The organism is Microvirga sp. 2TAF3, assembly GCF_052114965.1.
In the GTDB taxonomy this organism is placed as follows: domain Bacteria; phylum Pseudomonadota; class Alphaproteobacteria; order Rhizobiales; family Beijerinckiaceae; genus Microvirga.
The window spans coordinates 57,672-114,476 of record NZ_JBFRFT010000008.1 but is presented as its reverse complement, the minus strand read 5'-3'; the positions used below and the strand labels follow the sequence as shown (position 1 = coordinate 114,476).

The following is a 56,805-nucleotide window of genomic DNA, read 5'->3' as shown; positions in this document are numbered from 1 at the left end:
AAGCATCCCGTATCACCTCATCTAAGGAAGATCTGGCCTGGATCGGCCATTGTTCATGTAAGAGAAAACATTCTTTCAGAATGTATATCCCTTTTCGCTTTCGTTTTCTGCAAGCAATATCGCGTTTTGGGATAAATATCCGGTCGCGAGCCTGATAGTCTCGACCTCGTCCCAATATTCCAAAACTCGGCTGCTGGCACCGCCAACGTACACGGCGCAGGATTTGCCTGACAAATTCGGAAAATGGCATTCCTTATGCATGTTATGCATTGGGTGGCATGATCCTTATGCAAAAGTTTCATTACTTCCGTCGGATTTTGAATTAGCCGGATTGCGCCCCCAACCCTACAGCTGCTTGTCTCGAGACGCCCCGCCTCAAACCCTTTTGCTGTGAGCCCATGACAACCGATGCCCTGATCCCGGTCTTCGACGGACATAACGATGTGCTGCTTCGCCTCTGGCGGACTGGCGGCAAGGCCGCTGAGCTCGAATTCCTCAAAGAAGGATCGTCCGGCCACTTGGACCTGCCGAAGGCGCGGGCCGGCGGCTTTGCCGGTGGCTTATTCGCGGTGTACGTTCCATCCTCTGGCAACATTACGGGCGCAGATGGAAAAACGGAGGCCCTCACTCCCTCGCTGGAGGAGGCACAGGCCGCGACCTTGGAGCTGATCTCGCTGCTGGTGCGCGTGGAACGGGTATCTGCGGGAGGGCTTCGAATTTGCCGGAGCTGCAGCGACATCCGTGCCGCCATGACAAGCGGCGCTCTGGCTGCGGTTCTTCACATTGAGGGGGCCGAGATGATCGACCCCGACCTTAAGATGCTCGATGTGCTTTACCAGGCAGGGCTGCGCTCCATCGGCCCGGTCTGGAGCCGTTCGAATATTTTTGGGCATGGAGTCCCTTTCCGCTTCCCGTCCACTCCGGACACCGGGCCTGGCCTGACTGAGCAAGGGCGCGCACTGGTACAGGCATGCAACGAGTTTCGGATCATGATCGACCTGTCTCACCTCAATGAGCAGGGCTTCTGGGATGTGGCCGCGATGTCGAACGCTCCCCTCGTGGCGAGCCATTCGAATGTGCATGCCCTCACCCCTCATTCACGCAATCTGACCGATCGGCAGCTCGACGCGATTCGGGAGAGCGACGGTTTCGTCGGCGTCAATTTCGGCACCATGTTCATTCGCGGGGACGGCCGCAAGGATCCCGACACGAAGTTGGACGAACTCGTGCGCCACATCGACTATCTCGTGGACCGGATTGGGCTCGACCGAGTGGGGTTGGGATCCGATTTCGACGGTACGACGGTTCCCAACGACCTGAAGGACGCGAGTTGCTTGCCTTCACTCGTCAATCTCTTGAGAAGCAAGGGTTATGACGATATCGCCGTGCGAAAGATCTGTGGCGACAATTGGATCAGGGTCCTTGAAAGGACCTGGGGGCATTAGGCCCTTTCAGCAAGAACCGATTTCGCGCCAAACGCGTCGTCCTAGCGATGTCCTCACTTGGCGATCTTCGTGACAGTTCTGGCCTTCAATTTCCTTGATGACGGTCCGTGCGATGGCTCTTAATGATGGTCTGAGCCGGTCGTTCCCGCGTGACATAAGTCTGGATGCTGCAATGAAGATCTACATTTCTGCCGATATCGAGGGCGTTGCCGGCGTCGTCAGTCCGCAGCAGGGCACCATGGGCAATGGCGAGTATGAGCGTGCCCGCCGCCTGATGACTCAGGAGGTGAATGCTGCCATCGACGGCGCTTTCGCCGGCGGTGCGAGTGAGGTTCTGGTCAACGATTCACATGGCGACATGCGAAACCTTTTTCCCGACGAACTCGATCCCCGCGCGGAGTTGATCCTCGGCAAGCCGAAGCCGCTCAACATGTTCGAGGGCCTCACCCGAGAACACGCCGGCGCTATCTGTCTGGGCTACCACGCTCGCGCGCGTTCCTCGGGCATTCTGGCTCATACGACGAACGGTTTCGCATTCGGCCGCATCCGATTGAATCGGCAGGAATTGGGCGAAGCAGGCCTCTACGGTGCTTATGCCGGCAGCCTTGGCGTACCCGTTATTTTGCTCAGCGGTGACGATCAGTTGAAGGCCGAGACGCAAGCTCTCTTTCCGGACGCTCGCTATGCCGTCGTCAAGCATGCGGTCGGTCATCGTGCAGCGCGCAATTCCGCTCCGGAGAAAGCCCGTGCACTCATTCGGACGCAGGCTGAGGATGCTGTCAGGAATGCCAAATCGGTTCAGCCTTTCAGGATCCAGGGTCCCTATAGGCTTGAGATTGAACTGAATACACCAGCTCTATGCGATCTCGCTTCCGTCATTCCTGTCGCGACCCGATTGAATGCCGTCACCGTGGCCTTTGAGCCCGAGAGCGTCGAGCACGCTATCCGGTGGGTGAATACCTTATCGGCTCTTTCGGCGGCTCTAAGGTAACTGCCTCGGATTGGCCTCGCTCGTGGCTACAGATCGTGACGGCAAGCTTCCGCCGCTGTTTCATTAAAAGGAACGCGTCGTAAGCATAGCGGTTCTCGCCACAGATTCCCAAACTGAACTGTACCAGCAAGCTGAACAGCGTTCGACCTTTCAATGGGCCGACGTGTTGGGCAATCGCATTCGGAATAAGGCAACGACATCCGCTGTTTTGCCATATAGATGCGATACTTTCCGTGGACAGCTTGAGCGCTTGGCCATGCATCTAGGCTCGAAGCTTTGAGACTTTGTACATGGTGTATCTCGTGCTCAGCTTTTTGGAATGAGGTGCCGTTCAATTGCGCTCCGATCGTGGGCCCGATGTGAATCCCGCTGACGGCTCAGCCGCGCGTCTCATAAACTCACGGTATCATCGCGATTGAGCTTAGCCATCTCGTCTCTGCGGAAAGCGCCGCTACAACCAGAGGAGAATTTCAATGGTTACATCGGTCGCAAATACCAGTCTGGCACAGTCAACTACATTCAGACAGACGAATTTGGTCTCGGATGGCTTTGTTACCGCACCCGTGATCGACCACAATCTCATCAATCCCTGGGGTGTTTCATTCAGCCGGACCGGACCGTTCTGGGTGTCGGATAACGGTACAGGCCTAGCGACGATCTATGACGGCAAGGGAAACCCGGTGACAGTTGCCGGGCATACGTCCATCACGATAGCGACACCTCCAGGGCAGACTTCGCCGGCAAGCCCGACCGGGCAGGTGTTCAACAGCTTAGGAAGCGGATTCAATATTTCGAGCGGCGGCAATACGGCATCGTCGATTTTCATCTTTGCGACGGAAGATGGCACGATTTCAGGCTGGAACCCGACCGTGAACAGCGGCAGTTCCGTTCTGGCCGTCGACAATTCCAACGGCGGTACCGGGGCCGTTTACAAGGGTCTTGCGATTAGCAAAACCGGTAATAGGGCGCTCCTTTATGCCGCTAATTTCCGGAGTGGGAAGGTCGATGTCTTCAACGAGAATTTCAAGCTCGTGCGAAGCTTTACGGACCGACATATCCCGAAAGGCTACGCTCCCTTCAACGTGCAGGTTTTGAATAACCGCGTCTTCGTCACATACGCGTTGCAGGATAGCGCGAAGCACGACGATGTTGCTGGTGCCGGTCACGGCTTCGTCGATGAGTTCAGTCTCCGCGGACGTCTGCTGCATCGGGTGGCATCTCACGGGCCGCTCAACTCTCCCTGGGGAGTTGCTCTCGCACCGTCAGGCTTTGGAAAATTCTCGCACGATTTGTTGGTCGGGAATTTCGGTGATGGGACAATCAACGTCTTCAATCCGAAGACCGATAGTTTCCTGGGAAAACTGCGCGGGGCCAGCGGCGCGCCGATCAAGATCGGAGATCTTTGGGTACTCGTTCCAGGGAATGCCGGCAAAAACAGTGATCCGCATAAAGTCTACTTTACTGCCGGGCTGCAGAACGAAGCGCATGGCCTCTTTGGCAACCTGGGCGCAATCAACGATCCCAGTCATACGGCAACGGTGTCGATGCCCAGTTCGCACACGCTGCATGCCTGAGCTTTGCGAGGTCAATCGCCTGAGGAGTATCGTTGGTGGCGTTCTTCGAAAGACCGCTTTCGAACGCGGGAGGCCAAGCTTCTCAGCCTGCACGCTCAGCCTCGGCAGCTGAGCCCGAATCCGTGGCCGCTGCACCCAGCGGCCACATTCGTTCGATCACTGACGGAGTTCATCCCCGCCTTCGCGCAGTGATGGCTGCGGCACGGTTCCACGGGAGAGAATTGGATCCGCGCGAATATGCACGTGGCGCGGAGGGGTGCGTGCCTTCGGCCGCCACACTCTCCACATGGCTGCAAAATTCCGGTCTGTGGGCAAGGGCAGTGCGGCTGCGCTGGGGAGACCTGATGCATCTTCGGGAAACAGGGCCGGTGGTCCTGCTGTTCAAGGATGGCGGCGCCGGACTGATGACCGAGGTTGACCTGGAGCACAATCTGATCCTCGTCAAGAATCCTGGTTCTGCGCTGGGTGACGGCGGCATCGCCGTAGACGAGCTGCGACTGGAACAGGTCTGGTCAGGGGAAACCCTGTTGCTGCGGAGCAAACGAGGTCGGCCGGAGACGGAGGCGCCCTTCACTCTTGGTTGGCTGGCCTCTCTGGTCCTGAGAGAAAGGCGGTTGCTCCAGGATATAGGGCTCGCCTCATTGACGTTGAGCTTTCTGACGATTTTTCCGCCCTTGTTGGTCATGACAGTCGTGGACAGGGTATTGACGCATCATAGCTACTCGACCCTGGTCCTCCTTGGCACGCTTCTCGCCGCCGCAAGCATCTTCGAAACACTTCTGGGGCATGCCCGCCGGTTGATCGTGCTGATCGTAGGAACGCGTCTCGACGCCAAGCTGAACCTGCACGTCTTCAATCGATTGCTGCGACTGCCGCTCGATTATTTCGAGCGGCACCCGGCGGGCGAGACCATGCATAAGGTCGCGCAAGTCTACAAAGTCCGCGAATTCCTGACGGGCAAGCTGCTGACGACGTTTCTCGATCTCATGACACTGGTCGTGCTGTTGCCTTTTCTTTTCTTTCTCAACCCGATTCTCGCCGGGATGGTTCTGGCCTGTACCGCCTTGATCATGCTCGTTATCCTGGCCTTTCTACGCCCGCTGCGACGCAGTTTCGCCGACGTGATTTTCGCCGAGACCGAAAAGGCCTCGGCGCTCGGCGAAACGATCTTCGGCATCAAGACGATAAAGTCTCTTGCCTTGGAGCCGCAGCGGAATGCCTTATGGGATGAGCGGGTGGCCGATGTCGGCTCGTCGCGCCTTGCCTTTGGCAAGCTGGCAAATTGGCCGCAAACGGTCATCACCCCGATCGAGCGCTTCATGTCTATCGGTCTCGTGCTGGTGGGGGCCTACATGGCGCTCGACGATAATACAGGTTACGCGGTCGGCGCCCTGTTCGCATTCATGATGCTCAGCATGCGTGTAGCGCAACCGCTCGTGGGACTGGCGCGCCTCGTCGAGGATTACGAAGGCGTTTCCCTGGCAATCGTCGAGGCCGCGTCCGTATTGAACCGCCCGCCGGAGACGGATGCGGTATCCGGCGGATTGCGCCCCCGTTTCGCCGGTGCCATCTCGTTCGAAGACGTCAGTTTTACCTATGGCGGCACCAAGCTTCCCGCTCTCGACCGAGTCACGTTCGGGGTGACGGCCGGTACGATGCTGGGCATCGTCGGGCGCAGCGGGTCCGGCAAATCGACGCTGACGCGTCTGCTTCAGGGCATCAACCGGGATTACAGCGGGTCCCTAAAGATCGACGGCAACGACGTGCGGGTGATCAATCTACGCCATCTCCGGCAAAGTTTCGGCGTGGTCCTGCAGGAGAACTTCCTGTTCCGCGGCTCGATCCGCGACAACATCATCGCAGGCCGCTCCGGACTGACGCTCGATGACGTTGTGAATGCAGCGCGTCTCGCGGGCGCCGAGGAATTCATCGAGCGGATGCCGAATGGCTATGAGACCATGATCGAGGAAGGCTCGCCCAACCTTTCGGGCGGACAGAGGCAACGGCTTGCGATCGCGCGTGCGCTGATTACCGACCCGCGCATTCTTATCCTCGACGAGGCCACCAACGCACTCGATCCGGAAAGCGAGGCGCTCTTGAACGCCAATCTGCTTCGCATCGCCAGCGGCCGGACGATGGTGATCGTCTCTCACCGCTTGTCGTCATTGATCGATTGCGACCAGATCCTTGTCCTCGACAAGGGCAAAGCCGTCGACATCGCCCCTCATAATCTTCTTCTTGAGCGCTGTGCGATCTATCGCCAGCTCTGGTCTCAGCAGAGCCGCCATCATGACAGCCAAGGGCAACATCATGTCGCTCCCCCGTTTGTCCAAAGCCGGTAATGCCGCGGCTCGAAGAAACGATACCGTCAGCCGGGCTCTCCTGGAATTTCAATCTCCGTCGGCTGCGATTATCGCCGCTCCAGTCCCGCGGACAGCGCGCGGACCCATCTGGATCATTTCCGGCATGATCGCGGCATCCCTGGCGGCGATGTGGCTGATCCCGATCGACAAAGTGGTGACTGCCCGCGGCAAGGTCGTTTCTCAGATGCCGACATTGGTCGTGCAACCGCTTGAAACCTCCATCGTCCGCTCAATCGCCGTCAGCGAGGGTCAGCGGGTGAAGGCAGGCGATACTCTGGCCGAACTCGATCCGACTTTCACAGCAGCGGATGTCGGCGGATTGGCCTCGCAGGTCTCTGCATGGGAAGCCGAGGTTGCACGGCTACAAGCGGAAACAGAGGGCCACCCATTTACTTACGCAGGCTCTGATCCGAATTTCACGTTGCAGGCCATGATTTCGGCCCAGCGGCATTCGGAGCGGAAGCTGAGGCATGATATGTACCAGCAGCGCATCGATGGTCTGAATGCCGTCATTGCGCGCGGGGCCGCAGATGTGCAGACCTTCCTGGCTCGCCAGAATGTGGCCGAAAGGATTTTGTCCATCCGCCAGGAGTTGGAGAGGCATCAGGTGGGCAGCGTGCTCAATTCGCTGGCCGCCACCGACAATCAGCTGGAAGTCACGCGCGGTCTATCGAATGCGGCCCAGACCGTGGAAAGCGCGCAGCATGATCTCGGGGCCGCCGAGGCGGAGCGTGACGCCTATGATCAGAACTGGCGTGCGGAAGTATCGCAAAAACTCTCGGAGCAGAGGCAGAAACTAGCCGAGGCGCGAGAGCAACTGAACAAGGCGCAACGCCGTCGCCAACTTGTTGAGCTTCGTGCCGATCGCGATGCGATTGTCCTGACGGTTGCCAAGGTTTCCGTGGGCTCGGTGCTGCAATCGGGCGACCAATTCATCACATTGGTTCCTGCCGATGCGCCGCTTGAGGTAGAGGCGAGTATCGCGGGGCACGATAACGGCTTCGTCCATATCGGCGCGCCGGTGGCGGTGAAGTTCGATACATTCCCGACGTCTCAATATGGATTGGCCTATGGAAAAGTCCGAACCGTGAGCGCCGACAGCTTCACGGCGACGGATGACGTCAAGACCCGCTTCGGATCAGCTCCTGTAAACCCAGGGAGTCCGGAGCCGTTCTATCGTTCTCGCATTACACTCGACGAAGTGCGGTTGCACGATGTCCCACCGGACTTTCATATCGTGCCCGGCATGCCCGCTACCGCCGATATAAAGGTCGGCCAGCGCACGGTGCTCGCCTATTTGCTGGGCCGGATCCTGCCGTTGACGTCCGAAGGGATGCGCGAGCCATGAACCACTGTGATAACCCTCCGAGGCGTGTGAATAAAATTGGGAAGCGATTGGGCTTCGTCGATCGAGTCATCGACACGCTTTGGCCATCCATGGCACTTCGCCGTGCGGCGAGACTGAACGAGGCGGGGCAGACAGCCGAGGCTTTCCAGTTCCTCACGACTGCGGCTCGCGCCGGTATCGCCGAAGCTGAATATCGGATCGGGAGGTGTTATCTGGACGGTTCCGGCGTACCCGCAAGCCGTGCCGATGGCGTTCGCTGGATCGAGCGCGCCGCCATGCAGGGATATGTCGAGGCCGAGTGGGTTCTCGCCGCGCTGTATATCGACGGCGTTGCGCCCTTACGCAACGAAGGTACTGTCGCCGAATCCGCAACGGAACTGTTTTCAATCGATGACGTTCCAGAGCCTGATTTCGAGGTCGCAGAAAAATGGGCGCGCCGTGCGGCGGAGCATGGATCCGCCGATGGACAGGCATTGCTGGCCTACATCCTCACCTGGGGCCCGGAATCGATGCGCAATTTCGATGAGGCGCAGGATTGGTACAGACGCTCAGCCGAGGCTGGCTGTCCACAAGGGGCCTATGGCTACGGATTGTCGCTCGCGCAATCGGCCGAAAGCGAAGAAGACGAGGCTCGCATCGCCGATCATATCCGCCGTGCAGCGCAGGCTGATCTACTTCCGGCAATCCATCTTCTCGGCGTGCTGACGGAACGTGGCATAGGGGTGGAGCAGGACCAAGCCGCGGCGATGCAGCTTTACCGGCGGGCGGCCGAGATGGGCTACCGCTCCGGTCAGGCCAGCTGGGGACGTGCGCTGATGTTCGGAATCGGGATCGAGCCCAATCGTACCGAAGGCGAGTCTTGGCTCCGCCGGGCGGCGTTGGCGGGCGACCCGGATGCGGCGGCTTTGGTTGGCGATATCTATGCCGAAGCAGGCGCGCTTCCGCCCAATTACGCGGAGTCGGCGATCTGGTATCGTCGGGCAGCAGAGGCAGGTCATTGCGAGGCGGCTCGAACACTGGGTCTGCTTTACCTGCTCGGGGCTGGTGTGGGGCGCGATCCGAAAGAGGCGATGCATTGGCTTGGGATTGCAGCCGATGCGGGCGATCAGCAGGCGCAAATGGATCTCGCGAACCTCCTGCTGAACGGCGTCGGGGAGGGCAAGCCCGAAGACCTTGTAAAGGCGCGCGAATGGCTCGAACAGGCGGCCTCGTCGGGAAACCTGGTGGCTGCCTCCCATTTGGGCTTCTGCCTGTTGGAGGGAATCGGCATGAAGCGCGACGAGCGGCAGGCGGTCCACTGGCTTCGTCTCGCCGCGAATGAGGTTGTGACCGCGCAATATTGGTACGGCAGGGCCCTGGCAGAGGGGCGCGGCGTCGATGCCGATCTCGAAGCGGGCCGCACCTGGATAACACGTGCCGCCGTCGTCGGCATGGCAGATGCGGAGGCTGCTCTCGCAGAGATGATGGTGAACGGTCGTGGTGGACCGAAGGATCATGCCACCGCACTAAACCTGTTCGAAAAGGCGGCAGGAAAAGGCCATGTCGGCGCCATGTTCGCGCTCGGCATGTTGAGGTCCGGCGGATTCGACGTCCCCGTAGACTATGAGGCCGCGCAACGTTGGTTCCAGGCGGCGGCGGAGCGCGGCCATGAGGCCGCCCGGCAAATGCTGGCACGTCCTATTTCATGATGTGACCCGTATGCCTCGGAATGGGGGCCGCGCGACCTCACCCTCGTCCGATGAAGGGCATCTTGGTGGCCATGACGGTAATGTTCTGGACATTGGCCGTCAGGGGCAAACCGGCCATGTAGACCACAGCCTCGGCAACATGTTGTGCGTCGATCGTCGGCTCCGCCGCAACCGAGCCATCGGCTTGAAGCACACCGCTCATCATCCGCGCGGTCATTTCGGTGGCTGCGTTGCCGATATCGATCTGGCCGCAGGCGATGTCGAAGGCCCGTCCGTCCAGGGACGTCGATTTGGTCAGCCCGGTGATCGCGTGTTTCGTCGCCGTATAGGGCGCTGAATGCGGGCGAGGGGCGTAGGCGGAAACGGACCCGTTATTGATGATGCGTCCGCCGCGCGGGGTCTGAGATTTCATCAGCCGGAACGCCTCCTGGGTGCACAGGAAGGCGCCCGTCAGATTGGTATCGACCACGCTCCTCCACTGCTCCCAGGACAGGTCTTCGAGCGGGATCGACGGTGTATTGATGCCGGCATTGTTCACGAGCAGATCGAGTCGTCCAAATGCGTCCTTCGTCCTGGCAAAAAGCGCCGCGACGGAGGAGGCATCCGTGACATCGGTCGGCACCGAGAGAGAGGAGGCTCCCCGCGTCACGATCTCTTGCTCGGTCGCTATAAGAACATCCTTCCGGCGACCCGCCAGGACAACCGTGAAGCCTGCCTGCAGGAGGGCTCGCGAGATCGCTTTTCCTACTCCTGTCCCGGCTCCCGTGACGATGGCGATCTTGGAGTTCTCGGCCATTTCTTCTTTCCTCTTGAGCGATTCCTGAACGCGAAATGGGCTCCGCCGGTCCAGCATGCGCAATGTGCTCAGTAGCGTCTCGATATCAATAGGTTGCTCGTCCGCCGGAGATATCGAACACGCCGCCGGTGGTGAAAGAACATTCCTCGCTGGCAAGCCAGCAGATCAGGGATGCGATCTCATCGATCTTTCCGAACCGTCCCATCGGGATCTTGGACAGCATGAAATCGATATGGCTCTGGCTCATCTGGTCGAAAATCGGCGTGCGCACCGCGGCCGGGGTGACGCAGTTCACCGTGACGTTGCTCTTGGCCAGTTCCTTGCCGAGCGACTTGGTCAGGCCGATCACGGCGGCCTTCGAGGCGCTGTAGGCGGAGGCATTGGGATTACCCTCCTTGCCTGCGACAGAGGCGACGTTGACGATGCGGCCATAACCGTTCTTGAGCATGGCCGGCACGACGGCCCGGTTGCAATAGAACAGGCCGTTGAGATTGACATCGATGACTTGGCGCCAGGCCTCGACCGGATAATCCCAGACGGTCGTGTTCGGGCCGGTGATGCCGGCGCAGGCGATCAGGATGTCGATCCCGCCCAGGGCGGAGACGGTCTCCGCGCAGGCCGCGCCGACGGCATCGGGGTCGGTGATATCGACCTGCGCCGTTTTGGTGCCGGGGCCGATGGTCTCTCGTGCGCTTCCCATGGCCGCCTCGCTCAAATCCCAGATGGCAACCTTGGCGCCCTCTGCCGCGAGCCTGGCGCTGACGCCGAGACCGATGCCCGATGCGCCGCCGGTCACGACGGCCCTTCGCCCTTCAAACCGTTTATTGTTGCTCACTGTCGGCCCCTGACTTTTGATCAGCTCGCGATCTTGCCGCCGAGCTCATCCTCGATGTGAATGCGAATGATGTCGTCGAAGCTCTCCTCGGCCTTGAAGCCGAGATTCGTCGCCCGTCGGGCGTCGAAGCGGAGGGGCCAGCCTTCGACAATGTGCATGATGGTCGGATCCGGCTCGCGACGGATCCGAGCTGCGACCCTGTCGCCTGCGATGCGGCGCAAGGCATCGATCTGTTCCGCCACCGTGACCGACACGCCCGGCATGGTGAGGTTCCGCCGCTCCCCAAGCTTCGTGCCGTCGAGGGTCGCGGCGTGCATCAGGAAACTGACGGCGGAGCGTGGCGAGGCATGGGTATGCCGTACGTCGTCCGGAACGGGCAGGATGGCCTCCTGACCGTTCAGCGGTTCACGGATGATACCGGAAAAGAAGCCGGACGCGGCTTTGTTCGGCTTGCCCGGACGCACGCAGATGGTCGGCAGGCGGATGCCGATCCCATCGAAAAAGCTGCGTCGCGTATAATCGGCCAGCAGCAACTCGCCGATTGCCTTTTGGGTTCCGTAGCTGGTGAGCGGCGTCAGAAAGAACTCATCGCCGATCGCATCCGGGAAGGGCGCACCGAAGACCGCGATCGAGGATGTGAACACGACACGAGGTCTATAACCGTCACCGACAGCGCGGATGGCTTCGAAAAGCTGGCGGGTGCCATCCAGGTTGATGCGGTTGCCCTTGTCGAAGTCGGCCTCGGCCTCTCCGGATACGATGGCGGCGAGGTGAAAGATCACGTCTGGGCGGCTTGCCACGAGCTTCCCCGCCTCGCCGGGAGCCGAGAAGTCGGACGTAGCCGTCGTGACGGCGAAAGGAGCGCCTTCGGGTGCCTGGGGGGCGACGACATCATGCAGGATGACGCGGGAAATTTCGCGGCCGCCAAGACGCTTCTCTTGCGTCAGGCGTTCGGTGAGTTTGCGTCCGACCATCCCGGCCGCCCCGAGTATCAGAACTTCCATCAACGATCTTCCTTTGCGTTCGGCTTACTCTGACCGGCAGCTTTTGCGTTGGCAATAATTGTATCGACGCCGACCAAAGTCTAACCCTCTGCATTCTTCGTCTTTGTGCCCAAAAGAGAGGCTCGTCATCATTATGGTCATTGTTTCCATTCGCAAAAAGTCAATTATGTTGTATCCTTAAGACATCATAGGCGGAGCGCTTGATCTTCTCTCGATACTGCTGGAATAATATCTGTTAATCATCGCTCTAAGCTCGCATCAGACGAGCCACTTCAAAAGCGGGGGTTGGGAGGAAGCGCATGCTTCAACGCCGTGAAGCGGCATTGACGCGCCGGTGTCCTGCTGCCCGTGCTTACGGGCCGTCTCGCACCCAAGCCCGCCAGCAGGCCATCGGAACGGAGCAGGTGTCCCGTGGCCTCCGTTGAAATCAAGGATGTGAAGAAGGCCTTTGGAGCGACCCAGGTCATCCATGGGGTGTCGGTCGATATTCAGGATGGTGAGTTCGTCATCCTGGTCGGGCCGTCCGGTTGTGGAAAATCGACCTTGCTGCGGATGGTGGCCGGGCTCGAGAACATTACCGGCGGGGAGATCCGCATCGGCTCGCGTCTGGTGAACAACGTGCCGCCGAAAGAGCGCGACATCGCCATGGTATTCCAGAACTATGCGCTCTATCCGCATATGACGGTCGCGGACAACATGGCCTTTTCGCTCAAGCTTAAGAATGCGCCGAAAGCGGAGATTGCCACCAAGGTCAACCGCGCCGCCGAGATCTTAGGGCTGACCAAGCTCCTCGACCGCTATCCGCGTCAATTGTCCGGCGGCCAGCGCCAGCGCGTCGCCATGGGCCGGGCTATCGTACGCGATCCGCAAGTGTTCCTGTTCGACGAGCCGCTGTCCAACCTCGACGCCAAGCTGCGCGTGCAGATGCGCACCGAAATCAAGGCATTGCACCAGCGGTTGAAGACCACGACGGTCTACGTCACTCACGACCAGATCGAAGCCATGACCATGGCCGACAAGATCGTGGTGATGCATGACGGCATCGTCGAGCAGATGGGTGCGCCGCTCGAACTCTACGACCGCCCGGTCAACCTGTTCGTCGCAGGGTTCATCGGCTCGCCGGCCATGAACGTGCTGGAAGGACGGATCGAATCGTCCGGGTTCGTCATGGGCGATCTGACGCTCCCTGTTCAGAATGCTCCTGGGGCATCGGTTAGAAGACCGGTTTATTACGGAATCCGGCCCGAGCATTTTCACCTCTCGGACGAGGGCATTCCCGTCGAGGTGAGCGTCATCGAACCCACCGGATCGGAAACCCAGGTCTTCGCCAGGGTCCAGGGCCGTGAGATCACCTGCGTGTTCCGCGAGCGCATCGCTGCGCGACCGGGCGAGACGATCCGGGTTTTGCCGGATCCTGCCCTTGTCCATCTCTTCGACAAGGAAACCGGGCGGCGCATCAACTGATTGCAAGCGCGCGGTCCCACCGGGAAGACCGTGCAGCTCTCCATAGATCCCGGGCTGCGGAGGAAAGCGACCATGACCCTGTCTAGACGTGATCTGCTTCTCGGGACTGCCGGTGTTGCTGCAGGCGCGGCGGGAGCCCAGCTTCTGGGTTCCATGCCGGCCCTCGCGCAAGGCGCCGCGCCTAGCTACAAGCCGGAACAAGGCGCCTCCTTGCGGGTGCTGCGCTGGACGCCCTTCGTCAAAGGTGACGAAGATTCCTGGCTCGCCAACACCAAGAAATTCACGGAAGCGACGGGCGTCGAGGTCCGCGTCGACAAGGAGAGCTGGGAGGATATCCGCCCCAAAGCTGCGGTCGCGGCCAATGTCGGCTCCGGCCCGGACGTGATGCTCGTCTGGTTCGACGACCCGTTCCAATATCCGGACAAGCTCCTGGACGTGACCGATATCGCAACGAGCTTCGCAAGCCGCTATGGCGGCTACTATCCCGGTCTCGAGGGTTACGCCAAGAAGGGCGACAAGTTCATCGCGCTTCCACTGGCCGCGATCGGCAACGCTATTCTCTATCGGGAGAGCATGCTTCAGCAGGCAGGCTGGTCGAAATTCCCGGAAAAGACGGACGAGTTCCTGGAAATGTGCAAGGCCCTCAAGGCCAAGAGCAAGCCTGCGGGCTTCGCGCTGGGCAAGGCGGTCGGCGACGGCAACAACTTCGCGCACTGGATCGTCTGGAGCCATGGCGGAAAGATGGTCGATGAAAACGGCAAGGTCACCATCAACTCACCCGAGACGATCAAGGCCCTGCAATATGCCCGCGAACTCTACAAGACCTTCATTCCGGGCACCGAAAGCTGGCTCGACATCAACAACAACCGTGTGTTCCTGTCCGGCGACATCTCCGTTACGGCCAATGGCGTGTCGCTCTACTATTCGGCCAAGAATGATCCGAACATGGCCGAGCTTGCGAAGGACATCCGCTCGACGGTGCTTCCCACCGGTCCGGTGGGCCAGCCCGTGGAGCTGCATCAGACCACCTCGGCGGTGATCTTCCAGTACACGAAATTCCCGAACGCCGCCCGTGCCTACCTGCAATTCATGCTTGACAAGCCGCAGATGGATGGCTGGATCACCGCATCGAGCGCCTATTGCTGCCCGCCGTTGAAGGGCATGATCGACAATCCGGTCTGGACCGCGGATCCGGTGAACGAGCCTTACAAGCGCGCCTCCGCGACCCTGCGTCCGAATGGTTATGCGGGCCCGCTGGGCTATGCCTCCGCAGCGACCATGGCCGATTACGTCATGGTCGACATGGTGGCCGAGGCGGCGACGGGGCAGCGCACGCCGGAAGAGGCGGCAAAGCGCGCCGAGCAGCGGGCGAACCGATACTACCGCGTGTGACGCGTCGGGCGGCGTTTAGGCGCCGCCCTGATCTATCCCGAGAAACCGGAGGCGCCCGATGGCCGGCACTGCCCTCTCTCATGCGGATGCGTCAGCGGCGCCTGCGCGGGAGCCCCTGTTGCAACGCAAGGGCTTTCTCGGCTTCCTCTTCATGCTGCCGGCGGCAGCGTTTCTGCTGCTCTTTCTCACCTATCCATTGGGGCTTGGCGTCTGGCTCGGCTTCACCGATACGCGGGTCGGTCGTGCCGGTACCTTCGTTGGCCTCGAGAACTATCAGTCGCTGTGGGAGGACAGCATCTTCTGGCTCTCGGTCTTCAATACCATCCTCTACACGGTCGTAGCCTCGGCGCTGAAATTCGCTCTCGGCCTGTGGCTGGCACTGCTTCTCAATGAGCATCTCCCGTTCAAGGCTTTCATTCGCGCCGTCGTGCTTCTGCCATGGGTGGTGCCGACGGTTTTGTCCGCCATCGCCTTCTGGTGGATCTACGACGCGCAATTCTCGATCATTTCCTGGTCGCTCATGAAGCTCGGGCTCATCCAGTCGCCCATCAATTTCCTGGGCGACACGACCAATGCCCGCATCACGGTGATCCTGACCAATGTGTGGCGTGGCATTCCCTTCGTCGCCATCACCCTGCTCGCGGGTTTGCAGACGATCTCGCCCTCTTTGCACGAGGCGGCGACCCTCGACGGGGCCACGTCCTGGCAGCGCTTCCGCTTCATCACGCTGCCCATGCTGTCGCCGCTGATCGCGGTCGTCATGACCTTTTCGGTGCTCTTCACCTTCACCGATTTCCAGCTCATCTACGTGCTGACCCGAGGCGGGCCGTTGAACGCCACCCATCTCATGGCGACCTTGAGCTTCCAGCGGGCTATTCCCGGAGGGCAGCTTGGGGAGGGCGCGGCGATCGCGGTGGCGATGGTGCCGTTCCTCTTGGGAGCGATCCTGTTCAGCTATTTCGGACTGCAGCGCCGCCGCTGGCAGCAGGGAGGGACGGACTGATGACTTACTCCGCCAAGTCCGCCGATCCCGCACTTGCCGACGAGAGCGTTGGCATGAGCTATCTGAATCGGCTGCCGCGCCGGATCGTGACGATCTACCTGCCGCTGGCCGTCTTCGTTTTCGTCCTCCTGTTTCCGTTCTACTGGATGGCGATCACGGCTCTGAAGCCGAATGTGGAGCTCACCAATTTCCGCGACTACAATCCGCTCTGGCCGTCCAGCCCGACCTTGCAGCACATCCGATACCTGCTGTTCGAGACCTCCTATCCGGGCTGGCTTCTCAACACCATGGTGGTGGCGGTGGGGTCGACGATCCTTTCCCTGACAGCCGCGGTGCTGGCGGCCTATGCTATCGAGCGTGTCCGCTTCCCCGGTTCGCGCTGGACCGGACTTGCGATCTTCCTCGCCTATCTCGTGCCGCCGTCGATCCTCTTCATCCCGCTCGCGGTGATGATCTTCAAGTTCGGCATCTACGACACCAAGTTCGCTCTGATATTCACCTATCCGACCTTCCTTATCCCCTTCTGCACGTGGCTGCTGATGGGCTATTTCCGCTCGATCCCGTATGAGCTGGAGGAATGCGCGCTCGTCGACGGCGCGTCGCGCTGGCAGATCCTCACGCGGATCATGCTTCCGCTCTCCATTCCGGGCCTCATCTCGGCCGGCATCTTTGCCTTCACGCTCTCTTGGAACGAGTTCATCTATGCGCTTACCTTCATCCAGTCCTCCGAGAACAAGACCGTGCCCGTGGGCGTGCTAACCGAGCTGGTGCGCGGGGACGTGTATGAGTGGGGAGCGCTCATGGCAGGCGCGCTTCTGGGATCGCTGCCGGTCGTGCTGCTCTATTCGTTCTTCGTGGATTACTACGTGTCCTCGATGACCGGAGCCGTGAAGGAATAGGCTGCATCTAAACGCTCGTCGATGCCGTATGTTGTGTCTGTCGAAGTGAAGCGGCCCGGTCGATACGGTGGACCAGCTCATCCACCTCTTCACGCGTCTGATAGATTCCGAATCCCAGTCTCAGGCGGCTCCCCCGCACATCGGTCACCACCCGTTGCATCTTGAGGTGATGATAGATCTGCTGCGCATCCGGCCTGTCGAAGGTGAGGAAATTCCCACGGCGAGGCTCGTTCGGGGGCACTACCAGAGTTTCGCGGCCGAACCCGGCTCGACCGTCGATCTGGCGCAGAAAGTGCTCCTGCAAGGACAGGGCATGATCATGGATGGCATCGACTGTGATTCCGGCCTCAGCCAGCCACCGCATCACGGCGTTGAAGCGATAGAGGCCGGACGGGTCGAAGGTCGACCCCATGAACCGCCAGCCGTCCTCGCTATAGGCGACCTGTCCGCTCTGGGCCTTCGAGAGATCGCCGAAGGCGGCATACCAGCCCGTGTCTCTTGGCCGGGGTCCCCAGCCGGGTGGGCAATGCATGAAGCACGCACCCTCACCGGACATGGCATATTTATAGCCTCCGGCGATATAGAACGCGCGGTCGGCAACATCTGCGAGATCCGCCGGTCTTGCCATGAAGGCGTGATAGCCGTCGATGACGAGCATGGAATCGCCCGCCGCCTCGGCGAACTTGCGGATATCCGCCGCGAAGCCCGAATTGAAAAAGACCTGGCTGACGAAGACGACATCGTGGGCATTCCGCGCGGCGGAGAGAAAGCGATCCTCGAATGTCGCAAAGGGCTCGACTGGCACGCGCGTGACGATGACGCTCCCGTCCTCTTCGAGGCGCGCGATCTGCCGGCTGAAGGAATGGAACTCGCTGTCCGAGGTGAGAATTCGGATCGGCCGATCCGTCGGGAAACATGAGAGGATGCGCTTGAGGAATTCGTGCGTGTTCGGAGCGACCGCTACGGTGGAGGGATCCGGAAGATTGAGGTGCCCTGCGACGTGTGTCTGGAACTCGTTCAGGACCGGGCCGAGAATGCGCTCCCATTTGTCGTCGACGAGGCGGGCCGCATCGTCCCAGGCCTGGATCTGCGCATCCCGCGTGACGTCGGGCCAGGGATGATGGCTATGGGCCGCGAAATGGAGGCGGCCCGGATCTGCGTTCAGGAATTTCGAGAAGTAGGGGCGAAGATCGAGCATCGAGCCACCGGTTTCCTTAGAGCTTGGTTCTCACAGACCAGAGTTCGGGAAAGAAGGACCGTTCGAGCGCGCTTCTAAGATAAGCCACGCCCGCGCTTCCGCCCGTACCTCGCCGCATGCCGATGATGCGCTCCACGGTTTTCATGTGCCGGAAACGCCATTGCTGAAAGGCATCCTCGAGATCGACGAGTTCCTCCGCCAGCTCATAGAGATCGAAATGCTCGTCCGAATGCCGATAGATCTCCTCCCACACGGCCTCGACGCCGGGATGCGCCATATAGGGTTGCGTGACGTCGCGGCCGAGCACCTCCGGCGGAACCGGATATCCCCGTCTTGCGAGAAGACGCAAAGACTCGTCGTAAAGACCCGGCGCCCGATAAACGGCCTCGAGCTGGGCGGCGATCTCACTGCGATGGCGATGAGGCGCGATCTTCGTGGCGTCCTTCGCGCCGAGCTTGAACTCGACGAGACGATACTGCCAGGATTGAAAGCCGGAAGAACGGCCCAGCGAAGGCCTGAAGCGGAGGTAGTCGGACGGAGTCATGGTCGAAAGCACCGTCCAGGCCTGGATCAGCTGCTCCTGGATCCGGTTGATGCGGGCAAGGCATTTGAAAGCCGGTTGCAGTTCGTCCACGCGAATGTGGTCAAGAGCGGTGTCGAGCTCCCGGTTGAGAAGCTTCAGCCACAGCTCCATGACCTGATGAATGACGATGAAGAGAAGCTCATCGTGCTCGCCCGTCAGCGGGGTCTGCGCCGAGAGCAGGGTGTCGAGCCGCAGGTAGTCGCCATAGCTCATCCCCTCGGAGAAATCGGTATGGATGCCTTCAGTGGCGGAGGGCTTGTCGCCACTTTCCGTTGCGCTTCGGCCCGTCCCCATTCCGCTCTCCGATCCCGTCATTCCGGCATCAGGGAAGACTGATTTTTTAAAATCGACATGTCAACACAAAGGTCCGCCTGCTCCATCGGCCTGATGCCTCCAGGCCGACGATACCCATGGCAAGGCTTCATCCTTGATCTGACGAGGAGGGTTGTTAGGGTGGCGCGCCGTCGAACGATTTCGAGATGATGAGATGCCAACCTTCCTATGCTCTGCCTGCGGCACGTCATACCCACCTGCGGACAGCCCGCCATCCGCATGCCCGATCTGCGATGACGAAAGGCAGTTCGTCCCGGAGGCAGGTCAGGCCTGGATCACAAGGGAAAAGCTGGCTTCGCGGCATAACATTGCATGGCGCCTGCATGAGCCGGACCTGTTCAGCATCCATACGGTTCCCGCTTTCGCCATCAACCAGCGGGCTTTTCTCTTAAGGACCCCGCACGGAAACGTCTTGTGGGACTGCATTGCCCTTCTCGATGAGGCGACAAAGGAGATCGTGCAGGGACTCGGCGGTCTTTCCGCCATCGCGATCTCGCATCCGCATTATTATACCACCATGCAGGACTGGAGCCGCGCCTTCGGCCATGTTCCGATCTACCTGCATGCGGCCGACCGCGAGTGGATCATGCGTCCAGCGCCCGAAATCAGGCTGTGGGAGGGCGATACGCTCGAGATCGCACCCGACATCACCCTGATCAGGCTCGGCGGTCACTTTCCCGGCGGCACCGTTCTGCACTGGGCTCGCCCGCATGATGGGGCCGGTGTCCTTCTTTCCGGAGACGTCATTCAGGTGGCTGCCGATGTGCGCCGGGTCAGCTTCCTGTGGAGCTATCCCAACATGATGCCGCTGCCTGCCCGTGAGGTCCGCCGGATTGGGGAGGCGCTTGCCCCGTGGCGCTATGACCGGATCTACGGCGCTTTCGTCGGCAAGGATGTCAAAAGCGATGCCCAGGCCGTCGTCGCCCGTTCCATCGAGCGGTATGCCCAATTGCTTACATAGGGCATGATCCGGACAAGTGGGAACCGGTTATCCGTCAAGATCATGCAAAGACAGGAAATCTGGAGGCTGAGCATGTTTCAAACAGACATGATCAGACTCTAGAGCGGTTTGCGTAATTGCGGGCCAGCACGGCGCAGACCATCAGCTGGATCTGGTGAAACAGCATCAGCGGCAGGATGATCGCGCCGACAGCCGCGGCGGGAAAGAGAATGCTGGCGATTGGCACGCCGCTGCCCAGGCTCTTCTTGGAGCCGCAGAACACGATGGCGATCTCGTCCTCCCGTGAAAATCCCAGCATGCGGCTCGTATACGTCGTGATCATCAGGACAGCCGCCAGAAGCACGCAATTGAAAATCACGAGAACGATGAGGTCGTGCGCTGCGAGCTGATGCCACAGACCGCTCACGACGGCCTCGCCGAAGGCGAAATAGACGACCAGCAGGATGGTGCCGCGATCGACGAGGCTCGTCAGGATATGATGACGCTTCACCCAATCGCCGATCCAGGGCCGGGCGAGATGACCGGCGACGAATGGGACAAGCAGCTGTCCGGCGATTGAACCGACGGCACTGAGCGAGACTTGGCCGTGCAGGTTCATGAAGAGGCTCAGCAGGAGAGGGGTCAGAAAGACGCCCAGGAAATTCGATGCCGAGGCGCTGCACACGGCGGCCGCCACGTTCCCGCGCGCGATCGATGTGAAGGTGATGGAGGACTGGATCGTCGACGGCAAAAAGCAAAGGAAGAGGATGCCGAGCACTATTCCGGAGGGCAGGATCGGCTTGAGTCCCGCACTGAGCAGGAAGCCCAGCAGAGGGAACAGTACGAATGTCGCTGCAAGCACTGTCAGATGTAATCGCCAATGGACGAGGCCGCCGATGATGGCCTCCCTCGGCAGGCGGGCGCCCTGAAGAAAGAACAGGAGCGCGATGCTGCCAATCGTTGTCGCATTCAGAATTGGAACGGCAGTGCCTGTTGCTGGGACGATGCTCGCCAAGCCGACCGTCGCCACCAGTGCGAGGGTGAAACGGTCCGGCTTCAGATAAGAGAAACTTGCCATCGTCCCAGGCAATCGCAATGTCATGAGCCGAAGAAATGAGCGTCCTGCATTCCACGTAAGGACAGCAGTTTCGAGCCCCGATCGAGGTCGAGATCTCCGATCCGGATTTCCTGACCTTTCCGGATCGGTGCCGTCAACCGGCAATCTGCCGCAAGGTAGAACGGAGCCGGCGCATCGGACGTCAGCGCGCGGGCGGGCCTGAACTCGGCAGTGACGCCGGAGATCGTATGGTGATGGCCTCCCATGGAGAGAAGTGTTCCTGCAGGGAGGTCCTCCGTCGCCACCGCGGCCAGATCGAAGCGCGGCCGGTAATCGGATCCGTAGCCGGAGACATTGTGGATCGCGGCATCGAGAATGCTCGTCGCCGCCTCGAGGCCGAGGAGGTGGCGCGGCATGAAGACCATGGCCGCCTCGCCGGTCCGGCTGACGATATGCCCCTTCTGCGCCAGCATGTCCCAGCTTCTGGAATCGTCGCAACGGATGACGACGAAGACGCCGCCGGCAAAGCTGATCTCGTCCGGCTTGCGCAGGCAGTGGAACACGTCGAGCCGTCGTTCGCCGGAAAGGATGCCGCCGCCATCACGATGCGAAAAGATGGTCGGCACCTCGCCGATGCGGGCGAGCGGCGCGTGAAGATCCGGACGGTCCGGCTGGAGCCCGGTCGCATTCGCGACGACCATCAATTCGCATAGATCGGGCACGGCCCGTTGCGGGAAGCCCGTCACGGCGGCGCCGCGCGCCGCAACGATATCGTTCACGTCGTGTGCGCCGAGGTCCCAGTGCCGGGCAAGCACGCCGCAATCCGCAGAAAGCCCGTTGCTGGTGACACGCCCTGAGGATGGATCGAACACGAAGTCGTATTCGCTGGATTTTCCGGCGGCGATCAGAGTGAAACCCAGAACCTCCGCCCAGGAAACCAGACCGATGAGCAGGCTGGGTTGGTCGCCATCGACAGTGGTGACGATGAGCCCTCGGTCGGCGGCGAGCTTCTTCAGACCGGGACCGACGACGCTGTCCAATTCCTTCGTCACCAGAGCCAGATGCTTGCCGGATTCGATGGCGAGCAACGCATGGCGAGCGCCGGCGAGGGGGCGTCCGGTTGCTTCGACGACAACGTCGAAGGGAAGCTCGCTCACCATGGCAAGGTCGCTGGCTGCGATGAAATCACCTCGATCCCATGCGGCTTTGGCTTCCTTGGCGGTTTCGCAGATCCGGATCCGCCGCGGCTCGATCCCTGCAGCGCTCAAACCCGAAGCGGCGCTCTCGGCCGTGATATCGACGGTGATGCGCGCGCCGAGCAGCGGAACCCGCTGCGCCTGGGCAAGAAAGCTCTGCCCGAAACCTCCCGTTCCCACGACGCAGGTTTCAACGGGTCGGTCGGCTTTGGCATAATAGGTGCGGTAATCCATGGCGTGTTTCCTCGTCCGGTGTGCGAGGTCCGCCACCGGAGCTTATCGTCGTGTTATGTGAGCCGGGTAGGCCCGTGCGATTACTGGAGCAGACTCCAAGCCTTCAGAAAGAAATCGGGGGCGCCGAAATTGCCGGATTTGAGGGCCAGCGCGAGGTCGGTTCCGGCCAGGGTCCGGGTCCAGGGAACGCCAGGATCGATCTCGGGCCCGATGGTAAGCGCGCTGACACCGAGAGCGCCGACCACCGCGCCGGAGGTCTCTCCGCCGGCAACGATCAGACGCGTGAAGCCTTTTTCGGGGAGCGCTCGCGCGATCTCCGCCAGAAAGTGCTCGACGAGCTCTCCCGCATTCATGCGACCGAGTCTGGTTTGGACGTCCTGCACTTCGTCCGGGCTGGCCGTGGAATAGACGAGGACAGGTCCGCCAGTGTCCTGTGCCGCGATCCAATCGAGCACTGTCCGCGGCGTGAGCGCGCCGGAGGCCAGGGCCATCGGATCGATGCGGAAAGCCGGAACGCCCCCCTTGATCGCGATCTCCACCTGACGCCGTGTTGCGCTGGAGCAGGATCCGGCCAGAATGGCTGCTTTCCCTTCGGGGGCGGTAAGGTGAGTGCTCTTCAACGAGCTGTCAGTGGGCCGGTCCTTCCTGTAAGCGCCAGGAAGCCCCATCGCGACACCAGAGCCGCCGGTGATCAACGGTAATCCCGCTGCCGCAACACCGATGGTGCGAAGGTGCTGGTCCGTGATGGCGTCGATGATCACGATCCGATGTCCCGCCGCCTTCTCCCGCTCGAAGGCTTTCTGGACGGCATCGGCACCGGCATCCACATCCTCGAACGGAACAAGACCAACGGGGAGGCGGGTCTGCCGTTGCAGGACGCGGACGAGGTTCGAGTCCCGCATCGGCGTCAGCGGATGGTCTTTCATGCTGCTTTCATGCAGCGGCACGCCATTGACGAAGAGGTGGCCCTGATAAACCGTTCTGCCATTGGCGGGAAAGGCAGGGCAGGCGAGGGTGAAGTCGCCGCCGGTGAAGGCAAGAAGCGCCTCCGTCACGGGGCCGATATTGCCTCCATCTGTCGAGTCGAATGTCGAGCAGTATTTGAAGAAGAAATTTTTCGCGCCCGCTTTCCGCAGGGCCTCTGCCGCCGCGAGGGACTGTGCGGCGGCCTCTTGCGCAGGAATGGTTCGCGACTTGAGAGCGACGACGACCGCGTCTGCGCCGGAAAGATCGAGAGCCTCATCCGGGACCCCGATCGTCTGCACCGTTCGCAAACCCTCACGCGAGAGCATCAATGCAAGATCGGTGGCCCCCGTCAGGTCGTCCGCAATACATCCCAACCGCATGAATTTTCCTCCCAACCTAGGTTCTGCCGTTGGACCAGGTCGGGAACCAGCCGAGCCCATCCTCGGTTCGACCGCGCGGCTTGTATTCGGCGCCGATCCAGCCGGTGTAGCCGAAGCGGTCGAGCGCCCGGAAAATTTCCGGATAGCTGATCTCGCCCTCGTCCGGCTCCGCGCGGTCCGGCACCCCGGCGATCTGCACATGACCGATCAGGGGCAGGTGCGTTTCCAGACGCCGGATGAGATCGCCCTGCGTGATTTGCGTGTGATAGCAGTCGAACATGATCTTCACGTTCGCGCGTCCCACCTTGCCGATGATGGACGCAGCCTGCTCCACGCGATGCAGGAAATAGCCCGGCTTGTCCCGGTGATTGATCGGCTCGATCAGGATCGTCATCGCCGCCTGCGTCGCCTTGTCGGCGGCAGATCTCAGATTCTCGACGAATGTGCTCTCGACGGCGACCAGCGCCTCGTCCGGCACGACGCCCGCCATGCAATGAACGGCATTTGCGCCGATCTCCGCGCCATATGACAACGCCTTGTCGAAAGCCTGTTGAAATTCACTCTCGCGGCCGGGAAGGGCGCCCAATCCGAAATCGCCTGCAGCGGCATTCCCGACGGGCGTATTCAGCCCGAGCATCGTCACGTTGTTCCGCGCGAGCGCCGCTTTCATGTCCGATGCAGGCACATCATAAGGCCAATGCATCTCGACGGCGGAAAATCCCGCCGCGGCGGCGGCCTCGATCCGTCTCACCTCGGGAAGCTCCGAGAAGAGAAAGCCGAGATTGGCCGAGAAGCGCCTCATGGCATCACTCGCTTTTGTGGGAATGGTGATGGGGATGGGAGCAGGTTTCCGGCATTTCCTCGGCAATCGCCTCATCAAGACCGAAATGGGTCACAAGATCGCGGACTTGGGCGCGCGTGAGGAGACGTGGATTCAGGCCGTGCAGGAGAAGGCGCAACTTCGCCGTCTCCTCTAGCTCCTCGGTCGCATAGACCGCAGCCTCCAGGCTCCTGGCGGCGACGACCGGACCATGATTGGCGAGAAGCACGGAGGTGTATCGTCCGGCAAGGCCGCGGATCGCGTCCGCAACGGCCGGGTCTCCCGGCCTGTAGTAAGGGACAAGGGCTGTCCGCCCGACGCGCATCACATAATAGGCGGTCATCGGGGGGAGGGCGTTGGCCGGGTCTACATCCGGCAGCATCGAGACGGCCACTGAATGCGTGGAATGCAGATGCACGATCGCTCCCGCATCGGAGCGAGTTTCGTAGAGCGCGGTGTGAAGCGGCAGCTCCTTCGTCGGCTCGTCCCCCGAGACCAGTCGGCCATCGGCATCGAGGCGGCTCAAGCGGGCGGGATCGAGGAAGCCGAGAGAGACGTTCGTCGGCGTTGCGATCCATCCCCCATCGTTCAACCGGATCGAGATATTGCCGGACGATCCGGCCGTCAGGCCGCGCTCGAAAAGCGAGCGGCCGAAGCGGCAGATTTCCTCCCGAAGCCGGGCTTCCTCACTCACATCCGCCTCCTTTCCCGTGAATCCGTGGTGATTGCTGAGACTTGAATGATGGCCAGGGAAGCACCCGTGACGGGCGCTTCTCCTGCGTCTCTAAATGGCGTTCCTGACCCGCTCCCAGGTTCGTTCCATATGTGCGTTCAGCACTCTCGAAAGGCGCTCCGCATCGCGTGCCTCGAGAGCGGAGATGATCTCCTCGTGGTCAGCCACGGCGCCTGCCCATTTCTCGGGGCCTTCGTTGCCGATGTAGCGGATGCGCCGGAGGCGGGCCTGCAGGATGCCATGGACATAGGCCAACGCCTCGTTCTTCGAGAGGCGCAGGATCGCCGAGTGGATGTTCTGGTTCAGCTTGAAGTAGGGCAGCCGGTCCCTGCTGGCATACATTTCCATCATGCGGTCGTGCAGATCCCGCACTTCCTTTATTTCGGCATCCGTCGCGTGCTCGCAGGCGAGGCGGCCGGCAAGCCCTTCAAGGTCCCCGAGCACGACCAGACTGTCATGGACATCCTTCGGGCTGAACTGCCGGACCACGGCACCCCGGCCGGGCGACAGTTCCACGAGGCCTTCGCTGGCAAGGAACTTGAGCGCCTCCCTCAAGGGCGTGCGGGACACGCCGAGTTCATTGCCCAGATTGCCTTCGTGAATCCGGGAGCCGGGAGCGAGATGCCCTTCGATGATCATGTCGCGCACCCGCGTCACAATGGCATCGTGGAGGCTCGGCCGTGCAATAGGCCCGCGATCTTCAAGGTCTGTTCCCAACGGGCTTGGTCCCTCAGGTCTCATCTGGTGATCCATGGTTCAGATTCTGCCCGTCCATAAAACCTAATGGCTCAATGCGCATCTTTTATATCGTGACCCTGAACTCTGGCAAACAAAATTCTGTATGCAGCATACTTGCGTGCAAATTCTGGCACTGTTAGGGTCTAGGCCTTATCTCATGACGAGGTTGCTGTGAGCGCTAGTTCTTCGACGGGATCGGAACGATCCACGATCGCATTTGCCATGGGGGACCCGGCCGGAATCAGTCCGGAGATCGCCGCGAAGCTTGTCGCTTCCAGGGATATCCACGCCGGGGCGCAACTGGTGCTCTTCGGCGATCATCGCATCTTCACTGAGGGAGCCCGCGTGGCCGGCGTCACGGCTGATGTGGATGTGATCTCGCATGGGGAATCGATCCCTGACGATTCCATCCGTCCGATTTTCGTCGATCTCAGGAATCTCAGCCTCGAGCAGGTCACTCCGGCGACCGCAACGCTCGCGGGCGGTCTCTTCGCGACGGAAAACTTCCGTCAGGCGCTGCTTCTGGCCGATGCCGGACGCGCGGACGCCGTCTTCTTCACGCCCTTCAACAAGAAGGCCATGCGCCTGGCCTATGATGGCTACGACGACGAAATCCGCTTCGTGCGGGATGTCCTCAAGACCTCCGGCGCGGCGAGCGAATTCAATGTGCTCGGCAATCTCTGGAATGCCCGTGTCACCTCACATATTCCCCTGTCGCAGGTCGCCTCCGCCATTTCCGAGACCGCGATCCTCAGAGCCTTGACCCTTGCCGATCGTTGCATGCGCGCAGCCGGTTTCGCGCGGCCGCGGATCGCGGTCGCCGGGCTCAATCCTCATGCAGGTGACGGCGGCAATTTTGGCCGCGAGGAAATCGATGTCATCGAGCCTGCCGTGCAGCAGGCCATCGCCCAAGGGTTGGCGGCGGAAGGGCCGTTCCCGTCAGATACGGTCTTCCTGCGCGCCAAGAACGGCTACTTCGATGCCGTTCTGACGATGTATCACGACCAGGGACAGATCGCGATGAAGCTGATGGGCTTCGATCGCGGTGTCACCTTGATCGGCGGCTTCCCATTCCCGATCTGCACGCCCGCTCACGGGACAGCCTATGAAATCGCCGGCCGCGGTATTGCCAATCTCGGTGCAAGCCGCGAGGCGCTATCGCTCGCAATCCGCATGGGCGCAGAAGTGCGCGCCAAGCGCGCTGCCGAAGGCAAGGCCGCATAGGAGGCCGTCCGCTCTCTCTCTGCTTATTAAATCTCTGCTCTTTAAAATTCCAAGTTTCCGCTCCGACGCCATCGGCCGGGAAATCTCAAAGGGAGGAAGAAGAAGATGCTGAAGAAAATGTCATGGTTGCTTGCAACGGCACTCACGGCAGCGCTCGGTAGCGCGGCTCATGCCGAGTGGAAGCCCGCCAAGCCGGTCGAGTTCGTCGTTACCTCCAGTCCCGGCGGTGGCACCGACAACTTCGCCCGCGTCGTGCAATCCATCATCGCGAAGCACAAGCTGATGGACCAGTCGGTGGTCGTCACCAACAAAGGCGGCGGCAGCGGAGCAGAGGGCTATGTCTATGCCAAGGTCGCCGCAGGTGATCCTCACAAGCTTACCTTCGGCACCAATAACGAATATCTGCTGCCTTACGTCGCCAAGCTGGCCTACAAGCCGGACGATCTCACACCTGTCGCCGCCATGGCGCTCGACGAGTTCCTGCTCTGGGTCAACGCCAACTCACCTTACAAGGACGCGAAGAGCTATATCGAAGCCGCCAAGGCGAAGCCCGAAACGTTGAAGATGGGCGGCAGCCAATCCAAGGACACCGATCAGACACTCACGAGCCTGATCGAGGATGCGACGGGAACGAAATTCATCTACGTTCCCTTCCAGGGCGGCGGAACGGCAGCCGTTCAACTGGCCGGTGCCCATATCGACTCGAACACCAACAATCCCAACGAGAATGTCGGTCAGTGGAAAGCCGGTATGGTGACGCCCCTGTGCGTGTTCAGCCCGATCCGGCTGCCGGAAGGCCCCAAGGTGACCACGACGATGGGCTGGTCGGACATCCCCACCTGCAAGGAGGCGGGAGTTCCGGTCGATCAATTCCAGATGCCGCGGACCGTCTGGCTGCCGGGCGGCGTATCTCCTGAGGCCGTCGCGTTCTATGCCGATCTTCTCAAGAAGGTCAGCGAGACTCCGGAATGGAAGGAGTATGTCGAGCGCACATCGCAGACCAGCCGGTTCCTCGCCGGCGCAGAGCTGAAGGATTTCATCGCCAAGGACGATGCCAAGAATAAGAAGGTCTTCGAGCGGGAGGGCTGGGTCGTCCAATAACTTGCGCTGAGCCGAAAGCCGGCGCAGCTTGGTCTGCGCCGGCAAGTCCGATCCTGCGGCAGACTGGATGATGACGCCATGATTTCTCGTTTTTCGGCGGAGATCACGACAGCGGTCGTGACAGCGGGTTTGGGACTCACCGCAGTTGTCGGGTCCCTTGAATACGGAATCGGCTGGGGCACGGCCGGTCCCGAACCCGGAACCTTCCCATTCTATATCGGGCTTTTGATCATGGCCGCGAGCATCGGCACCCTGGCCCAGACGGTTCTCGGCCGGGCCGGCTTGCAGGCGGTTTTTCTCGATCGGGCGCAGGCCGCGCGGGTGGCATCGTTCTTCGGACCGGTTGTACTTTTTGTCGTGGCCTCCGTCGTCCTCGGTCTTTACGTGGCGACGGCTCTCTATCTCACCTTCGTCATGTGGCTGCAGGGCGGATACCGGCTCGTGATTTCCGCACTTGCGGGAGTCGCGGCGGCGATCTTCTTCTATGTCGTTCTCGAAATCGCGTTTCAGGTTCCTCTCCTGAAAGGGCCGCTCGAGGCTGCATTGGGCCTCTACTGAATTCCAACCGCTTGACGGGAGACAGGCCGTGGAAAATTTCGCATCGCTCATGCACGGTTTCGGTGTCGCGCTGACGACTTACCATGTCGCGCTGATGATCGTCGGCGTGCTGCTCGGGATCCTCGTGGGCGTTCTTCCCGGCCTCGGCGCACCGAACGGCGTGTCGCTGCTGCTGCCGTTGACCTTCACGATGGATCCGGTCTCGGCCATCATTCTTCTCACGAGCATGTATTGGGGCGCCTTGTTCGGAGGGTCGACCACATCGATCCTCTTCAACATCCCCGGCGAACCGTCCTCGGTCGCAACCACGTTCGACGGCTACCCCATGGCTAAACAGGGGCAGGCGGCGCAGGCATTGACGCTGGCCTTCCTGTCAGCCGGCTTCGGGGCGCTCGTCGGCGTGATCCTGATCACGGTTCTGTCCAGCTGGGTTGCGAATTTCGCGCTCCGGTTCAGCTCCCCGGAATATTTCGCCGTCTACTTCCTTGCCTTTGCCAGCTTCGTCGGGCTCGGTGGGACCTCTCCCTTCAAGACCGTGGTATCGATGAGCCTGGGTTTCGCCTTCGCTGCCGTGGGCATGGATACGATCTCCGGCGGCCTGCGCCTGACCTACGGCTTCAACGAGCTTCTGGCCGGCATCAGCTTTCTCATCGCGGTGATCGGTCTCTTCGGCATCGGAGAGCTGGTGCTCACCATGGAGGAAGGCCTTCGGTTCGACGGCATCAGGGCGCGGGTGACACCGCGCGATGTCGTCACAACCATTGCGAAGATGCCACGATACTGGCTCGCGCTCCTGCGTAGCAGCGCGATCGGGTGCTGGATGGGGATCACGCCGGGCGGGCCTACGGCGGCTTCCTTCATGAGCTACGGTCTCGCCAAGCGTCTCTCCCGCCGCAAGGACGCATTCGGCAAGGGCGAGCCGGAAGGCGTGGTCGCGCCTGAGACGGCGGACCATGCCGCCGGAAGCAGCGCCATTCTGCCGATGCTCGCCCTTGGCGTGCCGGGATCGGCGACCGCCGCGGTCATGATGGGCGGACTGATGATCTGGGGCCTCAATCCCGGACCCATGCTGTTCATCGAGCGTCCCGACTTCGTCTGGGGGCTGATCGCCAGCATGTATCTCGGCAACATCGTCGCCGTGCTCGTGGTGCTGACCACGATCCCGATCTTCGCCTCCATTCTGCGCATTCCGTTCGCCATCATCGGGCCGGTCATCGTCGTGGTATGCTTCATCGGCGCCTATACGGTCGCGGGTCGTCCGTTCGACCTGTGGCTCGCCCTGGCCTTCGGCGTCGCGGGATATATCTTCAAGAAACTCGATTATCCCATCGCCCCGCTCGTTCTGGCGATGGTCCTCGGCGACAAGGCGGAGGATGCGTTCCGGCAGTCGATGATCATGTCCAAGGGCTCACTCTCGATCTTCTGGTCGAACGGCCTCGTCGGCACCTTGATCACGCTGGGAATGGTACTGGCCTTCTGGCCTCTCATCGGTGCGGCATTGGGCCGGCTGGTTCGCCTCAAGCCCTCTTCGGCGGCGGCATAAGGCTTCGACGGACCGAAAGTCCCAGATTTGACGGCGGCCTGCGCAGGAGCAGGCCGGCGAGGAGCAATCTCACATGGAAGCTGGAACAAGCACAGTCGCGTTCCTGGGCATAGGCCTCATGGGCTCGCGTCAAGCCAAGCGTCTGCTCGACGCAGGCTACGCGCTCGTCGCCTGGAACCGCTCACGCGAAAAGGCCGACGCACTCGCGCCCTTCGGAGCCCGCGTCGCCGATCGGGCTGCCGATGCCGTGCGCGATGCCGATATCGTCATCCTCATGCTGGAGAACGGCGCCATCGTCACCGACGTTATGTTCCGGCAAGGCGTTGCGGAGGCATTGCGCGCCGGCAGCATCGTGGTTGATATGAGTTCCATCAAACCCGCCGAGGCACAGGAGCATGCAAGGCGGCTTCAGGAACGCGGCGTCTACCATATCGACGCTCCGGTCTCCGGGGGAACGGTGGGAGCAGAGCAGGGGACGCTCGCGATCATGGCCGGCGGCGATGCCGATGTTTACGCCCGGGTCGAAGCCGTTCTGCGCGTGATGGGGCGCCCCGTCCATGTCGGCCCCCGTGGGGCGGGCCAGCTCGCAAAGCTTGCCAACCAGATCATCGTCGGCGTGACGATCGGCGCCGTGGCGGAAGCTCTTCTGTTTGCGCAGCGCGGTGGAGCAGATCCCGCCAAGGTGCGGGAGGCTCTGCGCGGAGGTTTCGCCGAGAGCCGCATCCTTGAACTTCATGGACAACGGATGGTCGACCGGGATTTCGTCACCAAGGGGCGATCAGTGACGCATCTGAAGGATCTCGACAATGCGATCGATGCTGCGAAGCGGCTCGACATGCACGCGACACCCTATACCGAACTTACCGCGGATCTGTTTCGCGGGCTCATCGAGAATGCAGGCGATCTCGACCACAGTGGGCTGCTCGTGGAACTAGAGGGCAGAAATCGCGTGGATTCCTGATCCTTTCGGGACAAAGCCGATGGCGAAGCATGAAAAATGTCGCAATCAGACCTGACATCCTATGGAGATGGCCCTTACCGGCGCGAACTTACTCGGCGAGGAAGGGATAGCGCTGCCGGATTGTGCGTTGCAACGCGCGCGTATCGGCAATGACAGCGGCGGCGAAACGGAGGATGGTCACGATGATCATTTTCTACTCTGTCGTTTTCAAAAAAGGTCCGAGCATCGTTGGTGCTCATAGGATAATATAGACGCATTTTGTTGCGCTGCGGCATATAGGTCAGCACATATGACCTATGCGCGGTCCACATGAGCTGGACGAGCTGCGGCAGGTGCGAGGGGGGCGTACGGGGATGCAGAAAAAAGGCTCCCCCATCGCGCCGGTTTCAGGCCGGCGATTTATCAGTGATCCGACTTGGTTCTGTTGCGTATCTCTTCCTCGCTCTGCAGGTCTTTCACGAAGGACGGATTTGCCCGCATCTCGGATGCCGGAACCCACCCGACTCTGTTTTTGGCCTTAGGAACCAGATAAACGAAGTCATTTGTGACCTTCTCGATCGTGCAGGAGTAGGCACGCCGATCCCCGGGCGGGCGGTAGACAACTGTCATGCCGGGCTTGAATTGGCCGACCAGGGCGGCGGAGGTCGCATCGCGATTGCTCTTATCTTCGCCAGGACTATCGGATCCAGGGGAGTTTTCTTGAGTAGCCCGGTAGCGGTCGAGGGCCGCAATGGCAGCGCGGGCGCGATCACGGTAACGTTCCGTCACGACTCGGAGAATGGGGCCGTTCTCTCGCCCGGGATACCAGGACGTTCCGCCGATCTTGGCGAGCTCCGCCGCAACGATATCGACCTCTGTATCATTCATGGCATCCTCTCCTGGTGCGCCGATGAGCTTGCGGCTGATGCCGCTCACCGACCGTGGACTTACCTTCCGAAAAGGCCTTGGATTCAAATATGGGTGATATTCCTAGGTTGGAAGGTGAGAAAGACCAAAAGTAATTGTGCTTGAAATCGTTGAAATCGTAAATAGTGGGTATTATTACTTCTTTGTAATGAACGGTGTCCTTCAGATATGCACCGTATGCAGACCGTAAATAAAAATTGATCTCGGTGACCTTAATATTGCCTTTGTGAGAAATTGTTCTTATTTACGTTAGGGTATTGAGCGCCCTATCGGCAGTAGCTTTGCCAGCTGGCGCGTGGCAAAAATGCGGCCCTCGCTCGACGGCCACGTCCCAGGCCGCATAACAGGATACTCCGATGAGCATGTCACCGAGACGGTTACTGCAGGAAGCTGCCATCCCACTGATCTGCGCGATCCTGGTGATCCTGTTCGTTTCCTTCCAGTTCCTCGCGACGCCGCCGGCTTTGGGCAACCTCAGGCTTCTCGCACCCGCCGAAACATCGAGCCCGCGGACGACGCTGGAGGATTTCAGGAACAATGCGAGGCGCGCCGCGACATTGCTTCTGGAAGCCTATCGCGAGAACGCTGCCTCGCCCGGTTTGTTCTGGAGTGAGAGCGTCAAGGATAAGGTCAGGGAAGCGGAGACCCTGCTGGCACGGGCCGCGCGCGCGATTGATCTACGCGATATTCCGCCCGTGGAACTGGAGCATCGGCGCCTGGAGGCGACTCTGCTGCTAAAGGAGATCCTGGATCGTCTGCCACTACCCGAGGCAAGCGCCATCCCAGGCGAGATCGACGGCGCCAAGCCGACGATTCCAGGCTGGAGCATTCCGGGCACCGAGATCCGGATTTCGCGGGTTACGGAGGGGCCGCGAACGGGCGAGTACCTGTTCTCCAGCGAAACCGTGCAGCGGCTCGACGATTTCTATCGCCTGATCCGCGACCAGCCCGACACGAACGGCGCCACGGAAGACTTCTATGATTTCTTCAGCCAGTCGCCGGGTCATCTCCTGCCGCCGAAATGGTACAGACTGATCGAGGCCCTGCCGGCTTCCTTCCGGACGGAGATTAACGGGCAAGCCGTGTGGCAATGGATCGGGTTTGTTCTCGTGCTCGGTCTCGCCGCCTTGGCGGTTTTCGCCGTTCGACGGCTGGTGCGGACGACAGGAGGAGGCAGTGGCACGGTAACGTCACTGGCTGCCACCGTCCTGGTGCCCGGAATGGTCGCGATCACCGCCCTATTCATCGCCTATGTAGCCGATTACCAGATCAACCTGACCGGCCGCGTTAACGACATCGTCGGCGCGACTGCGCAGGGCATTGCGTATATTGCCCTCGTCTGGGCGGTGCTGAAACTTGCGAATGCGCTTGCCGGACATCTGACCTTTTCCCGTTCCGAAAGCATCGATGCGCACCTCGCTCGGGCAGCCGTGCGCATCGCCGGCATCGCCATCGCGCTCGCGCTCCTTGTCTATGGCGCATCCTATCTCGGCATTCCTCTGGCGGGTCTCCTCGCGGGTCTTGGTGTCGGCGGTCTTGCCGTCGCGCTCGCCGCCAAGCCGACGTTGGAGAACTTCATCGGGGGACTGATCCTCTATGCGGACCGGCCCGTAAGGGTGGGGGATCTCTGCCGGTTCGGCAATCTCGAGGGCCGCGTCCAGGAGATCGGTATCCGCTCGACACGGATCCGGGGACTCGACCGTTCGCTCATCACGATCCCGAACGCGACCTTCGTGAACATGAACATCATCAACCTGACCAATCGGGACCGCATGCCCTATGTCAGGACGGTCGGCCTCCGGGCCACCGACAGCATCGCCATTCGCCGTGAGGTGGAGGAGATTTCCACCATCGTTGCGGAACGTCCTAGGATCGAGCCTGGTTCGGTTCAGGTCCGGCTTCGCGACGTGCATGAGGAAAAACCGAAAGCCGAGATCCACGCCCTCATCATGACATCGAAATGGGACGATTTCCTGCAGGTCCAGCAGGAGATCGACCTCATGCTGCGCGATACGGCGCTGGCGGCTGACCTCCGTGAGGAGGGCGCGCCGGCCGACGCCTCCAATGTGTATTCATTGAAGGATACGGAGGAGGATGAAAAGCCCAAGGCGTCGAGCGTATCGTAGACCTCTACTCGATCCGCGTGATCTCGGCCTCCGTCTGCGCAACAGGGATCACGTCGCCGACCTGCTTGCCGAGGAGGGCCTGCGCCAGAGGCGAAACATAAGAGATGCTTCCTTTCGCAGGATCGGCTTCATCCTCTCCGACGATGCGGTAGGTTTGCGTTCTTCCATCGTCGCGCTCGAACGTGACCCGGGAGCCGAAGCGGACCTGGGAAAAATCCGTCGGCGGAGGGATCATGTCCGCAGTCGATTTGCGGTGGGACCAGTAGCGCAGATCGCGGGACACGCGCGCCACCTCGCTCTTCTCTTCCGCCGCCTGGGCCTTCGCGAGACGATGCCGCAGGTCTTCGATCATTGCGTCGATCTGGGCGAGGCCCGACGGCGTGACGAAGTTCTGGTGAGGACTGATCGGCCGATCGGGCAGGTCCTCGAAGGCCTCTCCACCATCGGTTTCCCGAACAAAGGCACGGCTCATCGCAACATCCCTCCGATGCTTGAGGGAAAACGATTTCAGGCGGTCTTTGTTCGGCCAAGCTCTTAAGAGCTAGAGCCGCGACGCAAATGACCCACAATGCCGCCCGGAAACGCATAGACGCTGACGATGAACAATGCGCCGAGCCACAAAAGCCACCGATCCGGATGGATGAGATTGGGCAGGATCGGGATGCCGGCCAGCGCCGCGCTGCCTGCGCCCATCAGCACCTGCAGATAGCTTTGCGCCAGCACGAACAGGGTCGCGCCGATGATCGCGCCATACATGGTACCCATGCCACCGATCACGACCATGAGCAGAATATCGATCATGATCGAGAAGGAGAGAGTCGTGTCAGGCCCGTTATACCGCAGCCACAGGGCCATGAGCGCTCCGGCGATGGTGGCGGCCAGCGCCGAGATGACGGAGGCGGCCGTGCGGTAGGCGACAACCCGATACCCCAAGGCCTCGGCGCGGAATTCATTCTCGCGGATCGCCTGCAGCACGCGTCCGAACGGCGAGTTCACGATGCGCAGGAGCACAAGGAACACGGCGAGCGCGACGAAGAAGATGAGGTAAAAGGCCACGAGCCGGCCATTCAGGGAAACACCCAGAACCGGCTCCGACAGAAGGCGAAAGGCGGGGCGCAGTTCCGCCGGGAGCTGGAAAGACAGCCCGTCCTCGCCGCCGGTGATCGCCGACATCTGCGAGGCCAGAACCGCCATGGCGGAAGCGACCGCAAGCGTGATCATCGAGAAGAAGATCGCGCGTACCCGCAGCGACAGGAGACCGATGGCGATGGCGAGCACCGCCGAGAGGGCGAGCGCCGACACGATGCCGATGGCCGCCGATCCCCAGGTCGGTCCCAGCCGCTCGAGCGCAATCGCGATGCCATATCCGCCGATGCCGAAGAACATGGTGTGAGCGAAGGAGACGATGCCCGTGTAACCGAGCAGCAGGTCGTAGCTCGCCACCAGCACGATGAAGACGCAGATCTTCGCCGCCGTACTCAAAGGTTGACTGCCCGAGAACAGGAAGGGCGTGGCGGCGATACCCAACACGATGACCAGGAGGATGAGCGACAGAACCCGCGAGCGCGGTGTGTCCGAGGACAGGGCCCGGGCCAGGAGGCCACGGCTTTCGTGCGTGCTGTCGAAGGAAGCGGGCAGGGCGGAGGTGCTGGTCATCGGCGCGCTACCGGAAACAGGCCCTGCGGACGCCAGATCAGCACCAGGGCCATCACGAGGATGTTGGAAATCAGCGCCAGTTTCGGCGCCAGGAAGCCGACATAGTTGGCGACCAGGGCGACAAGGATCGAGCCGACGAAACAGCCGCCGACCGAACCGAGGCCGCCGATGATGATGACGATGAAGACCAGCACCATCACCTCCATGCCCATGCCAGCGGTCAGCGTCTGACGGTAGAAGGCCCACATGACGCCGCCGAGGCCGGCGAGCGCCGAGCCTGCGATGAAGACCCTGACGAAAAGGCGACGGATGCGATAGCCGAGCGCCTCGACCATCTCGGGGTTTTCGACACCCGCGCGAATGAGGAGGCCGATGCGGGTGCGGTTGAGCAGAAGCTGCATGCTTGCGAAGACCGCAAGGCCGATGACGACCGCAAAGACCCGATAACGCTCCATCACGATATCGCCGAGCACGAAGGCGCCGCGAAGCGTCTCCGGCAGCGGGACAGGAATGGGAGAGGCGCCCCAGATGGCATGGATCGCCTGCTCGGTGACGATGAGCCCGCCCATGGTGACCAGGATCTGCTTGAGATGGTTGCCATAGACCGGTCGTACGATCACCCGCTCGAACACCGCGCCGACCACGGCCGTCAGCCCCATGGCGACGGCAATGCAAAGCAGGAGCAGACCGAGATTGAGCGCGATGGAATCGGCCTCCGCCCATCCGGCGAGGGGGCCGAGCACGATCAGGGTCGCGTAGGCCCCGAGCGAGATGAAGACGCCATGGCCGAAATTGATGACATCCATCAGGCCGAAGACGAGGGTCAGGCCCGACGCCATCAGAAAGATCATCGTGCCCATCGCCAGCCCGGCGACGGTCAATGTCACCCAGGACGAAGCATCGCCGATGAAAGGCAGGGCGATGAGCGCGAGGCCGGGCACGATAGCGAGCGGCGCCCAGTCCATCTTGGCGCGGGGGAGTTCGGCGGCGGATGTGGTGGCGATGTCGGTCATTGATGGGCGTCCAGGCTGAGCCCGAGCAGGCGCTGTTGCAGGGCGTGATCCGCCACGAGATCGCGCATGGCGCCCGAGTGCACGATGCGCCCGTCATCCATCACGATCACGTTGTCGCCCAGCAAGGAAGCGGCATGGAAATTCTGCTCCACAAGGAGGATGGTCTCGCCCGCTTCCTTCAGGGCGCGGAAGGCTTCGATCATGCTGCGCACCATGACGGGCGCGAGGCCCTTCGTGGGCTCGTCCACGAGCAGCAGGCGGCGCGGCTCAGCGATGGCGCGAGCGATGGCGAGCATCTGCTTCTGGCCGCCGGAGAGATTGCCCGCAGGCAGGTTCCAGAAGCGCTTGAGCGCGGGAAACAGGCCCAGCATCCAATCGAGCCGGGCGCTGTCGACAGGGCCGCTGCGGGCCGCGAGCACGATGTTCTCGCGCACCGTGAGATCGGTGAAGATGCCCATCGATTCCGGCACATAGGCGATGCCCGCCCGCGCAATGCAAGGTGTGGAGCGAGTGGTGATGTCGCGCCCGTCGAAACGGATGCTGCCGGAGGAGGCCTGCCACAGGCCCATGATGGTGCGAAGGGTCGTGGTCTTGCCCGCGCCGTTGCGGCCGAGCAGCATGGTCAGCTCGCCGGCGGGAACATCGCAATCGACGCCGTGCAGGATGTGATAGGGCCCGATATGAGTATGCACCCCTTCGAGCCGGAGCAAAGGCTCAGTCTCGGGACTAGCCATGGGAAACCTCCACACCGAGATAGGCTTCCTGTACTACGGGCGAGGCGATCACCGCAGCGGGCTCGCCATCGGCCACCAATGTGCCGTTGTGGAGCACCACGATGCGGTCGGCGAGCGAGCGCACCACGTCCATCTTGTGCTCCACGAGAAGCACGGTCGCATTGCCGCGCTCCTTGATGTCGTGGATCAGCTCGAGCACGGTCGGTACCTCGTCGACACTCATGCCGGCGGTCGGCTCGTCGAACATGAAGACCTTGGGCTCCATGGCGATCAGCAACGCCACTTCAAGCTTTCTCTGATCGCCGTGCGAGAGGGCGCTCGGCGACACATGACGCTTGTCGGCAAGGCGCACCCTGTCGAGAATGTCCTCGGCCTTCTCGATGAGATCGCGGCGGCTGTTCCAGACCGTGAAGAGCGACCAGCCCGCATCGGCGCGGCTCTGCACCGCGAGGCGGACATTCTCCAGCGCGGTCAGTTTCGGAAAGAGATTGGTGAGCTGAAAGGCCCGCCCCAACCCGCGCTTCGTGCGAGCCGAGGGGGCAAGCCCGGTGACATCCTCACCCTCCACCAGCACCCGGCCCGCGCTGGCGCGGAGCTGGCCGGAGATGAGGTTGAAATAGGTGGTCTTGCCTGCCCCGTTCGGCCCGACGATGGCGGTCAGCGTTCCGGGCGTGAAACGGCACGACACATCGTTGACGGCCACATGGCCGCCGAAACGGATGGTGAGCCCGCGCGTTTCGAGCGCGGGCACATTTGTCGTTGGCGACACGATAGGGTCAGCGCTTGTTGCGGACCGGGATCGGCATCTTGTCGGCCGGGATCGTGTCGACGAGATCGAGCAGGTCGTTCGCGTCCTTGCCGTCGGCCTTGACCTTGAAGTGATACATGGCCTGCTGCGCCTGATGGTCTTCCTTGCGGAAGGTCATCGGACCTTTCGGCGTCTCGAAGGTCATGCCTTCCATAGCCTTGATCAGCTTCTCGGTATCGGTGCCGCCCGCCTTCTCGATGGCGGTGAGAGCGGCGGAAGCGGCGGCGAACCCGCCTGCGGTGAAGAAGTCCGGCGGCGTGCCGAAGCGCTTCTGGTGCTCGGCGACGAGCCAATCGTTCATCGGGTTCTTCGGGAAGGCGTAGTAGTAGTAGATCGCGCCTTCCATGCCGGGGTAGTTCTTGTAGATCTGCATGGCGGGCAGGATGTTGCCGCCGGGTGCGATCTCAATGCCGTAACGCTCGGGCTTCAGGTCGGCGATCTTCGGCAGGGGATGCTGGCCGGCCCAGATGATCTCGATGATCTTCTTGCCCGGCTTGTCCTTCAGCGCGTCGAAGATACGCTGCGCCGAGGCAGTGAAGTCGGTGGCGTTCTGCGGGGTGTATTCCTCGAACACGACCTTCGCGTTCGGGCGGATCTGCGACAGCGCGCTCTTGAGTGCCGCGACGCCGTCCTTCCCGAAGGCGTAATCCTGCGCGAGGGTCGCGATGGAAACGTCGCCGGTCGCGGGAACGGCGGCGGCCGCGCCATAGGCGTCCTGAGTCGAGTTGCGGGACGTGCGGAAGATGAAGCGGTTCCACTTCTCGCCCGTGATCGCGTCGGCGACGGCGGGCTCCACGATCAGAACCTTGCCGTTCTCCTCGGCTACGGGAAGCATGGCGAGAGCAGCGGCGGACGAGGTCGTGCCGATGGCGAGATCGACCTTGTCGTCGTTATAGGCCTGCTCAAGCAGAGTCTTTGCGAGATCCGCCTTGAGCTGGTCGTCCTTGACGATGACGTTGATCTTGCGGCCACCGACGGCCATCGAGCCCTTGGTGAGATATTCGAGGCCCATCATGAATCCGGCCTCGGTCTGCTTGGCGTAGGCCTCGAGCGGTCCGGTCTTTCCGGCGATGAGCGCGATCTTGATGTCCTGTGCCATGGCCGTAGAGGCCATGAGCAGGCCTGTCGTTGCGGCAGCGATCTTGAATGTCAGGCGCATGCGTTTCCCCAAGTTGATGGGAACATTGATGTTGTAGCGTCCCGCCGTGTCAAGCCGGACTCAAAGATAAGACGCAGAGCCTGTGGAAGGTGTTTTTTGCCGCGCCCGATCTCATGCTTCCGGCAGTACCGGCGCCTCGATATCCTTCCCGACCCGTCCGCGCCGCGCTGCCTGATGCTCCAGGAGTAGAAGCACGAGCCCGGCGATGCAGATCACGGCGGCGCCTACGAGCGTCCAGAACTGCACGATGTCGCCGAAGAACAGATAGCCGAGCACGATGGCCCAGACGATCAGGGTATACTGATAGGGCGCGACGACGGAGGCGGGCGCTAGTTTCAGCGAGCGGTTGACGCAGGCATGGCCCGCCATGGACACGATGCCGAGGAGGAAAAGAGCTGCAAGGTCGATCGGTCCTGGCGCGACCCAGGCGAAGGGGGCGGCGACACAGCCAAAGACGAGAGCGCCGAGGATCTGCCCGAGAACCAGCGTGGCGTCATGGGTCTCCCGAAGCTGGCGGGTCGTGATCATGAGCAGCGAATAGAACACGCTGCCCGTCAAAGCGATGAGGGCCGGGAGCGACAATGTCGCGCTCGAAGGGCGCAGCGCGACGATGACGCCGATGAACCCGACTCCGATGGCGAGGATTCTTGGCGGATCGAGCTTTTCTCCCAGGAGAAACACGGCGAACGCCGCGACGTAGATGGGACCTGCGAGGTAATAGGTCATCACGTCGGCCAGCGGCAGGTAGGTGACGGCCCAATAGAAGCAGGCGACCTCGAGGGTCGACAGGGTGATCCTCAAGGCGTGAAGTCCCGGTTGCGGCGGAATCCGGAACGGGACCTTCTGCTTGCGCATGAGCGGCAGCAGGATCGCCAGCGCCGCGATGCTGCGCAGGAAGAGAACTTGACCGACGGAATAGGTGGCAACGAGCCATTTGCCCATGACGTCGTTCATGGCGAACAGAAAGACGCCGAGCAGCATCAGGCCTATGCCGAACACCGCGCCGGAGCGGACTTTCTGGGAGGCGGCAGGGCGGCTCATCGGCAGTCACCGCACCCGGCAGAACAGCACGGACCTTTGACACCACGATCTGGGCCACGCCGGATCTTGAAGAAAAAAGACATTGAAAATCTCTTGAAGCAGGGTTCGACCGCGCGATCGCGGACACGGTGTTGCCGAGCGTCCTTAAGGGGCCTTCATGAGCGAAGCGAGGTCAATTCACAAGCGCCCGATACACAATCCGCCTCTGAGCCCCAGGCATAGGTGGGTCCGGGAGGTCCGGACGTCAAAAGGTTTTGGCTCCGTTGACCGGAAGCATGATCGCGTAAAGCGATGTGGTCGCGCAGATATAGAGCCGGTTGCGTTTCAAGCCGCCGAAAACCACATTCGCCACGATCTCGGGCACGAGGATCTTGCCGATCAGCGTCCCGTCGGGTTCATAGCAGTGGACTCCGTCTCCGGCGCTGGTCCAGATGCGTCCGGCTTCGTCCAGCCTGAAACCATCGAAAAGGCCCTCTGTGCAGGTGGCAAAGACCTTGCCGCCCACCGGGCGGCCGTCGCCGCCGACATCGAAAACGCGGATATGGCGCGGGCCGTCGGGCACGTGGGTTGCACCCGTATCGGCAATGTAAAGGCGCGTCTCGTCCGGAGAGAAGGCAAGTCCGTTGGGACGGACGAAATCGTTGGCGATAAGAGCCACGTCGCCGCTCTTCGGGGCGACGCGGTAGACATGGCAGGCGCCGATCTCGCTCTCGGCCTTGTGGCCTTCATAATCGGAATCGATGCCGTAGGCGGGATCGGTGAACCAGATCGAACCGTCGGATTTCACGACCACGTCATTGGGGCTGTTGAGGCGGCGGCCTTCGTAATGGCTGGCGATCACCGTGATGGAGCCGTCATGTTCGGTGCGGGTGACGCGCCGGTTGCCGTGCTCGCAGGTGACGAGACGACCCTGACGGTCGACCGTGTTGCCGTTGGAATAGCCTGATGAGGGACGGAAGACGCTGACCGCATTCGATGTTTCGTCGTAGCGCATCATCCGGTCGTTGGGCACATCGCTCCAGACGAGATAGCGGCCGGCCGGGAAATACGCCGGGCCTTCCGCCCAGCGGCATCCCTCGGCCAGCTTTTCGAGGCGCGCGGTCGGGATGACAAGGCGGCGGAAGCGTTCATCCAGAGTGACGGCGACATTCGCGATCATGCGGCCTTCCACGGTTGATGATCCTTGTCTTCCCGACCATTCGCCGGGAAGGGGCATTCGGGTCAAGCCGTCAATGCGCCATCAGGACGGGGATCGTGGTGTTGGCGAGGATATGGCTCGTCGCGCCGCCGAAGAACATCTGCCGTAGACGGCTCTGCGTATAGGCGCCCTTTACGAGAAGATCGCAGCCCAGGGCGGCCGCCTCGGACAGAATGGCTTCGCCCGGCTTGTTGGACGGGTCTGCGGCAACGATCGCATCGGCGGCGATGTTGTTCATCCGCAGGGACCGGACCAGCTCCGATGCGGACGGTCCGGGGACGCCCCAATCCTCGAGTTCGAGCACGACGGTGCGGCGCGCCTTGGCGAGGAGCGGCATGGCGCCCATGACAGCCCGGGCGGTCTCCGTGCTGCGGTTCCAGGCAATCACGACGGTGTTTCCGAAGGTTGTCGGGGGGTCCGGCGGAGCGATAAGAACCGGGCGGCCGGTCTCGAACAGGGCCGCTTCGACGGTCGAGAGGCGCGTATGGCCATTGACCCCGTCGGGGCGGCCGAGCACGCTGATATCGAAAACCCGTCCGTAGGCTCCCAGGAAGGCGTCTTCCATGAGCCCGTCCTGTCGCCAACCGAAGCCCAAGCCCGCAAGGCTGGAAGACGAGCGCGGGATCTGCTTCTTGATCATGAAAGCTTCGAAACGCTCGCGGCATGACTTCGCCATCTCGGAGCGGTTCTCCGGCGTGATGGGCGAGGGTACCCCGATGGCAATGTCGACAGGCAGTACCACCGGATAATCGGGGGTGATGGCCAGGCCTTCGATATAGCTGTCGAAGGTCTGACCCAGAAGCAGAGCCGTCTCGAGGATGGGCTCGACGACGCCGTGGTCTTCGATGGGGACGAGAATGCTTTTCATGAAAGATATTGTCGCGCTCAACCCGCTCCTCGGCAAGCCCCTCCTGTCAAGCTTGTGCCGGGGTAGGTTCCGGCGACCAGATGAAGGGCGTGATCACCGAAAGGGCCCGGAAGCCGCGACGCTCCAGGATCGGGAGGCTCATAGGGCTGCAATCCACCGTCAGGAAACGGCAGCCGCGGCCGCGGGCTTCCTGCACCCTTGCCGCGACGAGTGCCGAATAGATGCCCTTGCCGCGCCAGCCCTCGAGGGTCGCGCCGCCGAAAAGGCCGCCGAAAGGATCGCCGCGCTTGTGGCGCATCCAGCCGATGCTGACGGGGCGATCCTCCGCATAGGCGGCATAGATGGAGATGCCGTCAGGATCTGCCCGCTTTTCCCCCGCAATCGCTTCCGCAAGCCATTTCGCCTGGTCCGGGTCGCCATAGACGGCTCCGTTCACCGTCGCGATATCCCGGCAGGAAGGGGCGCCGTCGATGGGCGTGATCGTGATTCCGGAGGCAAGAGCCGTGGCCGGAAACTCCTGTGCCACATCAAGCGCAACGAATGTCTCCGCCTCCTGCGGGATGAACCCGGCGGCTAGAAGGCGCGCGGGAAGATCGGGCGGCTGGTCGTGGCTGTAATATTTCCACTCGAAAGCGCGCCTGAGCACCTGGAAAAATGCGACCTGGCCTGCAATGACCGCATCGGCGCTGTCATCATCGAGCTGCGCCAGAAGCACGGCATTGCTACGCGCTTCCCGATCCGGCCCGACCATCCGCACGACCGAACCGGATCGCTCAGTGCGAAAGCCGGGGGAAAGTCGACCCGTCCAGCCTCGCATCTCTGCATCGTAGAGCCGCAGGAGGTCGGATGTTTCCATGAAGCGATGCCTCCGAAGGAATTTAATCCCCATAGAACAGGTGATGCAATATTATTGCTAATGCTTGATTGCAAGCTCTGTTCGCCGGATTGTCGGGTCGTGGAGGCCCCCCAAAGACCGCGCCTACTCGATCTTGAAGTCGCTCGGTTTCCAGGGCGGTTGCGGATAATGTGGGTTCATGTCTTCCAGGGTGGCCTTGACGATGTGGGCGATGGCGGCGTTGCGGACCCATTTGCGGTCGCCTGGGATCACATACCATGGGGCCCATGTCGTCGAGCAATTGTCCAGCATGGTCTCGTAGGCATCCTGAAAATCGCCCCAGTTCTTGCGATCATCGAGGTCGCCGGGATTGAATTTCCAATGCTTCTTGGGGTTGTCGAGGCGCTCCTGCAGACGCTCTCGTTGCTCTTCTTTCGAAATATGAAGCATGAACTTCAGAATGACCGTGCCGTTCTCGGACAGCATCTTTTCGAAAGCGTTGATCTGTTCGTAGCGCTGCTCGATGGCCTTCTTCGGTGCAAGGCCATGCACCTTCGCAACCAGCACATCCTCGTAATGCGACCGGTTGAAGATGCCGATCGTGCCGCGCTTCGGGCAGGCCTCATGGACGCGCCAGAGATAATCGTGCGCCAGCTCGTTCTCCGTGGGGCGCCGGAAGGCCGTCACCGAAACGCCGATCGGGCCCGTGGAGTTGAACACGCCGCGGATGGTGCCGTCCTTGCCCGATGTATCCATGCCTTGCAGAATCACGAGCAGGGCGCGCTGGCCTTCCGCATAAAGGCGGTCCTGAAGAGCGTCGATCTCCTGGGCGAGTTGCGCCGTCGCAGCCTTCGTCAGCTCCTCGTCTTCGAAAATAAGTGTATCGCGCGGGTCGCGCTCCTTCAGCTTGATGCTTTTGCCCGGCTTGACCTGAAGCTTTTCGAGGAAGGCCCGTGTTTGATCCGCCATTTTCGACTCTTCTCCGACAGGCACGAGAACTATAGGGCAGCTGTTTATAATGGAAAGGTCAGCCTTTACGCACCTGTTGGCTGATCCTAAGCATGAGTATCACCCATGAAGATCAAAAGGGCGTATGATGCTTGCTCTCTACTATTATCCCGGCAATGCCAGCCTCCTGCCGCATATGATGCTGCGGGAAATCGGCGCCGCATTCGAGCTGCGCCTCGTCAACCGGGATCAGAACGCCCAGAAAAGCGCCGAGTATCTCAAGCTCAATCCCAATGGCCGCATCCCGGTTCTGGTCGATGGAGATCTCGTGCTGTTCGAGACCGCCGCCATCGCGCTGCATCTCGCCGACAAGTTCCCGCAGGCCGGGCTCGCTCCCGAAATCGGCACGAAGGAGCGGGCCGAGTTCTACAAGTGGATGGTCCATCTCACCAACACGCCGCAGGCGGAGTATCGGGCCTGGTTCTACCCGCATGAGCATGCGACCGACGAAGCCGCAGTGCCGAGCGTGAAGCGGGCCGCCGAAGCGCGGCTTAACCGTATGTTCGATGTGATTTCCGAACAGCTCGGCGACGGAACATGGCTTCTGGGAGACAGGTTCTCCGCAGCGGACCTCTTCCTGCTCATGCTGATCCGATGGGGCCGCGGCATGCCCCGCCCGCCGCGCAGCATCCCGAACCTGAATGCTCTTGCCGAGCGAGTCGCCGCCCGTCCCGCCGTGCAGGCGGCATTCGAGGTGGAGGGGATCAAGACTCCCCTTTTCTAGATCGGCTCCATCCAGACGACTTCGCATGACGCCCCGGGGCTTATTGACGGGGATCAATAACGCCGAGCGGCGTCATGCGAGAGTGCGTGATGTGGAGGGAGGGTCGAGAGATGCCGCTTTTCATCACGCAGGGACGCTTCACGTCGAATGCAATCAAGGGAATGCTGGCGAAGCCCGAGGACCGGTCGGAAATGGTCGGCCAGCTCTTCGCGAAGTTGGGCGGAAAGCTGCTCGCCTATTATTTCACCTTCGGCGAATCCGATTTTCTCGTCATCTCGGAAGGTCCCATTGAGAGCGCCGCGTCCGCCGTGATCGTGGCGGCCGCAGGCGGCGGCGTGACGGACCTGAAGACCACGCTCGCCATGACAGCAGCCGAGATGAAGGAAGCTTTCGCCAAAGCCGGAACGATGGCGGGAGGCTTCCGGTCCGCAGGCGCACCGGAGCGATGAGAGCGATGCTTGTTCGAGCAAGGCCAGTATAATCTTTACCCCATGCGCGCTCGCCGTGTCCGAGCGCGCTCCGGGAGGGCTTGATTGACCTTGTCGATTCCCGCCCACGGATCTTTCCGCAAGGAGGCAAGGCGCTTGCCCAGATTCATGACTGTGAACCCATTGGGCTTGAGTTTCGGAGTAAGCTCATCCCATGCGACAGGCGTCGAGACGGGCGCGCCGGACCGGGCGCGGGTGGAATAGGGCGCGACCGATGTCGCCTCGCGGTTGTTGCGCAGGTAATCGATGAAGATCTTGCCCTCGCGCTCGCGTTTTACGGACGTGGTCGTGTAGCGCTCCGGTTCGTCCGCTGCCATGGCTTCTGCTAAATCGCGGGTGAAAGCGGCTGCGTCCTCCCAGTCCGTCTCGGGTCTTACTGGAAGCACGACATGCAGGCCCTTGCCCCCCGTCGTCTTCGCAAAACTTTCCAGGCCGATGGTTTTAAGGCGTTCGCGTATCGCACACGCAGCCTCGATCACGAGGGGCCATTCGACTCCCTCACCGGGATCGAGGTCGAAGATGAGACGGTCGGGGTGTTCGAGATCGGCAAGGGTTGCGCCCCAGACATGCATCTCCAGAACGCCCGCCTGAACGAGCGCGACAACGCCTTGTATGTCGCGAACCGTGAGAACTTCCATCTCGCCTTTCTCGTCGCGCACCATCTCGCGCCGGACGAAACTGGAAAGGCCGGCCCAGGAATGGCGCTGGACGAAACATTTCCCCTGCGAGCCGGACGGGCAGCGGATCAGGGTGAGGGGGCGGTCGATCAGATGCGGCAGAAGCCAGTCGGAAATGCCGACATAGAACTCGGCGAGCTGCTGCTTGGTCGGGCCCTGATCCTCCCAGAGCACACGGTCCGGGTGGGTGAGGAGGACGCCGGCGACTTCCGCTCCATGACTTTCCATGGCTTTGCTCCTTGATCTGGACCTCGTCTCGGATTTGGAGCTGGGTTGACCCTTGCCGCCTGATTGCGCGCGGCTCGGGGGCAGGGTGCGCGGTTTCTCCTTGCCGGTTTCCTGAGGGGGCTTGTTCTTGCGCGACTGCTTCAGATTATCCCCGGCGGCGATCTCCCTGATCGAGCGACCGGTCTTAACGGATGAAGGGGCCTCTTCGAGGATGTCCGGATCGTCCTCGGTGCGGGCATATTCGTCGTCGCCCTTGATCAGAAGCCAGGATGGTTTCTTCTCGCGCGGGCGTTTTCCCATGCGGATCAGGTGCCACAGGCCGTGCAGCTTCTCCCCGTCCAGCCGGAAGCTTAGGCGACCCTTGGCATAGCCTTCATGCGGATCGCCCTCCGGCTCCCAGGTGCCGCGATCCCACAGCATGACGGTGCCGCCGCCATATTGGCCTTCCGGGATCGTGCCTTCGAACTCGCCATATTCGAGCGGATGGTCCTCGACCTCGACGGCAAGGCGCTTTTCACCCGGGACGAGGCTGGGCCCCTTCGTGACGGCCCAGCTTTTCAGGGCGCCGTCCATTTCCAGGCGGAAGTCGTAATGCAGACGTGAGGCGTCGTGCTTCTGGATGACGAAGGAGGAGCCCGGCCGATGGGACACTCTGCCCTTCGGCTCCGAGGTTTTGGTGAAGTCGCGCTTGGCGCGATATGTCGCGAGCCTTGCCATAGCGCGGAGTCAATCCGCGCTATGGCAATTCGGTTCCCGCCGTCAGGAGGCCAGGGATTCGCCCTTCGCCGGAGCCTTCCCTGCCTTCTCGCGCTCGCGCAGGAAGGCCGCCGCGATGAGATCGCGGGTATAGTCTTCCCTGGGCTTCTCGAAGATGGCCTCGGCCGAACCGCGCTCCACCACCTTGCCGCTCTTCATGACCATGATCTCGTCAGAGAGGGCGCGCACGACCGCAAGATCGTGGCTGATGAAGACATAGGCCAGGCCGTGCGCTTTCTGCAGATCGCGCAAAAGCTCGACGATTTCCTTCTGCACCGAGCGGTCGAGCGCCGAGGTCGGTTCGTCGAGAACGACGAGCTTGGGGTGCAGGATCATCGCGCGGGCAATCGCGATGCGCTGCCTCTGGCCGCCGGAGAATTCGTGCGGGAAGCGGTTGCGCCAGGCGGGCTCCAGCCGCACTTCCTCGAAGGCCTGAGCCGCGCGCCGGTCGCGCTCCTTGCGCGAGATACGCGGCTCATGGACGAGGAGACCTTCGGTCACGATCTCGCCTGCCGTCATGCGCGGCGAGAGGGAGCCGAAGGGATCCTGGAACACGAGCTGCAAATGGCGTCGCAAGGGGCGCATGCCGGCTCTGTCGAGAGGCATGAGATTGCGGTCTTCGAAACGCACCATGCCGCTCGCCGGCTGAAGCCGCAGGACGGCTCGCCCGAGGGTCGATTTGCCGGAGCCGGATTCGCCGACCACGCCCACCGTTTCGCCTGCGCGAACGGAAAGGCTGACACCGTCCACCGCATCGAGCACATGGAGCGGTTTGCCGAACAGGCCCGATTTCAGGACGAAGGAGACCTTCACGTCCTTGGCCTCGAGCACCATGGGCGCGCCCGCGGGCGCGGGCTCCTTGCGCCCGGTCGGTTCGGCGTCGATCAGCATCTGTGTGTAGGGATGCTTCGGCGCTGCGAAAATGTCGCCGGTCTTGCCGCTTTCCACCACCTCGCCGCGCTTCATGACATAGGTGCGGTCGGCGAAGCGGCGAACGATGCCGAGGTCGTGCGTGATGAACACGATCGACATGCCGAGGCGCTTCTGCAGATCCGCGAGCAATTCGAGGATCTTCGCTTGGACGGTCACGTCGAGAGCGGTGGTCGGCTCGTCGGCGATCAGCACGTCCGGGTTGTTGGCGAGCGCCATGGCGATCATGACGCGCTGGCGCTGGCCGCCCGACATTTCATGCGGATAGGAGTCGATGCGGCGGGCCGGATCGGGGATGCGCACCAGTTCGAGAAGCTCGATGGCGCGCCGCCGCGCCGCCGCCTTGCTCAATCCGCCATGGGTGGTGAGCGGCAGGGCCAGCTGATCGCCGATCCTGTAGAGAGGATCAAGCGAGGTCATCGGCTCCTGGAAGATCATGGTGAGCTTCGAGCCGCGATAGCGGTTGAGCTTGTCGGGCGAGAGGCCCACGAGCTCGTCGCCGCGATACTTGACCGATCCCTCCGCCCAGCCATTCGAAGCCAGAAGGCCCATGACCGACATCATGGTCTGGCTCTTGCCGGAGCCGGACTCGCCGACGATGGCGACCGTCTCGCCCGCATTCACATCGAGATCGATGCCCTTGACCGCATGCAGGATGCCGTCGCCGGTGCGGAAACGGACGTGGAGGTTGCGGACTGTGAGAACGGGTTCAGCCGGGTTAGCAGCCAGGTTAGCAGCCATGTCAACGGTCCTTGGGATCGAGGGCATCGCGCAGGCCGTCACCGATGAAGTTAAGGCAGAACAGAATCGCGACCAGAGTGAGGGACGGGTAGAGCAGCATCCAGGTGGCGCCCTGGATGTTCTTGGCGCCTTCCGAAATCAGGACGCCGAGGCTGGTATTGGGTTCCTGAACGCCCAGGCCGAGGAACGAGAGGAAGCTCTCCAAAAGGATCACCTTCGGCACGAGCAGGGTCATGTAGACCACCACCGGCCCGAGGGTGTTGGGGATCACGTGACGACGGATGATGCCTTTCGTCTCGACACCCAGCGCCTCGGCCGCCTGGACGTATTCCTGGCGCTTGATCGACAGGGTCTGGCCGCGGACGATGCGGGCCATGTCGAGCCATTCGACCGCACCGACCGCAATGAACATCAGGATGAAATTGCGGCCGAAGAACACGACCAGCATGATCACGAAGAAGATGAACGGCAGCGAGTAGATCACGTCGACCACGCGCATCATGATCAGGTCGGTCCGCCCGCCGAGATAACCGGAGGTCGCGCCGTAGACGACGCCGATGAGAATGGCGACGAAGGTGGCGAGCAGGCCGATGGCAAGGGAGATCTGGCCCGCCTTCATCGTCCGGGTCAGCAGATCGCGGCCGTTGGTGTCGGTGCCGAAGAAGAAATACTTCGTCTTCAAGGGCACGTCGACGACGAGGCGTTTCCCTTCATCGGTTTTCTCGACGACCTTGGCGGCGCCGAACATGTCCGAGCGGTCGAAATAGGCGAGCAACCGCTCGTCGATGGGCCGCTGGCCCACCAGTGTCACGGTGACCGCGTCGTCCTTGACGACGATGTTTTCCGGCTTTCCGCGAACACGCGCGCCGATGCGCTCGATCTGCGGCGCGATCTGGTCGGCTTTCGGATAGGCTTCGAGGCTGGCGGGGACCTTCACGTAATCCGGGTAGACCTGATCGAAGGGATGCCCCGTGAGGAACGGCCCGAAGATGCAGGCGAGGGCGATCAGCCCCAGCAGGACGATGCTGGCGACGGCAGCCCTGTTGCGGATCAGCCGGCCCCGGGCCTCGACCCAGAGCGAGCGGCCGACGACGGGATCGGTAAGGGTTTCGATGGGAAGTACGGCGCCTTCGGCCATGGCAGGCCTCAATCGTAACGGATGCGCGGATCGACAATCGCATAGAGGATATCGACCACGAGGTTGAACAGGAGGACGAAGACCGCGACGACTACGACCGTGCCCATGACGAGGGTATAATCGCGGTTGAGCGCGCCTTCGACGAAATAGCGGCCGATGCCGGGCAGTCCGAAGATCGTCTCGACGACTACCGAACCCGTCAGCAGCGCCGCGGCGGCGGGGCCGAGATAGGAGATGACCGGCAGCGACGCACCGCGCAGGGCGTGCGTCACGATTACGTGCCAGGGCAGGCCGAGCGAACGCAGGGTGCGGATGTGGTTGGAGCGCAGGTTCTCGATCATCGCGGCGCGCGTCATGCGGGAAATGACCGCGATCTGTGGCAGCGCGAGCACGATGACGGGCATCACGAGATTGCGCGGCGTGCCGTTGGCCCAGCCCGCCACGGGCAGCCAGGCGAGAGCAAGGCCGAACACGATCTGGAAGACAGGCGCCACCACGAAGTTCGGGATGGTCAGGCCCATAGTTCCGAGGCCGGTGACGATGTAGTCGGCGAAGCTGTTCTGGCGCAGGGCCGCGATCGAGCCGACGCTGCCGCCGACGATGATTGCGAGCGTGATCGCCAGGGCGCCAAGGGTCATGGAGATCGGGAGGCCACGCGCGAACAATTCTGCGACCGTGAAGTCGCGCAGGATGAAGGACGGTCCGAAATCGCCGTGCAGGACGGCGTTCAGATAGAGCCAGTACTGTTCGATCAGCGGCTTATCGAGCTGGTAGATCCGGTTCAGGTTCTCCATCACCTTCGCCTCCAGAGGCCGCTCGAGGTCAAACGGGCCGCCGGGCGCAAGGCGGATCAGGAAGAACGAGATCGTGATGATGACCAGTAGGGTCGGTATAGCCGTCAGGAAACGGCGCAAGATAAAGGAGAGCAAGACGCTTTCTCCTCCCGTCAAAGATCCGAAAAAAGAAGAGGGCGGCCTGATCTCAGGCCACCCTCTCCGACATACTTATTGATCCTTGGACAGGAAACGCGACGGATAGACGCCGCGGGTATTGTGCACGTAGCCCTTGATCTTCGGCGAGATCAGGTTGCTCTTGCCGTAGTACATGACCGGGATCCAGGGCATGTCCTTCATGAGGATGGTCTCGGCCTTCTTCATGATGTCGGCACGCTTCTTGAGATCCAACTCGCTCGCGGCCTGCTTCAGAAGGGCATCGTACTCCGGATTGTTATACTTGCCGTAGTTGAAGCCCTTGTTGTCGCTCAGAAGGAGGAACAGGAAGACGTTTGGATCGGAATAGTCGGCGATCCAGCCGTAGCGGGCCACATCGAAGTCGCCGCCGTCGCGCAAGTGCGCGAAGTGGGTCTTGCCGTCGGTGTTGATGAACGAAGTCTCCACTCCGATCTGCTTCCACTGCTCGGCGACAGCCACAACCGTGTTGCGGTTGTTGTCGGTCGTGTTGTAGCGGATTTCGACCTTCAACGGCTTGCCCGGTCCGAAGCCGGCGTCCTTGAGGAGGGCCTTCGCCTTTGCCTCACGGTCGATCGGCGACATGTCTTTGTAGTCCATGTAGGCGGGCTCGCCATAATTGCCCAGTCCCGGGGGCATGAACGAGTAGCCGGGCTGCATGGTCTGGCCCCAGATCTGTTCGGCGATGAACTCGCGGTCCACGCCCATCGAGAGCGCTTGGCGAACGCGCACGTCATTGAAGGGCGCCTTGGACGAGTTGACCACCAGATACCAGGTGCCGAGATAGGGCCCGAGCCTGACCTGATCCTTGAAGCGCTCTTTCAGCGATTTCATCTGATCGGCCGGAACATCGTCCGTCGTGTCGAGCTCACCCGCCTCGTAGCGACGCACCATCGCCGCGAAATCCGGCGTCGGATAGTACATCACGGTGTCGATCTTGACGTTCTTCGCGTCGTAGTAGTTCTCGTTCTTGACGAGCTTGATGTGCGAATTCGGCACGAACTCGGCGAGCTTGTAGGCGCCGTTCGAGACCAGGTTGCCCGGCTTCACGAAGTCCTTGCCGAACTTCTCGACCGCGCCCGGATTGACCGGAAGGCTGGTCTGGTGCGTGAGCAGCTCGATGAAGTAGGGGGTCGGCTGTTCGAGCTTGATTTCGAGGGTCTTGTCGTCAACCGCCTTGACGCCGAGTTCCTCGACCTTCGCCTGACCCTTGTTGACCTTCTCGGCGTTCAGAATCGGATACAGGATGTTCGCGTATTTCGCGCCCGTCTCCGGATTCATGATGCGGCGATAGGAGAACACGAAGTCCGAGGCCTTTACCGGATCGCCGTTCGACCACTTGATGCCGTCGCGGAGCGTGAAGCGGTAGGTCTTGCCGTCGTCGCTGATTTCCCACTTCGTCGCCTGGCCGGGAACGGCTTCACCCTTGGCGTTGTAGGTGACGAGGCCCTCCAGCATGTCGCGCAGGATATGGGCTTCCTGGACGGTCGAGGTCTTGTGGGTGTCGAGGGTCTCTGGCTCGCCGGAATTAGCGCGGTTGTAGACGACCTCGGCCGAGGCCGGGCCCATGAGGGCGGCTGCGGCGACAGCGGCCAGGGCTGCTTGTTTGATCCATGACATCAGACGGGTTCCCTTTCTGGTTCTATCTGGGATTCTTGAATTATTTCGATCAGAGTCATTAAGACAGTGACCTTGTCTCATTTGTTGTGCAATCGACAGGTTCTGTCCAGTGGGTATTAGAAGCCTATACAGGACAAGGGTTTGAGGGTGTGGAGAAGTCCTCAGGCCCCGGCATCGAACGTCAGTCCCGCCGCCCCGATGCCGGCTGCGGCGACAATTTCGTCGTTGTCGGACGTGTCTCCGGATACGCCGACGGCCCCGAGGATCTGTCCTTTTGCGTCCTTGATCAGAACACCGCCCGGCACGGGGACAAGCTGGCCGCCGACCACGTGGCTCGCGGCCGCCACGAAATAGGGGCGGTCGGTAGCCATCTTGTGCAGGGCGCGGGATCCCACGCCCATGGCCAGGGCGCCGTAGGCCTTGCCCATGGCGATCTCGGCGCGCTTGAGGCTGGTGCCGTCCTCGGAAGCGAGGGCCTTCAATGCCCCGCGCGCGTCGTAGACGACGATGGACAGCGGCTTAAAGGATTTTTCCCGAGCTGCCTTGAGCGCGGCCGAAACGATCAGTTGGGCGGTTTCGAGGGTGAGTTCAGGCACGTCCATCCCCTTTGTGACGTTGGTTGTAGAACAATGTTGCGAGAAAAACTAGCGAAGGACCGCGTCCTTCTGGGCGAGCCATGTCGCCACCGCCTTGCGCTCATCGGGCGTCATTTCCGTAATGTTGTTGGGCGGCATGGCATGGGTCAGCACGGCCTGGACCCTGACGAGCTCCGCATGGCGCGCGATCTCCTCCGGCGTGTCGAGGCGGACGCCCTTGGGCGCGACGGGAATGCCGTCCCAGACCGGCTCGGCGGCGTGGCACATGGAGCACCGCGACTGGATGGTAAGAACGGCCTCGTCGAAGGAGGCGGTCAGGGTGGCGGGTGTGACCCCGGTCTGGACATCCGCCATGTTGGCGTTGCCGGGCTTGCCGATGATCGACAGCCAGATCGCGAGCGCGATGCAGGCTGCGGCGACACCCCAGGTCCACCAGGGCGAGCCCTTGTCCGCATGGCGTGAATTGAAGAAGTGCCGCACGATAGCGCCCGCGATCAGGACGAGCCCGATGATGCCGACCGCGTAGCGGGACGACCACGCCAGCGGGTAGTGGTTCGAGAGCATCAGGAACAGCACGGGCAGGGTGAGATAGTTGTTGTGCGTCGAGCGCTGCTTGGCCTGCTTGCCCAGGGCGGGATCGGGCGCGCGGCCGGCCAGCAGCTCCGCCACCACCTTCTTCTGGTTGGGGATAATAACGAAGAAGACGCTGGCCGACATCCAGGTCGCGATCATCGCTCCCGTATGAAGAAAAGCCGCGCGGCCGCTGAATACGTTCGTAAAGGCGTAGGCGGCTGCGAGAATATAGACGAACAACACGCAGCCGAGCGCCACGTCGTTCCTGCCGAGGGGCGAGCGGCACAGGCCCTCGTAGACGAGCCAGCTCAGCGCAAGGCCGCCGAGGCCGATGACGGGTACCTGCCAGGGTGCGAGGGTGCGCACGGCCGGATCGATCGTGTAGAGACCGGCGTTGAGATAATAGACCCAGACGATCAGGAAGAAGCCGGTGATCCAGGTGGAATAGCTCTCCCATTTGAACCAGGTTAGCTCCTTCGGCATCTCCGGCGGCGCAACGAGGTATTTGCGCATGTTGTAGAAGCCGCCGCCATGGACCTGCCAGGCCTCGCCGCCGACGCCGGGAGGCAGGCCCTCGCGCTTCTTCAGGCTGAGGTCGAGATGGATGAAATAGAAGGACGAGCCGATCCAGGCGATGGCGGTGATGACGTGGACCCAGCGCAGAAGCTGGCTGATCCATTCGGAAATCTGCGGGTCGATCATGCGGCCCCTTGACCATGAAACAAGGGTGCTAGACTAGGGCGGCCCGCTTGTTTGCGAAAGGGTTGCGTCCCGGCTTTTTCAACAGGAACACGTTCCGGAAAGTCGCGGGTACGGGCGCTTATGCCCAAAGGTAGCTTGACGCCGGAAGCCTGCGCCCGAAAATTCCCGCTCCTTTTGGGCGCTTTCTCATTTCAGTCGAGGTTTTCATGAGCCGATTGTCCACCCACGTCCTGGATACGGCGAACGGCAGGCCCGCCAGGGGCATAGAGATCGAGCTCTTCGCCATCGAAGGCGAGGGACGACGGGCCGTTGTGCGCGCCACCACCAATGCGGATGGGCGCACGGATGCGCCGCTCCTGGCAGGCGACACCTTCCGCGCCGGGACCTACGAACTGGTCTTCCATATCGGCCCGTATTTCCGCTCCCTCGCGACGGCCACGGCCGATCCGCCGTTCCTGGATGTGGTGCCTATCCGCTTTTCCATCGCCGAGCCCGACGGGCATTACCACGTGCCGCTCCTCGTCTCGCCCTGGAGCTATTCCACCTATCGAGGCAGCTGATCATGGCAGAGACATCCTATCCCCGCGACCTCGTCGGCTACGGCCGCAACCCGCCGCATCCGCGCTGGCCGAACGACGCTCGCATCGCCGTCCAGTTCGTCGTGAATTACGAAGAGGGCGGAGAAAACAATATCCTCCACGGTGACCGGGCTTCCGAGGCTTTTCTGTCGGAGATCGTGGGTGCCGCGCCCTGGCTCGGTCAGCGGCACATGAGCATGGAGTCGATTTACGAATACGGCTCCCGCGTCGGCTTCTGGCGCCTGTGGCGCATGTTCACCGAACGGGACATGCCGGTCACCGTCTACGGCGTCGCCACCGCGCTGATGCGCAATCCCGAAGCGGTCGCCGCCATGCAGGAGGCGGATTGGGAAATCGCCAGCCACGGATTGAAGTGGATCGACTACAAGGATTTTTCGGCGGAAGAAGAGCGCGCGCATATGCGGGAGGCCATCCGCATCCACACGGAAGTGACGGGCGCGCGGCCGCTCGGCTGGTATACGGGCCGCACCTCCGAACATACCAACCGCCTCGTGGCGGAGGAGGGCGGCTTTCTCTACAGCGCCGATTCCTATGCCGACGAGCTTCCCTATTGGGAGCAGGGCGCCAAAGGCCCGCAACTGATCGTGCCCTATACGCTCGATGCCAACGACATGCGCTTCGCGACGCCGCAGGGATTCAATGCGGGCGATCAGTTCTTCGCCTATCTCAAGGATAGTTTCGACACGCTTTATGTCGAGGGGGAGAAGGCTCCTAGGATGATGTCGGTCGGGCTCCATTGCCGGTTGGTTGGCCGCCCCGGCCGCGCGGCGGCACTGGCGCGGTTTCTCGATTATGTCGCCTCCCACGACCATGTCTGGGTGGCGCGGCGCAGCGATATCGCCCGGCACTGGATCCGGCATCACCGCCCGGCCGATCTCAAGCCGAGCACCATGAGCAAGGCGGTTTTCGTCGAGCTCTTCGGCGATATTTTCGAGCATTCTCCCTGGATCGCCGAAAAGGCTTATGACGAAGGCCTGACCACCGGGCAGGACACGGCGGAGGGGATGCATGCCGCCATGGTGCATGTGCTCTCGCAGGCAAGCCGCGAGCAGAAGCTTGCTCTCATCCAGGCGCATCCCGATCTCGCGGGCCGGCTGAAGCTTGCCGATCTCACCGACGATTCACGCAGCGAACAATCCTCGGCAGGCCTCGACGGCCTGACGCAAGAGGAGCGTGACCGCTTCCTCGCCCTCAACGACGCCTACAAGAACAAGTTCGGCTTTCCCTTCATCATGGCGGTCAAGGGCAAGACGAAGGAGGAAATCCTGGCGGCGTTCGAGGAACGCCTCGAACATGATGCGGAGCGGGAGTTCGACACGGCGGTGGTACAGATCGAGCTGATAGCC

51 protein-coding genes and 2 pseudogenes (2 of these 53 running past the window's edge) are annotated in these 56,805 nt (G+C 61.6%); 21 read left to right on the top strand and 32 right to left on the bottom strand.

What is annotated here, in order from left to right; genetic code table 11:
* Positions 1 to 6 carry the beginning of an ABC transporter substrate-binding protein gene (locus AB4Y97_RS10480; RefSeq protein ID WP_441998980.1) on the bottom strand. The gene continues 1,593 nt to the left of window position 1, outside the view, so 6 of the gene's 1,599 nt are visible here — the first part of the coding sequence; its start codon is at positions 4 to 6; its stop codon lies beyond the left edge, outside the window.
* 392 nt (positions 7 to 398) lie between these two features.
* On the opposite strand from AB4Y97_RS10480, the gene AB4Y97_RS10475 reads away from it, so the two are divergent.
* The 6 genes from AB4Y97_RS10475 to AB4Y97_RS10450 all read left to right on the top strand — a co-directional run bounded on the left by AB4Y97_RS10475 (position 399) and on the right by AB4Y97_RS10450 (position 9,409).
* Complete coding sequence (locus tag AB4Y97_RS10475) at positions 399 to 1,445, top strand: dipeptidase (RefSeq protein ID WP_441998979.1); 1,047 nt, start codon at positions 399 to 401, stop codon at positions 1,443 to 1,445.
* 172 nt (positions 1,446 to 1,617) lie between these two features.
* Entirely contained in the window at positions 1,618 to 2,436 is an 819-nt protein-coding gene (locus AB4Y97_RS10470; protein WP_441998978.1) for a M55 family metallopeptidase, read from the top strand.
* A 473-nt stretch (positions 2,437 to 2,909) separates the two neighbouring features.
* Positions 2,910 to 4,010, top strand: a complete 1,101-nt coding sequence (locus tag AB4Y97_RS10465; RefSeq protein WP_441998977.1) for a TIGR03118 family protein — start codon at positions 2,910 to 2,912, stop codon at positions 4,008 to 4,010.
* Positions 4,011 to 4,270: 260 nt separating this feature from the next.
* A complete protein-coding gene (locus AB4Y97_RS10460; RefSeq protein ID WP_441998976.1) occupies positions 4,271 to 6,352 on the top strand; it encodes a peptidase domain-containing ABC transporter in 2,082 nt (693 codons plus the stop codon).
* Positions 6,300 to 7,721, top strand: coding sequence for an HlyD family type I secretion periplasmic adaptor subunit (locus AB4Y97_RS10455; RefSeq protein WP_441998975.1), 1,422 nt, complete (start codon positions 6,300 to 6,302; stop codon positions 7,719 to 7,721). The genes AB4Y97_RS10460 and AB4Y97_RS10455 overlap by 53 nt, the downstream gene beginning before the upstream one ends.
* An 89-nt stretch (positions 7,722 to 7,810) precedes the next feature.
* Entirely contained in the window at positions 7,811 to 9,409 is a 1,599-nt protein-coding gene (locus tag AB4Y97_RS10450; RefSeq protein WP_441998974.1) for a tetratricopeptide repeat protein, read from the top strand.
* Between the two features lie 37 nt (positions 9,410 to 9,446).
* Here AB4Y97_RS10450 and AB4Y97_RS10445 read toward each other — a convergent pair whose 3' ends face one another.
* The 3 genes from AB4Y97_RS10445 to denD form a co-directional block, all read right to left on the bottom strand.
* Positions 9,447 to 10,205 (bottom strand): SDR family oxidoreductase, encoded by a 759-nt coding sequence (locus AB4Y97_RS10445; RefSeq protein ID WP_441998973.1) that lies wholly within the window; start codon positions 10,203 to 10,205, stop codon positions 9,447 to 9,449.
* An 85-nt stretch (positions 10,206 to 10,290) separates the two neighbouring features.
* Positions 10,291 to 11,040 carry an SDR family NAD(P)-dependent oxidoreductase gene (locus tag AB4Y97_RS10440; protein WP_441998972.1) on the bottom strand — a complete coding sequence of 250 codons (750 nt, stop codon included), beginning with the start codon at positions 11,038 to 11,040 and terminating at the stop codon, positions 10,291 to 10,293.
* Between the two features lie 20 nt (positions 11,041 to 11,060).
* A complete protein-coding gene (gene denD, locus AB4Y97_RS10435) occupies positions 11,061 to 12,044 on the bottom strand; it encodes a D-erythronate dehydrogenase (RefSeq protein WP_441998971.1) in 984 nt (327 codons plus the stop codon).
* A gap of 411 nt (positions 12,045 to 12,455) precedes the next feature.
* On the opposite strand from denD, the gene AB4Y97_RS10430 reads away from it, so the two are divergent.
* From AB4Y97_RS10430 to AB4Y97_RS10415, 4 genes are all read left to right on the top strand, one after another.
* On the top strand, positions 12,456 to 13,508 hold the full coding sequence (locus AB4Y97_RS10430; RefSeq protein WP_441998970.1) for an ABC transporter ATP-binding protein: 1,053 nt from the start codon (positions 12,456 to 12,458) through the stop codon (positions 13,506 to 13,508).
* 72 nt (positions 13,509 to 13,580) lie between these two features.
* Positions 13,581 to 14,900 carry an ABC transporter substrate-binding protein gene (locus AB4Y97_RS10425; protein WP_441998969.1) on the top strand — a complete coding sequence of 440 codons (1,320 nt, stop codon included), beginning with the start codon at positions 13,581 to 13,583 and terminating at the stop codon, positions 14,898 to 14,900.
* 151 nt (positions 14,901 to 15,051) lie between these two features.
* Positions 15,052 to 15,903, top strand: coding sequence for a carbohydrate ABC transporter permease (locus AB4Y97_RS10420; RefSeq protein WP_441999054.1), 852 nt, complete (start codon positions 15,052 to 15,054; stop codon positions 15,901 to 15,903).
* A complete protein-coding gene (locus AB4Y97_RS10415; protein ID WP_441998968.1) occupies positions 15,903 to 16,802 on the top strand; it encodes a carbohydrate ABC transporter permease in 900 nt (299 codons plus the stop codon). Before AB4Y97_RS10420 ends, AB4Y97_RS10415 begins: the two co-directional genes overlap by 1 nt.
* A 7-nt stretch (positions 16,803 to 16,809) precedes the next feature.
* On the opposite strand, the gene AB4Y97_RS10410 is transcribed toward AB4Y97_RS10415, so the two are convergent.
* Both AB4Y97_RS10410 and kynA read right to left on the bottom strand, forming a co-directional pair.
* Positions 16,810 to 18,000, bottom strand: a complete 1,191-nt coding sequence (locus AB4Y97_RS10410; protein WP_441998967.1) for an aminotransferase class V-fold PLP-dependent enzyme — start codon at positions 17,998 to 18,000, stop codon at positions 16,810 to 16,812.
* Between the two features lie 16 nt (positions 18,001 to 18,016).
* Positions 18,017 to 18,877, bottom strand: coding sequence for a tryptophan 2,3-dioxygenase (kynA, locus tag AB4Y97_RS10405; protein WP_441998966.1), 861 nt, complete (start codon positions 18,875 to 18,877; stop codon positions 18,017 to 18,019).
* A 193-nt stretch (positions 18,878 to 19,070) separates the two neighbouring features.
* Between kynA and AB4Y97_RS10400 the strand changes: the two genes are divergently transcribed.
* A complete protein-coding gene (locus AB4Y97_RS10400) occupies positions 19,071 to 19,877 on the top strand; it encodes an MBL fold metallo-hydrolase (RefSeq protein ID WP_441998965.1) in 807 nt (268 codons plus the stop codon).
* Positions 19,878 to 19,968: 91 nt separating this feature from the next.
* On the opposite strand, the gene AB4Y97_RS10395 is transcribed toward AB4Y97_RS10400, so the two are convergent.
* The 6 genes from AB4Y97_RS10395 to AB4Y97_RS10370 all read right to left on the bottom strand — a co-directional run bounded on the left by AB4Y97_RS10395 (position 19,969) and on the right by AB4Y97_RS10370 (position 25,983).
* The gene (locus tag AB4Y97_RS10395) at positions 19,969 to 20,934 is read right to left on the bottom strand and encodes a bile acid:sodium symporter family protein (protein ID WP_441998964.1); all 966 of its coding nucleotides are present in this window, start codon (positions 20,932 to 20,934) and stop codon (positions 19,969 to 19,971) included.
* 20 nt (positions 20,935 to 20,954) lie between these two features.
* Entirely contained in the window at positions 20,955 to 22,343 is a 1,389-nt protein-coding gene (locus tag AB4Y97_RS10390) for an NAD(P)H-dependent oxidoreductase (protein WP_441998963.1), read from the bottom strand.
* 80 nt (positions 22,344 to 22,423) lie between these two features.
* Entirely contained in the window at positions 22,424 to 23,689 is a 1,266-nt protein-coding gene (gene otnK, locus AB4Y97_RS10385) for a 3-oxo-tetronate kinase (RefSeq protein WP_441998962.1), read from the bottom strand.
* Positions 23,690 to 23,705: 16 nt separating this feature from the next.
* A complete protein-coding gene (locus AB4Y97_RS10380; RefSeq protein ID WP_441998961.1) occupies positions 23,706 to 24,491 on the bottom strand; it encodes a hydroxypyruvate isomerase family protein in 786 nt (261 codons plus the stop codon).
* Positions 24,492 to 24,495: 4 nt separating this feature from the next.
* Positions 24,496 to 25,203: a 3-oxo-tetronate 4-phosphate decarboxylase gene (gene otnC, locus AB4Y97_RS10375; protein WP_441998960.1), complete on the bottom strand. Its 708-nt coding sequence runs from the start codon at positions 25,201 to 25,203 to the stop codon at positions 24,496 to 24,498.
* 90 nt (positions 25,204 to 25,293) lie between these two features.
* Complete coding sequence (locus tag AB4Y97_RS10370) at positions 25,294 to 25,983, bottom strand: GntR family transcriptional regulator (protein WP_441998959.1); 690 nt, start codon at positions 25,981 to 25,983, stop codon at positions 25,294 to 25,296.
* Between the two features lie 219 nt (positions 25,984 to 26,202).
* On the opposite strand from AB4Y97_RS10370, the gene AB4Y97_RS10365 reads away from it, so the two are divergent.
* The 5 genes and pseudogenes from AB4Y97_RS10365 to AB4Y97_RS10345 form a co-directional block, all read left to right on the top strand.
* Positions 26,203 to 27,204, top strand: a complete 1,002-nt coding sequence (locus AB4Y97_RS10365) for a 4-hydroxythreonine-4-phosphate dehydrogenase PdxA (RefSeq protein ID WP_441999053.1) — start codon at positions 26,203 to 26,205, stop codon at positions 27,202 to 27,204.
* Between the two features lie 105 nt (positions 27,205 to 27,309).
* Positions 27,310 to 28,305 carry a Bug family tripartite tricarboxylate transporter substrate binding protein gene (locus AB4Y97_RS10360; protein WP_441998958.1) on the top strand — a complete coding sequence of 332 codons (996 nt, stop codon included), beginning with the start codon at positions 27,310 to 27,312 and terminating at the stop codon, positions 28,303 to 28,305.
* Positions 28,306 to 28,383: 78 nt separating this feature from the next.
* The gene (locus AB4Y97_RS10355) at positions 28,384 to 28,863 is read left to right on the top strand and encodes a tripartite tricarboxylate transporter TctB family protein (RefSeq protein WP_441998957.1); all 480 of its coding nucleotides are present in this window, start codon (positions 28,384 to 28,386) and stop codon (positions 28,861 to 28,863) included.
* Positions 28,864 to 28,891: 28 nt separating this feature from the next.
* Positions 28,892 to 30,406 (top strand): tripartite tricarboxylate transporter permease, encoded by a 1,515-nt coding sequence (locus tag AB4Y97_RS10350; protein ID WP_441998956.1) that lies wholly within the window; start codon positions 28,892 to 28,894, stop codon positions 30,404 to 30,406.
* A gap of 70 nt (positions 30,407 to 30,476) precedes the next feature.
* Positions 30,477 to 31,367 (top strand): annotated as a pseudogene (locus AB4Y97_RS10345) (NAD(P)-dependent oxidoreductase); the annotation flags it as partial.
* A gap of 402 nt (positions 31,368 to 31,769) precedes the next feature.
* Here AB4Y97_RS10345 and AB4Y97_RS10340 read toward each other — a convergent pair.
* Entirely contained in the window at positions 31,770 to 32,234 is a 465-nt protein-coding gene (locus AB4Y97_RS10340) for a hypothetical protein (protein WP_441998955.1), read from the bottom strand.
* Positions 32,235 to 32,629: 395 nt separating this feature from the next.
* Here AB4Y97_RS10340 and AB4Y97_RS10335 point away from each other — a divergent pair, with 395 nt between their 5' ends.
* Positions 32,630 to 34,399: a mechanosensitive ion channel family protein gene (locus tag AB4Y97_RS10335; protein ID WP_441998954.1), complete on the top strand. Its 1,770-nt coding sequence runs from the start codon at positions 32,630 to 32,632 to the stop codon at positions 34,397 to 34,399.
* 4 nt (positions 34,400 to 34,403) lie between these two features.
* On the opposite strand, the gene greA is transcribed toward AB4Y97_RS10335, so the two are convergent.
* The 11 genes from greA to AB4Y97_RS10280 all read right to left on the bottom strand — a co-directional run bounded on the left by greA (position 34,404) and on the right by AB4Y97_RS10280 (position 44,680).
* The gene (gene greA, locus AB4Y97_RS10330; RefSeq protein ID WP_441998953.1) at positions 34,404 to 34,871 is read right to left on the bottom strand and encodes a transcription elongation factor GreA; all 468 of its coding nucleotides are present in this window, start codon (positions 34,869 to 34,871) and stop codon (positions 34,404 to 34,406) included.
* A gap of 62 nt (positions 34,872 to 34,933) precedes the next feature.
* On the bottom strand, positions 34,934 to 36,055 hold the full coding sequence (locus AB4Y97_RS10325) for a branched-chain amino acid ABC transporter permease (protein ID WP_441998952.1): 1,122 nt from the start codon (positions 36,053 to 36,055) through the stop codon (positions 34,934 to 34,936).
* Complete coding sequence (locus AB4Y97_RS10320; RefSeq protein ID WP_441998951.1) at positions 36,052 to 37,068, bottom strand: branched-chain amino acid ABC transporter permease; 1,017 nt, start codon at positions 37,066 to 37,068, stop codon at positions 36,052 to 36,054. Before AB4Y97_RS10320 ends, AB4Y97_RS10325 begins: the two co-directional genes overlap by 4 nt.
* Positions 37,065 to 37,802, bottom strand: a complete 738-nt coding sequence (locus AB4Y97_RS10315; protein WP_441998950.1) for an ABC transporter ATP-binding protein — start codon at positions 37,800 to 37,802, stop codon at positions 37,065 to 37,067. The genes AB4Y97_RS10320 and AB4Y97_RS10315 overlap by 4 nt, the downstream gene beginning before the upstream one ends.
* A complete protein-coding gene (locus tag AB4Y97_RS10310) occupies positions 37,795 to 38,553 on the bottom strand; it encodes an ABC transporter ATP-binding protein (RefSeq protein WP_441999052.1) in 759 nt (252 codons plus the stop codon). Before AB4Y97_RS10310 ends, AB4Y97_RS10315 begins: the two co-directional genes overlap by 8 nt.
* A 25-nt stretch (positions 38,554 to 38,578) precedes the next feature.
* Positions 38,579 to 39,769: a substrate-binding domain-containing protein gene (locus AB4Y97_RS10305; protein ID WP_441998949.1), complete on the bottom strand. Its 1,191-nt coding sequence runs from the start codon at positions 39,767 to 39,769 to the stop codon at positions 38,579 to 38,581.
* Between the two features lie 111 nt (positions 39,770 to 39,880).
* Complete coding sequence (locus AB4Y97_RS10300) at positions 39,881 to 40,810, bottom strand: DMT family transporter (RefSeq protein ID WP_441998948.1); 930 nt, start codon at positions 40,808 to 40,810, stop codon at positions 39,881 to 39,883.
* Between the two features lie 244 nt (positions 40,811 to 41,054).
* A complete protein-coding gene (locus AB4Y97_RS10295) occupies positions 41,055 to 41,969 on the bottom strand; it encodes an SMP-30/gluconolactonase/LRE family protein (protein WP_441998947.1) in 915 nt (304 codons plus the stop codon).
* 70 nt (positions 41,970 to 42,039) lie between these two features.
* Complete coding sequence (locus tag AB4Y97_RS10290) at positions 42,040 to 42,876, bottom strand: universal stress protein (RefSeq protein WP_441998946.1); 837 nt, start codon at positions 42,874 to 42,876, stop codon at positions 42,040 to 42,042.
* Positions 42,877 to 42,922: 46 nt separating this feature from the next.
* Entirely contained in the window at positions 42,923 to 43,732 is an 810-nt protein-coding gene (locus AB4Y97_RS10285; protein WP_441998945.1) for a GNAT family N-acetyltransferase, read from the bottom strand.
* A 123-nt stretch (positions 43,733 to 43,855) separates the two neighbouring features.
* A complete protein-coding gene (locus AB4Y97_RS10280) occupies positions 43,856 to 44,680 on the bottom strand; it encodes a polyphosphate kinase 2 family protein (RefSeq protein ID WP_441998944.1) in 825 nt (274 codons plus the stop codon).
* A 124-nt stretch (positions 44,681 to 44,804) separates the two neighbouring features.
* Here AB4Y97_RS10280 and AB4Y97_RS10275 point away from each other — a divergent pair, with 124 nt between their 5' ends.
* Together AB4Y97_RS10275 and AB4Y97_RS10270 are read left to right on the top strand one after the other, a co-directional pair.
* Positions 44,805 to 45,443: a glutathione S-transferase family protein gene (locus AB4Y97_RS10275; RefSeq protein ID WP_441998943.1), complete on the top strand. Its 639-nt coding sequence runs from the start codon at positions 44,805 to 44,807 to the stop codon at positions 45,441 to 45,443.
* A gap of 110 nt (positions 45,444 to 45,553) precedes the next feature.
* A complete protein-coding gene (locus tag AB4Y97_RS10270; protein WP_441998942.1) occupies positions 45,554 to 45,892 on the top strand; it encodes a GYD domain-containing protein in 339 nt (112 codons plus the stop codon).
* Between the two features lie 35 nt (positions 45,893 to 45,927).
* Here AB4Y97_RS10270 and ligD read toward each other — a convergent pair whose 3' ends face one another.
* The 8 genes and pseudogenes from ligD to AB4Y97_RS10230 form a co-directional block, all read right to left on the bottom strand.
* Positions 45,928 to 46,998 (bottom strand): non-homologous end-joining DNA ligase, encoded by a 1,071-nt coding sequence (gene ligD / locus AB4Y97_RS10265; RefSeq protein WP_441999051.1) that lies wholly within the window; start codon positions 46,996 to 46,998, stop codon positions 45,928 to 45,930.
* Between the two features lie 2 nt (positions 46,999 to 47,000).
* Positions 47,001 to 47,553: pseudogene (locus AB4Y97_RS10260) on the bottom strand (DNA polymerase ligase N-terminal domain-containing protein); the annotation flags it as partial.
* A gap of 42 nt (positions 47,554 to 47,595) precedes the next feature.
* Positions 47,596 to 49,263 carry an ABC transporter ATP-binding protein gene (locus tag AB4Y97_RS10255; protein ID WP_441998941.1) on the bottom strand — a complete coding sequence of 556 codons (1,668 nt, stop codon included), beginning with the start codon at positions 49,261 to 49,263 and terminating at the stop codon, positions 47,596 to 47,598.
* Position 49,264: 1 nt separating this feature from the next.
* Positions 49,265 to 50,401, bottom strand: coding sequence for an ABC transporter permease subunit (locus AB4Y97_RS10250; protein ID WP_441998940.1), 1,137 nt, complete (start codon positions 50,399 to 50,401; stop codon positions 49,265 to 49,267).
* A gap of 8 nt (positions 50,402 to 50,409) precedes the next feature.
* Positions 50,410 to 51,330, bottom strand: coding sequence for an ABC transporter permease subunit (locus AB4Y97_RS10245; protein ID WP_441998939.1), 921 nt, complete (start codon positions 51,328 to 51,330; stop codon positions 50,410 to 50,412).
* A 75-nt stretch (positions 51,331 to 51,405) separates the two neighbouring features.
* On the bottom strand, positions 51,406 to 52,989 hold the full coding sequence (locus tag AB4Y97_RS10240; RefSeq protein WP_441998938.1) for a peptide ABC transporter substrate-binding protein: 1,584 nt from the start codon (positions 52,987 to 52,989) through the stop codon (positions 51,406 to 51,408).
* A 161-nt stretch (positions 52,990 to 53,150) separates the two neighbouring features.
* Positions 53,151 to 53,585 (bottom strand): GlcG/HbpS family heme-binding protein, encoded by a 435-nt coding sequence (locus AB4Y97_RS10235; RefSeq protein WP_441998937.1) that lies wholly within the window; start codon positions 53,583 to 53,585, stop codon positions 53,151 to 53,153.
* Positions 53,586 to 53,633: 48 nt separating this feature from the next.
* Positions 53,634 to 54,860, bottom strand: coding sequence for a urate hydroxylase PuuD (locus tag AB4Y97_RS10230; protein ID WP_441998936.1), 1,227 nt, complete (start codon positions 54,858 to 54,860; stop codon positions 53,634 to 53,636).
* Positions 54,861 to 55,066: 206 nt separating this feature from the next.
* On the opposite strand from AB4Y97_RS10230, the gene uraH reads away from it, so the two are divergent.
* On the top strand, positions 55,067 to 55,420 hold the full coding sequence (uraH, locus tag AB4Y97_RS10225) for a hydroxyisourate hydrolase (protein ID WP_441998935.1): 354 nt from the start codon (positions 55,067 to 55,069) through the stop codon (positions 55,418 to 55,420).
* 2 nt (positions 55,421 to 55,422) lie between these two features.
* Positions 55,423 to 56,805, top strand: partial view of an allantoinase PuuE gene (gene puuE / locus AB4Y97_RS10220; RefSeq protein ID WP_441998934.1) — the 5' portion only. 60 nt of this gene lie beyond the right edge of the window; 1,383 of the gene's 1,443 nt are visible here — the first part of the coding sequence; it begins with the start codon at positions 55,423 to 55,425; the stop codon falls past the right edge of the window.

What these genes read in the sequence shown, in the direction of transcription:
- AB4Y97_RS10475 (WP_441998979.1), top strand. Translation starts at nt 399, where the DNA reads ATGACAACCGATGCCCTGATCCCGGTCTTCGACGGACATAACGATGTG.
- AB4Y97_RS10470 (WP_441998978.1), top strand. Translation starts at nt 1,618, where the DNA reads ATGAAGATCTACATTTCTGCCGATATCGAGGGCGTTGCCGGCGTCGTC.
- AB4Y97_RS10465 (WP_441998977.1), top strand. Translation starts at nt 2,910, where the DNA reads ATGGTTACATCGGTCGCAAATACCAGTCTGGCACAGTCAACTACATTC.
- AB4Y97_RS10455 (WP_441998975.1), top strand. Translation starts at nt 6,300, where the DNA reads ATGACAGCCAAGGGCAACATCATGTCGCTCCCCCGTTTGTCCAAAGCC.
- AB4Y97_RS10450 (WP_441998974.1), top strand. Translation starts at nt 7,811, where the DNA reads ATGGCACTTCGCCGTGCGGCGAGACTGAACGAGGCGGGGCAGACAGCC.
- AB4Y97_RS10445 (WP_441998973.1), bottom strand. Translation starts at nt 10,205, where the DNA reads ATGGCCGAGAACTCCAAGATCGCCATCGTCACGGGAGCCGGGACAGGA.
- denD (WP_441998971.1), bottom strand. Translation starts at nt 12,044, where the DNA reads ATGGAAGTTCTGATACTCGGGGCGGCCGGGATGGTCGGACGCAAACTC.
- AB4Y97_RS10425 (WP_441998969.1), top strand. Translation starts at nt 13,581, where the DNA reads ATGACCCTGTCTAGACGTGATCTGCTTCTCGGGACTGCCGGTGTTGCT.
- AB4Y97_RS10420 (WP_441999054.1), top strand. Translation starts at nt 15,052, where the DNA reads ATGCTGCCGGCGGCAGCGTTTCTGCTGCTCTTTCTCACCTATCCATTG.
- AB4Y97_RS10415 (WP_441998968.1), top strand. Translation starts at nt 15,903, where the DNA reads ATGACTTACTCCGCCAAGTCCGCCGATCCCGCACTTGCCGACGAGAGC.
- AB4Y97_RS10410 (WP_441998967.1), bottom strand. Translation starts at nt 18,000, where the DNA reads ATGCTCGATCTTCGCCCCTACTTCTCGAAATTCCTGAACGCAGATCCG.
- kynA (WP_441998966.1), bottom strand. Translation starts at nt 18,877, where the DNA reads ATGGGGACGGGCCGAAGCGCAACGGAAAGTGGCGACAAGCCCTCCGCC.
- AB4Y97_RS10400 (WP_441998965.1), top strand. Translation starts at nt 19,071, where the DNA reads ATGCCAACCTTCCTATGCTCTGCCTGCGGCACGTCATACCCACCTGCG.
- AB4Y97_RS10395 (WP_441998964.1), bottom strand. Translation starts at nt 20,934, where the DNA reads ATGGCAAGTTTCTCTTATCTGAAGCCGGACCGTTTCACCCTCGCACTG.
- AB4Y97_RS10390 (WP_441998963.1), bottom strand. Translation starts at nt 22,343, where the DNA reads ATGGATTACCGCACCTATTATGCCAAAGCCGACCGACCCGTTGAAACC.
- otnK (WP_441998962.1), bottom strand. Translation starts at nt 23,689, where the DNA reads ATGCGGTTGGGATGTATTGCGGACGACCTGACGGGGGCCACCGATCTT.
- AB4Y97_RS10380 (WP_441998961.1), bottom strand. Translation starts at nt 24,491, where the DNA reads ATGAGGCGCTTCTCGGCCAATCTCGGCTTTCTCTTCTCGGAGCTTCCC.
- AB4Y97_RS10370 (WP_441998959.1), bottom strand. Translation starts at nt 25,983, where the DNA reads ATGAGACCTGAGGGACCAAGCCCGTTGGGAACAGACCTTGAAGATCGC.
- AB4Y97_RS10365 (WP_441999053.1), top strand. Translation starts at nt 26,203, where the DNA reads ATGGGGGACCCGGCCGGAATCAGTCCGGAGATCGCCGCGAAGCTTGTC.
- AB4Y97_RS10360 (WP_441998958.1), top strand. Translation starts at nt 27,310, where the DNA reads ATGCTGAAGAAAATGTCATGGTTGCTTGCAACGGCACTCACGGCAGCG.
- AB4Y97_RS10355 (WP_441998957.1), top strand. Translation starts at nt 28,384, where the DNA reads ATGATTTCTCGTTTTTCGGCGGAGATCACGACAGCGGTCGTGACAGCG.
- AB4Y97_RS10340 (WP_441998955.1), bottom strand. Translation starts at nt 32,234, where the DNA reads ATGAATGATACAGAGGTCGATATCGTTGCGGCGGAGCTCGCCAAGATC.
- AB4Y97_RS10335 (WP_441998954.1), top strand. Translation starts at nt 32,630, where the DNA reads ATGAGCATGTCACCGAGACGGTTACTGCAGGAAGCTGCCATCCCACTG.
- greA (WP_441998953.1), bottom strand. Translation starts at nt 34,871, where the DNA reads ATGAGCCGTGCCTTTGTTCGGGAAACCGATGGTGGAGAGGCCTTCGAG.
- AB4Y97_RS10325 (WP_441998952.1), bottom strand. Translation starts at nt 36,055, where the DNA reads ATGACCAGCACCTCCGCCCTGCCCGCTTCCTTCGACAGCACGCACGAA.
- AB4Y97_RS10320 (WP_441998951.1), bottom strand. Translation starts at nt 37,068, where the DNA reads ATGACCGACATCGCCACCACATCCGCCGCCGAACTCCCCCGCGCCAAG.
- AB4Y97_RS10315 (WP_441998950.1), bottom strand. Translation starts at nt 37,802, where the DNA reads ATGGCTAGTCCCGAGACTGAGCCTTTGCTCCGGCTCGAAGGGGTGCAT.
- AB4Y97_RS10305 (WP_441998949.1), bottom strand. Translation starts at nt 39,769, where the DNA reads ATGCGCCTGACATTCAAGATCGCTGCCGCAACGACAGGCCTGCTCATG.
- AB4Y97_RS10300 (WP_441998948.1), bottom strand. Translation starts at nt 40,810, where the DNA reads ATGAGCCGCCCTGCCGCCTCCCAGAAAGTCCGCTCCGGCGCGGTGTTC.
- AB4Y97_RS10295 (WP_441998947.1), bottom strand. Translation starts at nt 41,969, where the DNA reads ATGATCGCGAATGTCGCCGTCACTCTGGATGAACGCTTCCGCCGCCTT.
- AB4Y97_RS10290 (WP_441998946.1), bottom strand. Translation starts at nt 42,876, where the DNA reads ATGAAAAGCATTCTCGTCCCCATCGAAGACCACGGCGTCGTCGAGCCC.
- AB4Y97_RS10285 (WP_441998945.1), bottom strand. Translation starts at nt 43,732, where the DNA reads ATGGAAACATCCGACCTCCTGCGGCTCTACGATGCAGAGATGCGAGGC.
- AB4Y97_RS10280 (WP_441998944.1), bottom strand. Translation starts at nt 44,680, where the DNA reads ATGGCGGATCAAACACGGGCCTTCCTCGAAAAGCTTCAGGTCAAGCCG.
- AB4Y97_RS10275 (WP_441998943.1), top strand. Translation starts at nt 44,805, where the DNA reads ATGATGCTTGCTCTCTACTATTATCCCGGCAATGCCAGCCTCCTGCCG.
- AB4Y97_RS10270 (WP_441998942.1), top strand. Translation starts at nt 45,554, where the DNA reads ATGCCGCTTTTCATCACGCAGGGACGCTTCACGTCGAATGCAATCAAG.
- AB4Y97_RS10255 (WP_441998941.1), bottom strand. Translation starts at nt 49,263, where the DNA reads ATGGCTGCTAACCTGGCTGCTAACCCGGCTGAACCCGTTCTCACAGTC.
- AB4Y97_RS10250 (WP_441998940.1), bottom strand. Translation starts at nt 50,401, where the DNA reads ATGGCCGAAGGCGCCGTACTTCCCATCGAAACCCTTACCGATCCCGTC.
- AB4Y97_RS10240 (WP_441998938.1), bottom strand. Translation starts at nt 52,989, where the DNA reads ATGTCATGGATCAAACAAGCAGCCCTGGCCGCTGTCGCCGCAGCCGCC.
- AB4Y97_RS10230 (WP_441998936.1), bottom strand. Translation starts at nt 54,860, where the DNA reads ATGATCGACCCGCAGATTTCCGAATGGATCAGCCAGCTTCTGCGCTGG.
- uraH (WP_441998935.1), top strand. Translation starts at nt 55,067, where the DNA reads ATGAGCCGATTGTCCACCCACGTCCTGGATACGGCGAACGGCAGGCCC.